Source organism: Kitasatospora sp. NPDC056138 (assembly GCF_042264695.1).
In the GTDB taxonomy this organism is placed as follows: Bacteria; Actinomycetota; Actinomycetes; order Streptomycetales; family Streptomycetaceae; genus Kitasatospora.
Window position 1 is genome coordinate 1 of record NZ_JBHJVK010000056.1, and the last position, 54713, is coordinate 54713.

At 72.1% G+C, this 54713-nt stretch carries 50 protein-coding genes and 4 pseudogenes; 26 read left to right on the top strand and 28 right to left on the bottom strand.

The annotated features are described in order from the left end of the window. Positions 1–348 (bottom strand): annotated as a pseudogene (locus ACFC1R_RS28200) (RNA-guided endonuclease TnpB family protein); the annotation flags it as partial. 23 nt (positions 349–371) lie between these two features. Between ACFC1R_RS28200 and tnpA the strand changes: the two are divergent. Both tnpA and ACFC1R_RS28210 read left to right on the top strand, forming a co-directional pair. After that, complete coding sequence (tnpA, locus tag ACFC1R_RS28205) at positions 372–800, top strand: IS200/IS605 family transposase (RefSeq protein ID WP_375943268.1); 429 nt, start codon at positions 372–374, stop codon at positions 798–800. A 433-nt stretch (positions 801–1233) separates the two neighbouring features. Next, entirely contained in the window at positions 1234–2106 is an 873-nt protein-coding gene (locus tag ACFC1R_RS28210) for a GyrI-like domain-containing protein (RefSeq protein ID WP_375943270.1), read from the top strand. A gap of 321 nt (positions 2107–2427) precedes the next feature. Here the strand turns inward: ACFC1R_RS28210 and ACFC1R_RS28215 are convergent, their stop codons facing one another. Continuing rightward, positions 2428–3444: a winged helix-turn-helix domain-containing protein gene (locus tag ACFC1R_RS28215; RefSeq protein ID WP_375943272.1), complete on the bottom strand. Its 1017-nt coding sequence runs from the start codon at positions 3442–3444 to the stop codon at positions 2428–2430. Positions 3445–3990: 546 nt separating this feature from the next. On the opposite strand from ACFC1R_RS28215, the gene ACFC1R_RS28220 reads away from it, so the two are divergent. Both ACFC1R_RS28220 and ACFC1R_RS28225 read left to right on the top strand, forming a co-directional pair. Continuing rightward, entirely contained in the window at positions 3991–4713 is a 723-nt protein-coding gene (locus ACFC1R_RS28220; protein ID WP_375943274.1) for an ABC transporter ATP-binding protein, read from the top strand. Further along, positions 4707–7160, top strand: a complete 2454-nt coding sequence (locus tag ACFC1R_RS28225) for an FtsX-like permease family protein (RefSeq protein ID WP_375943276.1) — start codon at positions 4707–4709, stop codon at positions 7158–7160. Before ACFC1R_RS28220 ends, ACFC1R_RS28225 begins: the two co-directional genes overlap by 7 nt. A 69-nt stretch (positions 7161–7229) precedes the next feature. On the opposite strand, the gene ACFC1R_RS28230 is transcribed toward ACFC1R_RS28225, so the two are convergent. Next, the gene (locus ACFC1R_RS28230; protein WP_375943278.1) at positions 7230–8660 is read right to left on the bottom strand and encodes an amidase; all 1431 of its coding nucleotides are present in this window, start codon (positions 8658–8660) and stop codon (positions 7230–7232) included. Positions 8661–8769: 109 nt separating this feature from the next. Between ACFC1R_RS28230 and ACFC1R_RS28235 the strand changes: the two genes are divergently transcribed. From ACFC1R_RS28235 to ACFC1R_RS28245, 3 genes are all read left to right on the top strand, one after another. Beyond that, positions 8770–9450: a TetR/AcrR family transcriptional regulator gene (locus ACFC1R_RS28235; protein ID WP_375943280.1), complete on the top strand. Its 681-nt coding sequence runs from the start codon at positions 8770–8772 to the stop codon at positions 9448–9450. A 101-nt stretch (positions 9451–9551) separates the two neighbouring features. Then, positions 9552–10175 carry a histidine phosphatase family protein gene (locus ACFC1R_RS28240; RefSeq protein ID WP_375943282.1) on the top strand — a complete coding sequence of 208 codons (624 nt, stop codon included), beginning with the start codon at positions 9552–9554 and terminating at the stop codon, positions 10173–10175. 558 nt (positions 10176–10733) lie between these two features. Beyond that, on the top strand, positions 10734–10892 hold the full coding sequence (locus ACFC1R_RS28245) for a hypothetical protein (RefSeq protein WP_375943284.1): 159 nt from the start codon (positions 10734–10736) through the stop codon (positions 10890–10892). A gap of 116 nt (positions 10893–11008) precedes the next feature. Here the strand turns inward: ACFC1R_RS28245 and ACFC1R_RS28250 are convergent, their stop codons facing one another. From ACFC1R_RS28250 to ACFC1R_RS28260, 3 genes are all read right to left on the bottom strand, one after another. Beyond that, positions 11009–11203, bottom strand: a complete 195-nt coding sequence (locus ACFC1R_RS28250; protein ID WP_375943286.1) for a hypothetical protein — start codon at positions 11201–11203, stop codon at positions 11009–11011. A gap of 161 nt (positions 11204–11364) precedes the next feature. Then, positions 11365–11559: a hypothetical protein gene (locus ACFC1R_RS28255; protein ID WP_375943288.1), complete on the bottom strand. Its 195-nt coding sequence runs from the start codon at positions 11557–11559 to the stop codon at positions 11365–11367. Positions 11560–12168: 609 nt separating this feature from the next. Next, positions 12169–12975 (bottom strand): hypothetical protein, encoded by an 807-nt coding sequence (locus tag ACFC1R_RS28260; protein ID WP_375943290.1) that lies wholly within the window; start codon positions 12973–12975, stop codon positions 12169–12171. Positions 12976–13408: 433 nt separating this feature from the next. On the opposite strand from ACFC1R_RS28260, the gene ACFC1R_RS28265 reads away from it, so the two are divergent. Continuing rightward, positions 13409–14104 (top strand): alpha/beta hydrolase, encoded by a 696-nt coding sequence (locus tag ACFC1R_RS28265; RefSeq protein WP_375943292.1) that lies wholly within the window; start codon positions 13409–13411, stop codon positions 14102–14104. A gap of 620 nt (positions 14105–14724) precedes the next feature. Here ACFC1R_RS28265 and ACFC1R_RS28270 read toward each other — a convergent pair. Next, on the bottom strand, positions 14725–16089 hold the full coding sequence (locus tag ACFC1R_RS28270; RefSeq protein ID WP_375943294.1) for a hypothetical protein: 1365 nt from the start codon (positions 16087–16089) through the stop codon (positions 14725–14727). A gap of 263 nt (positions 16090–16352) precedes the next feature. Here ACFC1R_RS28270 and ACFC1R_RS28275 point away from each other — a divergent pair. Continuing rightward, a pseudogene (locus ACFC1R_RS28275) lies at positions 16353–16532 on the top strand (helicase associated domain-containing protein); the annotation flags it as partial. A gap of 99 nt (positions 16533–16631) precedes the next feature. Here the strand turns inward: ACFC1R_RS28275 and ACFC1R_RS28280 are convergent. Next, the gene (locus ACFC1R_RS28280) at positions 16632–17471 is read right to left on the bottom strand and encodes an oxidoreductase (RefSeq protein WP_375943295.1); all 840 of its coding nucleotides are present in this window, start codon (positions 17469–17471) and stop codon (positions 16632–16634) included. 112 nt (positions 17472–17583) lie between these two features. On the opposite strand from ACFC1R_RS28280, the gene ACFC1R_RS28285 reads away from it, so the two are divergent. Both ACFC1R_RS28285 and ACFC1R_RS28290 read left to right on the top strand, forming a co-directional pair. Then, the gene (locus ACFC1R_RS28285; protein ID WP_375943296.1) at positions 17584–18495 is read left to right on the top strand and encodes a LysR family transcriptional regulator; all 912 of its coding nucleotides are present in this window, start codon (positions 17584–17586) and stop codon (positions 18493–18495) included. Between the two features lie 226 nt (positions 18496–18721). Beyond that, entirely contained in the window at positions 18722–19021 is a 300-nt protein-coding gene (locus ACFC1R_RS28290; protein ID WP_375943298.1) for a YciI family protein, read from the top strand. A gap of 431 nt (positions 19022–19452) precedes the next feature. On the opposite strand, the gene ACFC1R_RS28295 is transcribed toward ACFC1R_RS28290, so the two are convergent. From ACFC1R_RS28295 to ACFC1R_RS28305, 3 genes are all read right to left on the bottom strand, one after another. After that, positions 19453–20454 carry a zinc-binding dehydrogenase gene (locus tag ACFC1R_RS28295; RefSeq protein ID WP_375943300.1) on the bottom strand — a complete coding sequence of 334 codons (1002 nt, stop codon included), beginning with the start codon at positions 20452–20454 and terminating at the stop codon, positions 19453–19455. Between the two features lie 207 nt (positions 20455–20661). Further along, complete coding sequence (locus ACFC1R_RS28300) at positions 20662–20862, bottom strand: hypothetical protein (protein WP_375943302.1); 201 nt, start codon at positions 20860–20862, stop codon at positions 20662–20664. Between the two features lie 156 nt (positions 20863–21018). Further along, positions 21019–21270, bottom strand: a complete 252-nt coding sequence (locus tag ACFC1R_RS28305; protein ID WP_375943304.1) for a hypothetical protein — start codon at positions 21268–21270, stop codon at positions 21019–21021. Between the two features lie 266 nt (positions 21271–21536). Here ACFC1R_RS28305 and ACFC1R_RS28310 point away from each other — a divergent pair, with 266 nt between their 5' ends. Beyond that, entirely contained in the window at positions 21537–21704 is a 168-nt protein-coding gene (locus ACFC1R_RS28310) for a hypothetical protein (protein WP_375943306.1), read from the top strand. A 56-nt stretch (positions 21705–21760) separates the two neighbouring features. On the opposite strand, the gene ACFC1R_RS28315 is transcribed toward ACFC1R_RS28310, so the two are convergent. From ACFC1R_RS28315 to ACFC1R_RS28325, 3 genes are all read right to left on the bottom strand, one after another. Next, on the bottom strand, positions 21761–22006 hold the full coding sequence (locus ACFC1R_RS28315; protein WP_375943308.1) for a hypothetical protein: 246 nt from the start codon (positions 22004–22006) through the stop codon (positions 21761–21763). Between the two features lie 55 nt (positions 22007–22061). Beyond that, entirely contained in the window at positions 22062–22475 is a 414-nt protein-coding gene (locus ACFC1R_RS28320; protein WP_375943310.1) for a DUF5994 family protein, read from the bottom strand. Between the two features lie 83 nt (positions 22476–22558). Further along, a complete protein-coding gene (locus tag ACFC1R_RS28325) occupies positions 22559–23764 on the bottom strand; it encodes a PP2C family protein-serine/threonine phosphatase (protein WP_375943312.1) in 1206 nt (401 codons plus the stop codon). Between the two features lie 418 nt (positions 23765–24182). On the opposite strand from ACFC1R_RS28325, the gene ACFC1R_RS28330 reads away from it, so the two are divergent. Both ACFC1R_RS28330 and ACFC1R_RS28335 read left to right on the top strand, forming a co-directional pair. Further along, on the top strand, positions 24183–25199 hold the full coding sequence (locus ACFC1R_RS28330; protein ID WP_375943314.1) for a hypothetical protein: 1017 nt from the start codon (positions 24183–24185) through the stop codon (positions 25197–25199). Between the two features lie 41 nt (positions 25200–25240). Next, positions 25241–26248 carry a TauD/TfdA family dioxygenase gene (locus tag ACFC1R_RS28335; RefSeq protein ID WP_375943315.1) on the top strand — a complete coding sequence of 336 codons (1008 nt, stop codon included), beginning with the start codon at positions 25241–25243 and terminating at the stop codon, positions 26246–26248. A gap of 198 nt (positions 26249–26446) precedes the next feature. Here ACFC1R_RS28335 and ACFC1R_RS28340 read toward each other — a convergent pair whose 3' ends face one another. After that, complete coding sequence (locus ACFC1R_RS28340; protein ID WP_375943317.1) at positions 26447–26983, bottom strand: hypothetical protein; 537 nt, start codon at positions 26981–26983, stop codon at positions 26447–26449. 284 nt (positions 26984–27267) lie between these two features. Then, complete coding sequence (locus ACFC1R_RS28345; RefSeq protein ID WP_375943319.1) at positions 27268–28374, bottom strand: M20 family metallopeptidase; 1107 nt, start codon at positions 28372–28374, stop codon at positions 27268–27270. A gap of 2167 nt (positions 28375–30541) precedes the next feature. Between ACFC1R_RS28345 and ACFC1R_RS28350 the strand changes: the two genes are divergently transcribed. Next, complete coding sequence (locus ACFC1R_RS28350; protein ID WP_375943321.1) at positions 30542–30847, top strand: hypothetical protein; 306 nt, start codon at positions 30542–30544, stop codon at positions 30845–30847. Positions 30848–31525: 678 nt separating this feature from the next. Beyond that, positions 31526–31684: a hypothetical protein gene (locus ACFC1R_RS28355; RefSeq protein WP_375943323.1), complete on the top strand. Its 159-nt coding sequence runs from the start codon at positions 31526–31528 to the stop codon at positions 31682–31684. A 96-nt stretch (positions 31685–31780) separates the two neighbouring features. Here the strand turns inward: ACFC1R_RS28355 and ACFC1R_RS28360 are convergent, their stop codons facing one another. After that, complete coding sequence (locus ACFC1R_RS28360; RefSeq protein WP_375943324.1) at positions 31781–32302, bottom strand: ATP-binding protein; 522 nt, start codon at positions 32300–32302, stop codon at positions 31781–31783. Positions 32303–32396: 94 nt separating this feature from the next. On the opposite strand from ACFC1R_RS28360, the gene ACFC1R_RS28365 reads away from it, so the two are divergent. The 5 genes and pseudogenes from ACFC1R_RS28365 to ACFC1R_RS28385 form a co-directional block, all read left to right on the top strand. After that, positions 32397–32624, top strand: coding sequence for a hypothetical protein (locus tag ACFC1R_RS28365; RefSeq protein ID WP_375943326.1), 228 nt, complete (start codon positions 32397–32399; stop codon positions 32622–32624). A gap of 111 nt (positions 32625–32735) precedes the next feature. After that, a complete protein-coding gene (locus ACFC1R_RS28370; protein WP_375943328.1) occupies positions 32736–33668 on the top strand; it encodes an aminoglycoside phosphotransferase family protein in 933 nt (310 codons plus the stop codon). A 105-nt stretch (positions 33669–33773) separates the two neighbouring features. Beyond that, positions 33774–33944: pseudogene (locus ACFC1R_RS28375) on the top strand (IS701 family transposase); the annotation flags it as partial. 394 nt (positions 33945–34338) lie between these two features. Next, a complete protein-coding gene (locus ACFC1R_RS28380) occupies positions 34339–36339 on the top strand; it encodes a glycosyl hydrolase (RefSeq protein ID WP_375943330.1) in 2001 nt (666 codons plus the stop codon). 919 nt (positions 36340–37258) lie between these two features. Then, positions 37259–38191 (top strand): annotated as a pseudogene (locus tag ACFC1R_RS28385) (SDR family NAD(P)-dependent oxidoreductase); the annotation flags it as partial. Positions 38192–38339: 148 nt separating this feature from the next. Here the strand turns inward: ACFC1R_RS28385 and ACFC1R_RS28390 are convergent. From ACFC1R_RS28390 to ACFC1R_RS28410, 5 genes are all read right to left on the bottom strand, one after another. Next, positions 38340–38591 carry a hypothetical protein gene (locus ACFC1R_RS28390; RefSeq protein WP_375943332.1) on the bottom strand — a complete coding sequence of 84 codons (252 nt, stop codon included), beginning with the start codon at positions 38589–38591 and terminating at the stop codon, positions 38340–38342. 421 nt (positions 38592–39012) lie between these two features. Further along, positions 39013–41808, bottom strand: a complete 2796-nt coding sequence (locus tag ACFC1R_RS28395; protein ID WP_375943334.1) for a M48 family metalloprotease — start codon at positions 41806–41808, stop codon at positions 39013–39015. Positions 41809–41862: 54 nt separating this feature from the next. Further along, a complete protein-coding gene (locus ACFC1R_RS28400) occupies positions 41863–42396 on the bottom strand; it encodes a hypothetical protein (protein WP_375943335.1) in 534 nt (177 codons plus the stop codon). Then, positions 42374–44437 carry a serine/threonine-protein kinase gene (locus ACFC1R_RS28405; RefSeq protein ID WP_375943337.1) on the bottom strand — a complete coding sequence of 688 codons (2064 nt, stop codon included), beginning with the start codon at positions 44435–44437 and terminating at the stop codon, positions 42374–42376. Before ACFC1R_RS28405 ends, ACFC1R_RS28400 begins: the two co-directional genes overlap by 23 nt. A gap of 80 nt (positions 44438–44517) precedes the next feature. Continuing rightward, positions 44518–45117 carry a DUF6193 family natural product biosynthesis protein gene (locus ACFC1R_RS28410; protein WP_375943360.1) on the bottom strand — a complete coding sequence of 200 codons (600 nt, stop codon included), beginning with the start codon at positions 45115–45117 and terminating at the stop codon, positions 44518–44520. 132 nt (positions 45118–45249) lie between these two features. On the opposite strand from ACFC1R_RS28410, the gene ACFC1R_RS28415 reads away from it, so the two are divergent. Then, positions 45250–45735, top strand: a complete 486-nt coding sequence (locus tag ACFC1R_RS28415) for a hypothetical protein (RefSeq protein WP_375943339.1) — start codon at positions 45250–45252, stop codon at positions 45733–45735. A 384-nt stretch (positions 45736–46119) separates the two neighbouring features. On the opposite strand, the gene ACFC1R_RS28420 is transcribed toward ACFC1R_RS28415, so the two are convergent. Together ACFC1R_RS28420 and ACFC1R_RS28425 are read right to left on the bottom strand one after the other, a co-directional pair. After that, positions 46120–46914, bottom strand: a complete 795-nt coding sequence (locus tag ACFC1R_RS28420) for an alpha/beta fold hydrolase (RefSeq protein WP_375943341.1) — start codon at positions 46912–46914, stop codon at positions 46120–46122. Positions 46915–47074: 160 nt separating this feature from the next. After that, positions 47075–47977 carry an NADP-dependent oxidoreductase gene (locus ACFC1R_RS28425; protein WP_375943343.1) on the bottom strand — a complete coding sequence of 301 codons (903 nt, stop codon included), beginning with the start codon at positions 47975–47977 and terminating at the stop codon, positions 47075–47077. Between the two features lie 152 nt (positions 47978–48129). Here ACFC1R_RS28425 and ACFC1R_RS28430 point away from each other — a divergent pair, with 152 nt between their 5' ends. Further along, the gene (locus tag ACFC1R_RS28430; protein WP_375943344.1) at positions 48130–48747 is read left to right on the top strand and encodes a TetR/AcrR family transcriptional regulator; all 618 of its coding nucleotides are present in this window, start codon (positions 48130–48132) and stop codon (positions 48745–48747) included. 29 nt (positions 48748–48776) lie between these two features. On the opposite strand, the gene ACFC1R_RS28435 is transcribed toward ACFC1R_RS28430, so the two are convergent. Further along, positions 48777–49049, bottom strand: a complete 273-nt coding sequence (locus ACFC1R_RS28435; protein WP_375943346.1) for a hypothetical protein — start codon at positions 49047–49049, stop codon at positions 48777–48779. A gap of 258 nt (positions 49050–49307) precedes the next feature. Next, positions 49308–50033: a dienelactone hydrolase family protein gene (locus tag ACFC1R_RS28440; RefSeq protein ID WP_375943348.1), complete on the bottom strand. Its 726-nt coding sequence runs from the start codon at positions 50031–50033 to the stop codon at positions 49308–49310. A 265-nt stretch (positions 50034–50298) separates the two neighbouring features. On the opposite strand from ACFC1R_RS28440, the gene ACFC1R_RS28445 reads away from it, so the two are divergent. Further along, complete coding sequence (locus ACFC1R_RS28445) at positions 50299–50502, top strand: hypothetical protein (RefSeq protein ID WP_375943350.1); 204 nt, start codon at positions 50299–50301, stop codon at positions 50500–50502. A 364-nt stretch (positions 50503–50866) separates the two neighbouring features. Further along, positions 50867–52111, top strand: coding sequence for an alpha/beta hydrolase family protein (locus ACFC1R_RS28450; protein ID WP_375943352.1), 1245 nt, complete (start codon positions 50867–50869; stop codon positions 52109–52111). Between the two features lie 266 nt (positions 52112–52377). Here the strand turns inward: ACFC1R_RS28450 and ACFC1R_RS28455 are convergent, their stop codons facing one another. After that, positions 52378–52746 carry a DUF6193 family natural product biosynthesis protein gene (locus ACFC1R_RS28455; protein ID WP_375943354.1) on the bottom strand — a complete coding sequence of 123 codons (369 nt, stop codon included), beginning with the start codon at positions 52744–52746 and terminating at the stop codon, positions 52378–52380. 551 nt (positions 52747–53297) lie between these two features. Here ACFC1R_RS28455 and ACFC1R_RS28460 point away from each other — a divergent pair. Further along, on the top strand, positions 53298–54101 hold the full coding sequence (locus ACFC1R_RS28460; RefSeq protein WP_375943356.1) for an SDR family oxidoreductase: 804 nt from the start codon (positions 53298–53300) through the stop codon (positions 54099–54101). A 328-nt stretch (positions 54102–54429) separates the two neighbouring features. Here ACFC1R_RS28460 and ACFC1R_RS28465 read toward each other — a convergent pair. Then, a partial coding sequence (locus ACFC1R_RS28465) for an SMI1/KNR4 family protein (RefSeq protein ID WP_375943358.1) occupies positions 54430–54713 on the bottom strand: 284 nt, incomplete at its 5' end.

Below are 54713 nucleotides of genomic sequence, written 5' to 3' on the forward strand. Positions count from 1 at the left end.
GTCGTACGGCTGCGCCGCCTCGGGGCGGAACACGATCGGCTTGGACTCCGCCTTGCTTCGGCGTTTGGAACCGGGCTTGCCGAGGTTCCCGGCCCAGACGTTCGCCTTCAACGTGGTGTAAGCGTCGCGCGTCTTCTTGATGACGTGTTGGGCGGCCTGCGCTCCCAGTCCGCGCGCCTTCAACTCGACGTAGGTGTGCTTGCGCAGCTCGTACTCACGTGGAACACCGCGCTCGAACGCCACCGCCGACACCCAGTTCGCCGACTCGTTGACCGCGCGCAGGGTCGCCCGGAGCGCGTCGGCCTGGTTGGCCTGCGGCATCAACTTCACCTGCACCACGACCTTCACACGCCCGACCCTAGCATTGATCTATGTCACCACGCTGGGAGCCAAACCCCAATATTCGCAGGGGTCGAACGGTCGTTTACACGCTGCACGCGCATTTGGTCTTCACGCCCAAGTACCGGCGCGGACCGTTCACCGACGAGATCCTTCGACGCTGCGAGGAGATCATGCGTGCTGTCTGTGCCGACTTCGAAACCGAGCTGGTCGAGTTCAACGGCGAGAAGGACCACGTCCATCTGCTCGTGCACTACCCGCCGAAGGTTGCCCTGTCCCGATTGGTCGGCTCACTCAAGGGCGTCTCCGCCCGCAGGCTCCGCCAGGAGTTCCCGGCCCACATCCGCAAGTACCTGTGGGGCGAACACTTCTGGTCCCCCAGCTACTTCGCCTCCTCCTGCGGCGGCGCGCCACTGAGCATCATCAAGGAGTACATCGAGAACCAGAAGCGACCCGACTGACCATCCAGCTTTCCGAAGCGATGCTGCGGCGCTCCGCGCCGCAGCACGAAGGATGCGATTCCTCCCGGCCGTAAACGGCCGGGGTTCCTCGCAAGATCACGCTGAAGCAGAAGCCGGGCACGAACTTCGTCCCGTAGCGAGGCACTCGGACCGGGCCGCTGCCCCGTTCCGCACTGTTCTGCGGGGGCCGGGCCACGGAAACGTGGCCCGGCCACCCGACCGGCAAAGCGGTCCGGCGACCCGTTACGAAAGGGCCGCCGCTGGCTTCAGGGCCGGGCTCCTCGTCGCCGCGTCTGCATCCGGTCCGGCCGCTGATCCGGGAAGGCCCTGGTCCGGTGGGTCTGCCGTACCCGACCGGAGCGGGCACAGGATGTCGGGTGCGGCAGGCTTGGTCCTTCCTAACGTTGGTGATCGAAAGGGAAGGAGGCCGGGGTTGCTGGATCGGCTGAACCAGGCCATGGAGCACATCGAGGGTCACCTCGACCAGCACATCGAGGTGTCCGAGCTGGCTCGGATCACGGTCACGTCGGAGTACCACTTCCGGCGGCTGTTCTCGTCGCTGGCGGGGATGCCGCTGTCGGAGTACATCCGACGCCGGCGGCTCACCGTCGCGGCGGCCGAAGTGCTGGCCGGAGAACCGACCTTGCTGGAGATCGCGATCCGTTACGGCTACACCTCGGGGGAGGCCTTCGCCCGGGCGTTCCGCGCCGTGCACGGCGTCGGTCCCGGCGAGGCCAGGCGTACCGGCGCGGCTCTGAACTCGCAGCCCCGGCTGTCCTTCCGCCTCACCGTCGAAGGGAACAGCACCATGCGGTACCGCATCGTGGAGAAGGAAGCATTCCGGGTCGTCGGCAAGAAGGCCCGCGTCCCGCTGATCTACCAGGGCATCAACCCGCACATCGCCGAGCACATCAAGAGCGTCCCGCCGGAGACGATGCTGCGGATCGTCCGCCTCTCGGACCAGCTCCCGGAGGGCGTGGTGTCGGCGACCGTGCGCCTGTCGGACGGCTTCGAGGAGGGCAGCGAACTCGACTACTACCACGCCGTGGTGACCGGTGCCGCCGAGTTGCCCGAGGACCTCGACGTGCTGGACTGCCCGGCGGGCACCTGGGCCGTGTTCGAGAACACCGGGCCGTTCCCGCAGGCGCTGCAGCAGATGTGGGGTGACGTGGCCGCCCAGTGGATCCCGTCCAACCCGTACGAGTACCGTCCGGGGCCGGAGATCCTGCGCACCCGCCCGTCGCAGGACGATCCGACGCAGTCCGACGCGCAGCTGTGGATCCCGGTGACCCGCACCACCGTCTGAGCCGGACACCAGGTGACGTTCCGGGGACGAGGCGCCCGGCCCCGGAACGTACGCCTCCCCGCCCCGGACACCCAACGGCACCGCCATGGCGGGCACTCCGTGGTCGCCCAGGCGGTCGCCGACCCCGCCGGCCCCCGGGCCCGACGCCTCACCGACGCCGCCGGGACCCTCGGCCGCGCCGCGAAGGGAGCATCCGACACGCCCCAGGCCGTCCGCCGGCTGCGCCGCCGCAGCCCGGCCCCGACCGCCCCGGCCGAGATCCCCCGGCCACCTGCCCTGACCGGAAACCGACGGCCGAGCGTTTCGGCCCGCCGTGCCGGGTCAGTCCTTCTCGCCCACCAGCAGCCGCGCCGCGCTCTCCGCGGCGGCTTCCACGCTGCCTTTCAGCAGGACCTCGCCCAGCAGGGTGATGTGGTGCGTCACCGTGCCGCCCTGTCGCTGTTTGGTGGTGAGGCCGGCGTCGGCCAGGATGCTGGCGTGCTGGCTGGCGGTGGCGGGGGCGATGCCGAGGGCGGTGGCCAGGTCGCTGGTGCTGAGGGGGCCGCCCGCGGCCAGGGTGGTGAGCGCGGCGGCCCGGGTCCGGCCCAGCAGTGTCGTCAGCGCCGGCGGCGGGCCGGCCTGGTCGTCCATGAGCAGTGGCCGGCCGGCCGGTGTCGGGTAGATGAGTACGGGCTGCTCTTCCGGGTGCTCGAAGCCGGCGATCACCAGGGATTTCGCGAAGACGGCCGGCTGAAGCAGCAGGCCGCGGCCCGCCAGGGGGAGCTCGGTCAGGCAGGGCGACATCGGCAGGCTCAGGACGGGCCGCTGCCATCGGGCGGCCGGGTGCAGCGTGGCCAGCACCTCGTCCAGGCCTCGGGTGGCCAGCTGCCTCGTCCGGTACCGGTGCTCCGCCGCCACCAGCGAGTCGATCTGCCCCCAGTAGGGCGTGATCGCCGCCGACTGGTACTCCGCCGTCAGGTCGCCGAGCAGCACACGTGACCTGCGGTCCCCGGACGCCAGGTCCCTGGCGAACGGCGTCAGCCGGCGGAGGCGGCCCAGTCCGCGCAGGTAGTCGCCTCCGGCCCGGTCCAGCCCGTCCGCCGTGGCCTCGGCCGTGTCCCGGCCGTCCGGCCGCACGGTGAGGAACTCCGGAAGGTCACTCGCCGCAAACAGGTCGAACAGCATCGCCGAGCGCGGCTTCCAGCGCCGCCCGAGCTGCTCACGCCACTGCCCGAGCCTGCTCTCCGGCCGGCGGGTCGCCAGCAGGTGAAGGCTCAACGACAGTTCGAAGGACATGTCGGCGGCCGGTGCGATCCGGGTGAGCGCCAGGTCCCGGTCGGTGAAGTGGATCCTCAGCACCTCCTGATCCTCGGCCCACCCACCGGTCGACGGCAAGGGATTCGTCCAGAACCGAATCCCTTCCCCCAGACCGTGTGCTGACGCATCGTCATCAGTGGCGAAGCCGAGACGGCCACACGGCGGACACAGGGGATCCGCCGTGTGGCCGACACCTGTGCGAACCCGCAAGGGCGGGAGCAGCGGACCGGCCGGCGGCCGGGGCCGGTGGCGCGCAGCGCGGTGCCGCACCCCGGGCAGAACGACGCCTGCTGCTCGGCTTCGGGAGCGAACAGCACCCGGCCGCCGGTGGCGAGCTGCGGGTGTCTGCGCCGCACGGCCGCCGCCTACTCGGGTCAGGGGTTCCTCAGGGTCGAGATCAGGGGCAGCCCGGAGGCGTGGATGCCGCGAACGGCCCTAGCGTCGGTGCGGCGGGCGACCGATGCCCCCGACCGATGCCCCTGTGGAAAAGGCCAACGAGTGTTCCGGAACAAGGCTCTACCGGCACGGGCTTCGAGCCCGGCCTTCGTCGGTGCGGAGAGGGCGGGCGACATCGTTCGCCTGACCGCCGTGCACAAGACGTACGGCCGTGGCGACAATCGGGTGCAGGCGCTCGACGGGGTGGAGGCCGACTTCGTGGCGGGTACCTTCACCGCCGTCATGGGCCCCTCGGGTTCGGGCAAGTCGACGCTGCTGCAGTGCGCGGCGGGCCTCGACCGGGTCGACGCGGGCCAGGTCCTGCTCGACGGCGCGCCGCTGCACAAGCTCTCCGAGCGCGCCCTGACCGAGCTGCGCCGCGAGCACATGGGCTTCATCTTCCAGTCCTTCAACCTGATCCCGGCGCTGACGGCCCGACAGAACGTCGAGCTGCCGCTGCGGTTGGCCGGGCGGGAGATCGACCCGGCGGCGATCGACCGGGGGCTGGCCGAGGTCGGCCTCGCCGAGCGTGGCGGGCACCGGCCCGCCGAGCTGTCGGGCGGTCAGCAGCAGCGGGTCGCCATCGCGCGTGCGCTGGTGACCAGGCCCAAGGTGATCTTCGCGGACGAGCCGACCGGCGCGCTGGACTCGCGTACCGCGCGGGAGGTTCTGGCGCTGCTGCGCGGCGTCGTCGAGGAGCACGGGCAGACGGTGATCATGGTGACGCACGACCCGGTGGCTGCTTCGTACTCGCAGCGGGTGGTCTTCCTCGCCGATGGCAAGGTGACCGGCGAGCTGTTCGAGCCGACGGCCGGGACCGTGGCCCTGCGGATGGCCGCGCTGGAGCCCGGCGGGAGCGAGGCGAACCCGTGCTGAAGATCGCCGCAGCCACCCTGCGTCACCGTTTGACGGGCTTCGTGGGCGCCTTCCTCGCCCTCGCGCTCGGCACGACGATGGTCGGCATGATGACGCTGACCCTGGCGGCCACCTTCGGCACGCCGCACCCGGGGCCGCAGCGATTCAAGGAAGCCCAGGCCGTGGTCGCGCCGCAGGGCTTCGAGGGGCGTCCGATGAAGGCCCCGGCGGTGTTGCCGGCCGAGGTCGTGACGAAGGTGACCGCGGCGGGGAAGGCCACCCCCGACCGCAGCTTCCCGGTACGGCTGAACCCCGGTTCCGGGGCGACCGGCCATCCGTGGTCCTCGGCCGCCTTCGCGGGTTACCACCTGGTGGCCGGGCGCGCGCCGCAGGCCCCGGACGAGATCGTCGTCGGCGGCGGCGACCGGTCGCTGATCGGACGTCAGGCCGAGGCCGCAACCTCCGAGGGCACCGGCCGCTACCGGGTGGTGGGGATCACCGACGCGCTCTGGTTCGAGAGCGCGGTCTTCTTCAGCGACGCCGAGGCGCAGCGCCTGTCGCCCGGTGTCAACGCCCTGGTCACCGACCGGAACGCGGAGCAGCTGTCCGCCCTCGTGGGCGGTCGGGCCGTGGTCCTCAGCGGCGACGACCTGACCCGGATCGACGCCGACTCCACCGGCGGCGCCCAGGCGCTGGCCAACGCCCAGGCGATGGCGGGCAGCACGACCGGACTCGCGGTGCTTGTCGCGGTGTTCGTCGTGATCGCGACCTTCGCCTTCGCTACCGAGCAGCGCCGCCGTGAACTGGCGCTGATGCGGCTGGTGGGTGCCGCGCCCGGGCAGGTGCGGCGCATGGTGCTCGGCGAGGCGCTGCTGATCGGCCTGGCGGCGGCGGTCGCCGGCTGCGTCCTCGCCCCGCTGTGCGCCGTGCCGCTGCGCTCCTGGATGCTCGCCCGCGACGTGGCCCCGTCCTGGTTCACCGTTCCCTTCAACCCCCTGCCGCTGCTGATCTCCTTCGTCATCGGCGTGGCCGCGGCGCTGGCCGGCTCGGCCGCCATCCTGGTCCGGGTCTCGCTGGTCCGGCCGATCGAGGTGCTGCGCGAGAGCGTGGTGGAGCGCCGCGGGATGACGCCGGTCCGGTGGCTGCTGGGGATCGGGATGCTGATCGGCGCGGTCGTCGCGGGGATCGTCATCTCCCGGACCGAGCCCCACCTCGCGGCCAGCGCCCGCAGGTACGAGGTGGTCCCGGTCCCGTACGTCGGCGCGGTCACCCTGCTGGCGCCGGTCCTGCTGCGGCCGGTCACCCGGCTGCTGATCGGCCCGCTGCGCGGCTCGGCCAAGGCCGGCCCGCTGCTGGTGCGCGAGAACGTCCTCACCTCCCGGCGGCGTACGGCCGCCACGGTGACGCCGATCGTGGTGGCCGTCGGGCTGGTCGGCACCCTGCTGACGATGCAGAAGTCCGGTGACGCCGCGGTGCTCGCCCGGCAGCAGCAGGAGATCCACGCGGCGGACGTGGTGGTGCCCGGCGGTTCCGGGATCGACGCCGGGACGCTGGAGCGGCTGGCGGCCGTGTCCGGGGTCCGGGTCGTCCCGGTCACCTCGATGAACATCCGGATCGGCACCGCGAAGGGCGACCAGATCGACTCGCTGAGCACGAACGCGGTGCCCGCGGCGGCGCTGGGCGCCACCGTCACACCGCCCGTGCTCTTTGGCTCGCTCACCTCGCTGCCCGAGAACTTCCTGGTCATCGACGAGCACGCGGCCGAATCCAACGGCCTGTCGGTCGGGGACCAGGTGGTCACGCTGCTGCCGACCGGCGCGCGGGTTTCGACCGTCATCGCGGCGGTCGTCGCACGCGGCCTGAACGGCGACGACACCTACCTGTCCGCGTCGCTGACCGGCGCGGTGACGCCGAGTCGGGTCTACCTCGACTCCCAGGCGGGCACGGGCCTGCCGCTCGACGGGCAGCAGAGGGCTGCGGTGAACCAGGCGCTGGCCGGCTCCGGCGCACACGTCGTGACCTACGACGCCTACCTGGAGGCCCAGCGCGCGCACGCCGCGGGGCAGACGGACAACGCCGCGGTCGTCATCCTGGGGATCGCGCTGGCCTACGCGCTGATCGCGGTCGCCAACACCCTGATCATGGCGATGGCCGGGCGGCGGCGGGAGTTCGCCCTGCTCGGGCTGGCCGGCACGGTGCGCGGCCAGATCGTGAAGGTGGCCGCGGCCGAGTCGGCCATCGCGGTAGTCGTCGGCACCGTCCTCGCCGCCGTGGCGACCGGCCTCGCCGCGGTGACCCAGCACGCCTCGCTGAGCAAGCTCGTGACCGGCGCGCCGACGGTGATCCCGTGGGCCCAGATCGGGGGGACCATCGCGCTCTGCGCCCTCGTCACCGTGGTCACCGCGTCGGGAGCGACCTGGTGGGCAACCCGCCGCCGGGCGATCGAAGCCGCAGGCATCCGCGAATAGGACACGGCCGGCCGGCATCACGTGCGAGCCGCTGGTTCGTTCCCAGATCTCGTCAGCCGCCGGTCCTTTTCAGGTGGCCCGGAGGTGTCCTCGCGGGTCGACCGGTGTGAGGACGCCGAGCCGGTCCTCGATCGCCTGGGCCGCGGCCAGGCACAGGTCTTCCCGGAACGCGCGCCCGACGATCTGCACCCCGGACGGCAGCCCGTCGGCCGTCCCGGTCGGCACGGCCACGGCGGGCACGCCCACGAAGCTGGTCACGGTGCACAGGCGCATTCCCGACCCGACGCGGTCCCGCCCCGCCCTGTCGCGCGACTCCAGCCCGGGTTCGACGGGCGGTTCGGTGAACGACGGGCCGAGCAGCAGCGGGTACTCGTGCAGGAACTCGGCCCAGGAGCGGCGGATGTTCAGCCGGCTGCCCATGAGCTTCATGAATTCGTCCGCACTCGCGGGCGGGGTCCGCTCCATCGTCATCTCGATGTAGCGCTCCCCGCCCTCGCCGAGGAGTCCCCGCACCACGGGCCAGGTCGGGGCGAACTCGGTCACGGTGATCCGGCCGTAGGCGTCGAGCGCTTCGTCCAGCCGGGGCACGTCCGGCACTTCGCGGACGTCGTACCCGGCGTCCCGCAGCGCCTCGGCCGCGGTCGCGACGGCCGCGCGCACCGTGGGGTGGACGCCGTGCCCGCCGGGGTCCGCCACGACCGCGACCTTCACCGGCCCGGGGAGCGGCTCGCCGTACACGGGTACCGGTACGGCCCGCGGGTCGCGCGGATCGGTGCCGGCCAACGCCTCGTACGCCAGCCGCAGATCGCCGACGCTCCGGGCGAACGGGCCGTCGGTGACCAGTAGTTGGGACGCCGGGCCGGGGTCGTCCGGGCCGAGGATCCGGTGGTCGGCGGGGAAGCGGCCGGTGGTCGGCTTCAAGCCGGCCACGCCGCAGAACTGGGCCGGGACGCGCACCGATCCGCCGGAGTCGTTGCCGAGTCCGAGCGCGGCCATGCCCGTGGCGACGGCCACCGCGTCGCCCCCGCTCGTTCCGCCCGGAGTCCGGCCGCGGTCCCAGGGATTGACCGTGTCCCCGAACAGCTCGCTGCGGGTGTGCATCCCGGCCAGGATCAGGGTGGGCATGTTGCTGTGCCCGATCGGGATCGCCCCGGCGGCGCGCAGCCGGGCCACCGGGGGTGCGTCGGCCGGCGCCACCAGATCGCGGAAGCGCGGGGTCCCGAACGTGGTCGGCACGCCCTCGATGGCCGTGGACTCCTTCACCGTGAACGGCACCCCCGCGAGCGGACCCAGCTCCTCGCCCGCCACCCGCCGCCGGTCCGTCCACTCGGCGGCCTTTCGGGCGCGCTCCGCCAGGAGCTGGGTGACCGCGTTCACCTCCGGGTTGACCTCGGCGATGCGCTCCAGATGGCTCTCCACCAGCTCGACGGCGGAGACCTCCCCGTCGCGCACCGCCTCCGCCTGTGCGGCAGCCGGCAGCCTCCACAGGGCATCCCTCATGACTTCCGTCCTCCCCACCCACGTTCCGATGCGCTTGCATCGGAACTGTAGCCTGGGAACCGATACGAGCGCATCGAATTAACGCATCGACCGACGGAGGCCGGCGGGCATGCCCAGACAGGTTGATCACGAGGACCGGCGCCGCCGGATCGCCGAGGCCGTCTGCCTCCTCGCCGACGAGCACGGACTGGAGGGCGTGACCCTGCGCGACGTCGCCGCCCGCGCGCAGGTGTCGATGGGCGCCGTGCAGCGCTGCTTCCGCAGCAAGGAGGAGATGCTCCTGTTCACCCTCGGGAACATCGGCGAACGGATCACCGAACGCGTCCGGGCCCGCCTCGTCCAAAGCCCGGCCCAGTCGGCCGCCACCGCCCTGGGCCACGCGGCCACCGAAGTCGCGCTGCTCCGGGAAGAACATCGCGCCGAGGCACGGGTCTGGCTCGCCTTCGTCGCGCAGGCCGTGGTCAGCGAGCCGCTCGCCGATACGCTGAAGGCCAACTACGCAGCCCTGCAGGAGGCGTTCACCCGGCTCATCCGGGAAGCCGGCGAGAGCGCCGGAGGCGACGTGCCCGTCGACCCGCAGCGCGAGGCCCGCACCCTCCTCGCCCTCGCCGACGGCCTCACCACCCACGTCCTCATCGGCCGCCTCACCCCGCAAGAGGCACAGGACGTCCTGCACGCGCACCTGGGCGGCCTCTGGGAACCGCGTGTCCTGCCCGATCACACCGCCCCGAACGCCCCGGGCCGCCGAAGCGCGATCCGACGCACCGTCCACCGTGCTGACGGCGCGTGAGGACTGTGTCCACTCCCCACCGGCCTTTCGCGGAACCGGCCCGCCCCGGTGCGGCGTCTGTCCGTGGACCCGCAAGATCCACTTCGCTGAAGGACGCGCCCATGACCAGCACGGCCGCCCGCTACCTGTATCTCACCCGCCACGGCGAGGCATCGCCGGACGAAAGCGAACTGACGGATGCAGGCCGCCGCCAGGCCGCCCTGCTCGGGGAGCGGCTCCGCGGGGTCCCGCTGACGGCGATCCACCACGGACCTCTCGCCCGTGCGGAACAGACCGCCCAGCTGGTCGGTGAGCAGCTCGACGGCGTCCCTCGCCGCCGCTCCGAAGCAGCCGGCGACTACATTCCCTACCTGCCGACACGCGAGGAGCTGCCGCCGGAGGCAGCCGACGCCTGGCTCAAGTTCCTGGACCAGTTCACTGCCGAGGAACGAGAGCGGGGACCCGGGCTGGCGGCGGCGGCGCTCGCGGACTTCACCGGACCCGTCGTCGGCGACGAGCCGCGCCACGAGCTCGTCATCACCCACAACTTCCTCGTCGGCTGGCTCGTCCGGGCCGCCCTCGACGCGCCGAAGTGGCGGTGGCTGGGCATCAACCACGCCAACGCAGCCCTGACCGTCATCCGCTACGCACCCGGCCGCCCCCCGGCGGTCCTCCTCTTCAACGACACCGGTCACCTTCCCGCCGAGCTCCGCTGGACCGGGTTCCCGCAGGAGCTCCACGTCTGAGGCCCACAGGTGAGACGGATGTCGGCGCCGGGGGCGGGCGGTGTCCACCAGGCCCTTGACGACCCTGGCGAGTCTCGATGAGGGTGCCGTTTCCCCCTCCGCCCCCTACTGGGCAACTCGTGCCCGCTGGAGTGAGCCGGTGGGCATGGAGGGGTGGGGGCGCGGGCCGGGGCGGGCTTGTCCGCCGTCGTACCGGCCGGCTACCCCGGAGGGGCAGGCAGCAGCCGGCCACCACGACCGCCGGGTCCGCTGGTGCTGCCCGCGCCGACCGGGTGGGAGCTGGTGGCCGCGCTGGTGTCCGCTTCTCTGCGAAGTACCCACCGCAACTCGGCGAACCCCGGCCATGCAGCTGCACTGGTCATCTTGAGCGCAGGGGCCTCACTCGCCCGCCTGCACCACGTCCGCATCGAGGACGTCGCCCCCGACGCCTCCACCGCGGCCCTGCCGCCGGCCGGCCTGCGAGGAACAACGTCGTGGCAGTGCGGGGGTGGGCCCGTTGGAATAGGTGGACTCTGCAACCGGTTGGTTCTTTCGTAAGCGAACCATCCGGAGGCTGCCGTGCCTACCAAGTCCGCCATCACCATCCACATCTACAAGATCAACCCAGAGAACGGCGAACGCTGCGAGATCCGTACGGTCCGCCACCCCGGCGGACCCACCGAGGCGTTCACCGCCCGCTGGCCGGCCTGCACCTGCCCCCGCTGCGGCCAGACGTGACGAAGCCGCCCCGCCCGGCCGAAACCGACACGGCTGGCGGACGCGGCCCGCTCGCTACACGTCTTGGGACGCACCACCGTGCTGGTGGTGCGTCCCAAGACGTGTAGCGAGCGGTGTCAGGAGCGATCGTCGAGATCGTCCTGGACGCCGCCGAAGGACTGCCTGGCCTGCTCGGCACGCTGCCCGAGGCGCTCCCGCGCACTCTGGCCTCGCTGACTCGCCTCGCCCTGCTTGTCCTGCTCGCCCTGCGTTCCCTGCCCGGCCTGCTGCGCCTCTGCCTGCGTCTCGTCCTTGATCCCCGAAAGGATCACTCCGCTCGGTTGAAGGGCGCTGGTCCTCGATCGAGGTGGCCCGGGCGAGCACACGGCGCATGCGGACTTGGCCGACAGGGTCGAAGTGTCCCGCGGGACACCTCCTGCAGGAACCGACCGGCGCCGACGACCGGCGCCGACGGCCGGGGCGGGCGCGAAGGTCAGTCGTCTACATCAGAATCTTCCTCGGAGTCGGCGAAGGAGTCCTCGTCTTCGTCCTCCTCCATGGGGGCGACAGAGACAGCGGTGGAGCGGTGCGCGGAGTGGGAGTGGACTGCGTGAGCGGCGCTGACGCCGGTGGGCACCAGGACAAGGGCGGCGGCGGCGAGGAACACGGCCCTCAGGGAAGTGCGCATGCAACGTCTCCTTGCAGAACGGCGGAAGGTCGGAAACGGCGCGCACCTGCGCGCCGCAACAAGAAGCCTTTCGAACTTCCGGTTCCCCCCGAAGCAGACACCCCGTCGGGCAGCCGAACGCGCGGGTGTTTTCACCTGTCGGAGGAGCAGCTACCCCGGAAGCACCATGGCCGGGCCGACGATCCGGACTCGGTACCGGCTCGAACGGCGACGCCGGAGCAGATCGACCGAGACGGCCACCACCGACCAGAACGGTTGGGGACTGAGCGGCCGAGTTGGCCCGTGAGCCCGGCTTCCGGAGCACATGCAGGTCCGCGCCATCGCCACGCGGTTCGACGAACTCGCCGTCCGCTACCGCGCCGGCCTCGTCCTGGCATCCCTGGTCCGCTGGCTCCGCGAACCCGCCAGATGATCATTTGTCGGACAGGATCCAGCGTCCGGCGTTCCCCGGCCGCCCCGGGCACGCCGCCATCGAGGTGCCGGGCATGGCGACCACCCTTCTTCCCCCGCCGGTTCCGATGCTGCTGGTGGGCAGTGGAAGCGGGGGGCGACAGCACCGATTCGTGCCGGTGGCGGTCAGAGCCCGTCCCTGGCCGCACGCCAGGAGGGTCAGCGCATCAGGGGTCGGGCGAGGATCGGGGTGACGCACAGGCTGGTCTCGGCGGCCGTGCCGAGGTACGGGAGCTTGGTGCGGCGCAGTGTGGAGTGGTAGGCGTCGCGTTCACGGGCGTCGGCGAAGTCCCGTTGGTGGCGTGGAGCCGGCTGGGGGTGTGTCACGGTGAGACCGTGCCGGGTGAGGCAGCGCTCCACCGCCGTGGTCGACGAGCCGTAGATCGGCCAGCCCAGGACGGTGGGCGCCAGGTCCTGCAGCGCCAGGATCCGGTGGAAGGTCGTGGCGCCCAGGTAGCTGAACGCGCCGGTCGCCAGCACCAGATCGGCTCCCGCGAGCGCTCGGGCCTCGTGTTCGGCGGGGTCGGCGTGTTCGAGGTCGGTGGTCACGGCGGCATCGATGAGCCCGGTCGCGAGAGCGTAGGCGATCGCCGGATGTGACACGTCGACGCCGACCACGGTGAGGTCGGGGTCGATGGTGCGGGCCTTGACGAACGCGGCGTCCTGGACGATCTCCTCGCCGGGTTTCCGCGCCGCGTCGCCTGGGGCGAGACAGCGGTGCGCGAGATCGGCGAACGTCAGGCCGCACTTGAGCAGGGCGCTGTTGATTCCGTAGCTGCAGGCCAGGTCGATGACCTTCAGCTGCCGGCGGCCCGTGCGCTGCCGTATCCCGGCGACGACGGCGGGCAGCAGGTTCGCGCAGAAGTCAGGGGTGCGGTACCGCAACGGCGCCAGACTGCGGAAGTACTCGTCAGGGAGCGGCTGCTGATACGCCGACTCGAACGACTGCTTGCCGAAGCCTTCCACACATCCTCCAGCCTGTTGCCCCCCGCGCACGGGTCCTGGGCGGACCCGCTCGAAGGACACGGAAGCGGAAAAGACACCGAGTTTGTCATGACCACTTTCGCATGACCGTCCGTCGGCCTCCAGCTCTCTCGACCGCGCGCCCCCGCCACAACCGCAACCGCTCCACTCGCCGGGTGGCGCTGGGCCCGGGCGGTGGCGGCCGTCGCCCCGCTGCTCCCGACGCTGTACCTGCTGTTCCCGCCGCAACCTTCGCCCACCGAAATTCCTACGTGCTTCAACGGGGAACGAGCCGGGGAACCGAGAGCAGGGGCAGGGGAAAACGCGGTTCCGGCCGCGATTCCGTGAATGATCTTCGGCTCCCTGGCGGAACGGCGGCTGCGTCTACCGTTCGTCGAAGACAGCCAAGGCAGCCAAGGCAGACACGGAGGCAGCGATGAGGGTCGTGTTCGTGCATGGGGCGTGTGTGCGGGACGGGTCGTGGTGGTGGCACCGCACCGCCGAGCTGTTGCAGGAGCGAGGGGTGCTGAGCGTGGCGCCGGCGTTGCCGAGCTGCGGCGAGGCGGGCCTGCCCGCAGGTGTCGGCGGTCCGGGGCTTTTCGAGGACGTCGCGGCGGTGCGGCAGGAACTGCTGGACAGCGACGAACCCACCGTTGTCGTCGCCCACAGCTACGGCGGCATCATCACCGCGGAGGCCGCCGCGGGCGTCGGGGCGGTGCGCCACCTGGTGATGGTCTCCAGCTACCTGCCCGAGGTCGGGCAGAGCCTGTCGGAGTTCGGGGACGGCAGCCCCGCCCCGTTCCTCGACGTCGACCCCGACACCGGCACCTTCGAGGTCCGCCCCGAGCTACTCGTGGACACATTCCTGCAGGACTGCGACCCCGAGGTCCAGGCGCAGGCGGCGGGCCACCTCGCCCGGCAGAGCGTGCAGGTGACCGGGCAGCCGGTCGGGGCGGCCGCATGGCAGCAGGTGCCCTCCACGTACCTCGTCTGCGCTCAGGACCGGGGCACCCCGCCGCGGCTGCAGCACGAGTTCGCGCGCCGGGCCGGCAACGTCGTCGAACTCGATGCCGGCCACCACCCGTTCCTGTCCCAGCCCGCCGCGGTCCGGGACCTGCTGCTGAGCCTGTGACCGCGGTGACAAGATCACTCACGGACTCGCGGCCGGAACCGAAATCGCGGATCCTCATCACCGCCGGTCGTGCTGTTCCCGCTGCGCGTCCCGGCCTGCTGCGCTTGGCCGCCGCCCGCCGCCCGCCGCCCGCCGCCCGCCGCCCGCCGCCCGCCGCCCGACTGCTGCACGCCCCACAGCGTGTCGGAAGAATGCGGTTGAGACAGAATGATCAGCCCGGCACACTCGCCCGGTGAGCCGCAGCGAACGAGTAGGCCGATGGGACGGACCCTGGTATCGAGTCCGCACGGAGCACTTCGGGGCAGCGTTCCTGCCGAATGCGGGCGAGGACTCGGAGTCGGTGGAGAACATCCGGTCGACGAGGGGCGGCCGCCGGGGACTTGCGGTGGCGGCCTGTTCACAGCAGGAGGTGCTCGACACCCCGGACGGCGACCAGCTGCTCGCCGTCGAGCGGGCGGCCGCCGAGCCCGCGGCCGGTTGACCCCCGCGCCACCGGAGGCGGCCGAGCGGCCCGTCAGGACCGGGTGTCCCGGGCGGGTGTCGCCGTGCGGTTTCCGGGCGGCCCGGGGCCGGGGTGTGCGATGCCTGGGCCTGGGGTCCCGGGCCGGGCGGGCCGCCCGTCAGCTCGTCTCCAGCCCCAACCCCGTTGCGCGGAAGAAGCCTTGTGCGCGTCCCTGGCGGCCGAGGCCGACCCGGCGGGCGGTCACCTCACCGTGGTCGCCGGTGAGGCCGCGGGCGGCCAGCTCGGTGACGACGAGGGCGGCGACGTCGGTGGCGGTCTGCGCGGTCGGGTTGCGGAATTCGGCCTTCCAGCGTTTGCCGGACGGCTGCCACCCGTCGCCGGCCATGGCCGCCGCGACCTCCGCCTGGTCGCCGGCCCGGGGGCCGACCCGGAGCAGGAAGCCCTTCGCGGTGTCGTACGTGAACGAGATCCCACCGCTGATCCGGCGGGACGCGATGCCGAAGGTGACCTTCTCTCCCGGCCGCTGGACGGGCAGCTGCTCGATCCACGCGGCGAGCAGCAGCTCCAGCGACTCCCGAAGGTGCGTCAGACTGCCGGCCAGCCGGCCGCCGGGCAGGTAGGTGGCGAGGTCGCCGGGCCCGTACAGGTGCAGCTGCCAACTGTACGGCAGCAGGGGGAAGTCACTGCTCCCGTCACTGCTCGGGCCACCCCACCTGAAGTAGCCGAGTTCCTCCTCCTCGACCGCGTCAGCCGAGGCGGTCTCGACCCACACCTCCCGCTGGTCGGCCCGCAGCCGCAGCAGCAGGGCGTCCTCGCCGCTGCCGCGCCACCGGACGTCAGGCCCGTTCGGGCCGCCCCCGTACAGGGTCGGGTCGCCGAGCGCGCTGCACACCGCCCGGTAGACGTCCGCGAAGACGTTCCGCCGGTGTTCGAGCGTGGGAGGCTCGGCGAACCGGTGCAGCGTCAGCCGCCGCTCCCGCTCGCCGCCGTCCCACAGCGGTGGGACGAGCTCGCTGATCCGCCCGAGGACGTCCTCACCGACGTGCTGAGCGCTGCCGACCGCCAGGTGCAACGCGACCCACGCCCACCGGTCGTTGCTCTGCAGCAGCATGACCCGCTCTCCCGACCGCCACCGGAGCCCGAAGCCCTCCGCCCCCGCCGGCACCGGAGTCGGCGCGCCGACGGCGCCCAGCGCCTCGGCGAGCTGACGCAGCGCGGCCCGTCGCTGGTGCGGCGTTGCCGTCGGGGCGAAGTCCAGCAGTCGCATCAACCGGATCCGCCGGTAGTGCGGTTGCCTGGGCGCGGTGGCGTCGAAGTACAGCTCTGTCCCGCCGGTCGGGAACAGCCCGACGACGAGCAGGTCATCGAACTCCCGGCGGATCTTCCAACCGGGGTGCTCGGCCACCAGCCGTTCGACCTCGGACCGGTCCGTGGCCCACGGGAGGTCGTGCAGGGTGCGCACCAGCTCGACGGCGATGGCCAGGTCACTCATCCACGTCACGGCGGGGGGAGTCTCACTCATGAAGTGGATCATCGCAGCCACCACCGACAACACCCCGGGCAGATCCTGCGGACGGTGAAACTCCGCGCGTTCAACCCGCGGGCGACCGAGTGGCAGCGGATGCACGCGGTGGCGGCGGTGTTCCACCTCGAGCACACGGTCACCTCGACCCCACCGGCAAGGCGAAGCACACGGAGTTGATCTCCTGGCTCGCCCGCCGGCGCCACCTCCACGGCCAGGGCCTGCTCGACCCGGACCGGGTCCCGGAGTTGGACGCGCTCGGCATGATCTGGTCGAAGAACGCCAACGCCCGGGCGCGCGGGGCCGCCTACGCGCGGGCGTTCCACCAGCAGCACGGCCACCTGGCGATCCCCACTGCGGTGAAGCCGGACGACTACGCGGTGGGTGCGTGGATGCGCCGCCGGCGCAAGGCCGACAACCTGACCAAGGACCAGGTGGCGAAGCCGGACGCGCTGGACGAGCTGTCGCGGCCGGAGCCGGCGGCGGGACGCTGCACCACGTCGGGATCCGGGGGCCGGGCCTTGATACGGCACCAGCGCCGATCAGTCGACCGCCGGGTCGAAGTCGGTGGCCCGAGCGGTCTTCTCCCAGGTGGTGACTTCGGTGCGGACAGCGTCCAGATGGACGAGGATGGCGTCCACCGCGTCGGGGCCGAGGGGAAGTCGGAGCGGGGTGTCGGGGGCGTCGAGGGCGGCCCGGATGGCGGCGGCCGCCTTGGCGGGGTCGCCAGGCGCGGCGCCGTCACCAGCATCGACTATGGCGCGCTTGGGGCCCACCGTACCGACGTAATCGGGGAGTTCGGTGCCGCTCACGGTGCCGTTGCCGAACAGCGAGGTGCGGAACTGGCCGGGTTCGACGATCAGAACCTTGATGCCGAGCGGCTCGACCTCCTGGGCCAGCGCCTCGGACAGCCCCTCCAGCGCGAACTTGGTGCTGCAGTACGCCGAGAACCCGCTGAAGGCCAGCCGTCCGCCCTGGCTGCTGATCTGCACGATCGCTCCCGAGCGGCGCGCCCGCATATGCGGCAGGACGGCTCGCGTCAACGCGGCCGGGCCGAAGACATTGACGTCGAAGACCGAGCGCAGCTCGGCGTCGGTGGTCTCCTCCACCGCCCCGACATGCCCGCGTCCGGCGTTGTTGACCAGGACATCGATCCGTCCGTGCCGGGCGACCACATCGGCGACCACCCGCTCGATCGCCTGGTGGTCCGTCACGTCCAGGGCCACCGGCTCGACCTGGTCGGGGTGCGCGGCCGCCAGGTCGTCCAGGGCGTGCGGACGGCGGGCCGCGGCGATCACCACATCGCCGGCCGCGACCGCGTCCTCGGTGATCGCCCGGCCGAGGCCGCTGTTGGCGCCGGTGACCAGCCATACCTTGCTCATCGTCAAGCTCCTTGTTCGTTCTCCGTCGACGGAGTCCAGCCCGTGCTCGCGTTGACCAGCCTCCGGCCGGCGGGCGTTGCGCGTCCAATACCTGTGGTGATAACCAATCGGCATGATCACTGATGTGCACGGGCGGGAGCTGCGCTACTTCGTCGCGGTGGCCGAGGAGCTGCACTTCACCCGGGCGGCGGAGCGGCTGCACGTCTCGCAGCCGGCGCTGAGCAAGCAGATCCGGGCGCTGGAGCGGCAGTTGGGGGACGACCTGTTCGTCCGGAACAAGCGCGGGGTGGAGCTGAGCCCGGCCGGGGAGGCACTGCTGCCCTACGCCCGGCGGGTGCTGGAGGTGTGGACGGAGGCCTCGGGCGCGCTGGCCCGGCTGGCGGCCGCACAGCGGGTCCGGCTTGTGGTGGGGTGGAGCACCAGCCCGGGACGGGACGGGCTGCTGCCGGCCATCCGCTCCCGGTTCACCGAGCGCTTCCCGCAGGCGGAGCTGCGGATCCGGCAGGTGGGCTGGCACGATTCGACGGCCGGCCTGGCGGACGGCAGCAGCGATGTGGCCTTCGTCTGGCTGCCGCTGGCCGAGCCGGAACGATACGCCTGCACGGTGCTCGCGGAGGAGCCGCGGCTGGTGGCCCTGCCGGACACGCACCCGCTCGCCGCGCGGCCGGTGCTGGACTTCGCGGAGCTGCTCGACGAGCCGTTCCTCGCCCTGCCGAAGAGCACCGGGCCGCTGCGCGACTTCTGGCTGGCCGTCGACGAGCGCGGCGGGGTGCCGCCCCGGATCGGCGCGGTGGTGGCCGGCACCGAGGAGACCTATGAGGGGCTGGTCGCCGGGCTCGGGGTGGCGCTGGTGGCGGCGGGCAACGCCCCGCTGCTCAGCCTGGGTGGGGTGGTCACCCGCCCGGTGCGCGGGCTTTCGCCGAGCCGCCTTGCGCTGGTCCACCGGGCGGACGACGTACGACCGCTGGTGCACGGGTACGTTCAGGCGGCCCGACGGGTGGCGGCGGCGCGGGTCACGGGGTGAGGGCCGCGGTCGGCGTGTTCGGGCACGCGGGTGCCCCTGCGACACCCTGGCCGGCCCCGAGACCGTGCCGATGGGGACCTCCTGCCGGCGACTCCGGAACGCCGCAGCCGCCGTCCCGGACGGCAACCCCGCTGCGCCGTTCATCGCGGCCCTCACGGAGCTGGTCCAGGCCCAGACCGGCACCACCTGCTGCGGACGGGGCGGTAGGGGGCCTATCGTGACGATCATGTTCATCTTGGAGCTGACCTACATCGCGCCCATCGAGCGCATCGACGCCGCCCTCCCGGAGCACACGGCATGGCTGGACGCCCACTACGCCGAGGGCACCTTCATCGCCTCCGGCAGGAAGGTGCCGCGCGACGGCGGCGTCATCATCGCCACCGGCGACGACCGCGTGAAGATCGAAGAGATCGTGAAGAGCGACCCGTTCAGCGTGGCCGGTGTCGCCGAGTACACGGTCACGCAATTCGTCGCCACGAAGACGGCTCCGCCACTGGAGCCGTACCGCCAGGAACTTCCCAGCTGAACCCGATTCGGCAGCCGACCGGCCCCCACCCCGGCGACCACCTGAGGCCTGCCCCCTCTGGAGCCCCCTCTCCTGCCGCGCCCGGACCCGCCGTAGCGGCGGCCGCTGCTGGCCGTGCCGCCACGACCGGAAGGAACGGCTGGAGCAGGGAGCCGAGGAGAAGCCGAAGGAGGCCCGCGCGCGGCGAACGCCTCGCTGCGGCCGTGCCGGACGTGCCGGGGCTCGATCGGCGGTCAGGCGGGTTCGGTGCTGGAGGAGGCCGGCCCGGACCGGTCGGAGTGCCCCGGGTGCGTGGAGGCCCGCGCCGCGCAGGACCTGGGCCCGCTGATGCTGCCGCCGCCGACCGGGTGGGAGCTGACGGCCGCACTGGTCTTCGCCCGGCCGACCCGCGCTCTGCTCTGCGTCCACTACGGCGCGCACGTGACGGCTGCTCAGGGCCGCAGGATGATCCGGATCGGGTTGCCCTGCTTGCTCGCCAGGCGTCGGACGGCCTCCGGCGCCTCGGCGAGCGGCAGGATCTCGCTGACGGACCGGGAGAGGTCCAGGCGGCCCAGCTCTGCGAGCGCCACCAACTGCCGGACGTGCTCGACCCGCGAACCGTAATGGCCCAGGATCTGCTGGCCGAGGTAGCTGAACCGGGTGCCGTCGGTCACCGTGATCGGCTGGTCGCCGAGCCCGACCAGCACCAGCTTGCCCCGCTCGCCCAGGCAGCGGATCGCCTGCTCGCGCACCTGCGGGACGCCGGCGAAGTCGAACGCGATGCCCAACCCGGTGCCGCCGGTGGCGTTGGTGACGGCCAGGTCGAACTGCTCGTCGGCGGGATCCAGCGCGACATCCGCGCCGAACGCCAACGCCCGCTCGCGTGCCGCCGGCAGCGGGTCCACCGCGACGATGGGAGCCGCCCCGACCAGCCGCAGCAGCTGGACCGCGTGGGCGCCGAGACCGCCGACGCCCCAGACACCGACGGCCTGGGCCGGCTGGGTCTGCGCGGTGGTGGTGATCGCCGCCCAGGGGGTGGAGACCGCGTCGGGGATGAAGCAGGCCTGTTCGAACGGCAGGCGGTCCGGGATCGGGACCACGGTGTCCGCCCGGGCCACCGCGTACTCCGCCCAGCCCCCGTCGTAGTCGACCCCGCGGGTGAAGACGACGCCGCCGCGCGGCTCCCCGGCCCGCAGCAGCACTCGCTGACCGGCCGTCAGGCCCGTCACCCCGTCGCCGACCTCGTCGATCGTTCCCGCGTTCTCGTGCCCCAGGGTCACCGTGTCGCCCGACAGTCGCAGCGGCGTGAGACTGCCCTCGATGAGGTGCACGTCGGACAGGCAGACCCCGGCGGCGGCGACCTTGATCCTTATCTCGCCTGGTCCGGCGTGCGGCGTCGGCACGTCCTCCATCGAGAGGACACGCGTCCTGACGTTGAGCCGGCCTGCAAGCATCGTCGTTGCCTTCCAGTAGGAGAAGTCCTGGCAGGCTACTGATGATGCGTCCCGTCATCTCGGACGGGCCAGTCATAGGGCCTTACGATTCAAAGACGTCGGGTATGGCTGCTCCCGATGCCGGTGACCTCGGTTGGGCGGTCGGGTCCGCCCGGGGCTGTTTTCGGGGTGGGTGGGATCTGTTCCGGTGCGCTGACCCGGTGTCGGTCAGTCGTGTGGGCTGGTGGTCAGGTGTTGCTCGCCCACCTCGCCGCCGGCGGGGGAGGGCGAGCGCGGCGGCCGGGCGCACTGGCTGCTCGGCGACGTCCGCCGCAGGGCCCGCAGTCGGGCGGCCGGGACGACCCGGAGAACATCGAGCAGGCCCTGGAGCAGGCCCGGGACGACGGACGCCACGCCGACGCGGGCCACGAGTCCGGCGCCGCGAGGCGGCCGGCGCTCCCTCCGACGGCGTTGGTGAGGCCGGCCGGCGGGCGGGTGGGTGTCACCCGGAGCCGGTCCGCCTCCTGGCCGGTACTCGCGTGGTCGGCGGGACGGGAGCCGACCGTACGGCCGGGGCGGGGTGTGTCACTCGCGTGACCATTCGGTCTCGGCCTGGGGCCGGCCGACGGCAGCTGCCCCGTCCCAGAGACGGATCCTGATCGCCCGGGGACCGGGAGCAGGCCGGGAGAGCGTGCGCACGAACACGTCCCGCAGGTGGTTGGCCGCCCGCTGGGGCGGCCCGTCGTACTCCAGCGGATTCTGCATGGGAGCGCCGTCCTGCCGGGACCAGTGGCCGTCGTCGTCCTGTGTCTCCAGAACCCATCGGTAGTGCCGCATCCTGGCCTCCCGTGCTGACGATCCCACCCCCGGAAACGACGGTAGGGGCGGGGCGGATCAACCGCGATCGGTGGACGCCGCCCGGCCGCGGCTCGGCCTGCCGGTCGCACCGGCTGCACCGGCGGTCAGCGCCGAAGGGGAACAGCGCGCCGAGAATGCGGCCGTCAGGTTTTGTCCCCGGCGTTCCCGCCCATACGCGGGGTGCGGGCCCCGGCCCACCGCCCGTCCGTCGGTGGGCCTGCGGGCAGACCTTGAAGGAGGCCGAAGTGGTACTCGTGCTCTTCCTGATCATCGTGGCGATCGTGCTCGGGCTGGTCGGCGTCGTCGCCAAGGGCCTGCTCTACCTGCTGTTCATCGGCATCGCCGTACTGATCGTCGCACTGGCCCTCTCCGCCGTCCGGTTCCGGCGCGGAGGCCGGTCCGCGCACCGCTGAGCGACCGGGCAACCGCCGCCGGGTGCGTCCTGCGGTTCACCCGGAACGGATCGCCGTCAGTACTCGGAGCCGCTTCGCAGGTAGGTGCCCACGGCCTGGAGCCACGCCCCGGGGCCGAAGCACGCCTCGATCCGGTGCGGCGTGTCCTCGAAGACCCGCAGGACGCGCAGCGCACCACTCGGATGCAGGTCGTACTCGAAAGTGACGCCGTCCGCGCCGTCCTCGTACTGCACGTCCAACGGCCCCTTCGACGGCTCCGCCGGCGCCCGGGCCTCGGTCGAGAGTTTCACGTAGACGGACATCTCTGCGTCCCGCCTTTCCTGTCTGCCCGAGGAGCCCGGCCCACGAGGCCGCACCTCAGGACGCTCCGCCCGGCGGCTCGGAGCCGATGCCGGTGGCGACGAGGATCCGCCGCGCCGAGTCGCTTCCGCCGGCCTCGACCGCGCGTGCCATCATGGCCAGGGCCGCCTCCTGACTCGCCTGCGAAGAGACGACGAGCAGGCTGAAGTGATCACGGTCGCCCCGCGTGACGATCACCGTGTCGTCACCGGCCGGGTACCGGTCGATGCGCACCGACCGGCCGTCGACGACCAGCCGGGCCGGCACGTCGTCCCAGGCTTCCGCGTCCAACCCGACGCCCGTCACGGCACCGATGTGTCCGGTCAACGCCCTGCCCAGGCCAGGCAGTTCAGCGCCGACGTCGCGTGAACGCGGCCACCACGCGCCGTCGAGCACACGCTCGCGCGACCGTGTGGTCTCCAGGCGCAACACGAGCCGCCCCGATGCCCCCAACGGTACTCCGCCCGCGCCGGGCCGATCCGGCCGGTCACGAGAGCCGAGGCGGGGCCGGTGTCTCAGCGCCACTCGATCAGGAACAGGGTGGCGTCGTCGCTCGTGCGCCCACCCCGCTTCTCCTTCAGGACGTGGGAGAGCGCGCGCACCACGGCCCGCACCCCGTCCTGCGAGCGCTCGACGCGGTTGACCCAGTCGATGAGCTGATCCTCCCCGAACTGCTCCCCGCCGGCCTCACGCTCCTCGACCAGGCCGTCGGTGAAGCACAGGACCCGGTCGCCGTGCCGCAGCACCCGCTCGCTGATCACCGGCTCTTCGCCGCCGAACCCGACCGGCAGGGTGGTCGCGCTCTCCAACCGCTCGACGACGACGTGATCGCGGATCAGCAGCGGCTGAGGATGGCCGGCATTGACCCACTGCAGGTGGCCGGTCCCGGTGTCCAGGCGCATCATCTGCGCGGTGACGAAGTGGTCCGGCCCGAACTGCCCGGCGATGGCCCGGTCCATGAACGCGTAGATCTCGGCCAGCCCGATGTCGGCGCGCCGGGCGTGCCGGTACGCGCCGATGGCCACGGTCGCCATGGTCGCGGCGTCCAGTCCGTGGCCCATCGCGTCGATCGTGGCCACGTGCAGGAGACCGTCGTTGAGCGCGTAGTCGAAGCTGTCGCCGGCCACCTGGTAGGCGGGTTCGAGAATGCCGGCCACGGCGACCCGGGGAACGGCCATCGAGAGCGGCGGCAGCAGCGACCACTGGATCTCGGCGGCCACGCTCATCGGTTCGAGGCGCCGGGCCTGGAAGATCCTGTCGGTGTAGCCGCTCTTGGTGATCAGCAGATCGGCGACCAGGGCGGCGAAACGCCGCAGCAGCAGCCGGTCGTCGTCATCAACGGCATCCAGTGTGAGGGCCAGTACCCCCACCTCGTCGCCGCCGTCCAGCAACGGCAGGTACAACCGCACACCGTCGGCCTGCGGTTCCTCGACGGAAACACCGCGCAGGAAGGCCGCACCCGCGGGGGAGTCGTCGATCGGCACCGGCTCCCCGGCGGCCAACCCCCGCCCCGGCAGCGGCGCCAGCACCAGCTGGCCGTAGTCCTGCAGCAGGAGCGCCGGGTCACGGCCGCCGAACCTGCGCACCACGTCGGCGGCCAGCGGGGCGATCAGCTGGGGCGGCAGCTCATGAGCTCGATCGAGCAACGCGCCCAACAGGCGTTCGCCGTGCCCCTCCGACCGGTCCGGTCCCGCTGCGCCCGACGGCCGCTCACCGCTCATCCTTGGCTCACCGCCGTCTTGCTCCCGTCACGGGCACCCGGTACCGGATTGATCAACCCCGACACCCTGTGCAGTACGCCGGGGCAGGCCCTTCCATTACGCACGACGGCAGTGCATCGCGCCCCCGGGCGTAGCCGCTCCTTCCTTCCGGCCGGGGTGGAGCTGCCCCCGACACGGGCGCCGATCTCCTCGAACGGGGGCGGCCCACCTTTCCGTCGGATCCGCACGGGAACGGCTGTGCAGACCAAGGTTTCATGTGACGTGTTCCTGGCGAAACACTTCAACCATGGGCTTATTTCCGGTCGCCGGTCATCCTGCTGTCGCTGTCTTCCGTGAACCCCGGGGCGGGCGGGCCGCCCCAGGGCTGGGCCCGCGGGTCGATGCCGAGGCGCAGCGGAGTGCGCGGGTGCTGGCCCGGGTGGCGACCCATGCCCGGCCTGTCGAGCGGAGTGTCGCGCTGCGGCAGGCCGCTGCGGTGGCCGGTGAGCTGGTGGCCGCGCTGTCGGCTCTGGCTCCGGCCGTGGCCGGTGAGGACGTACCGGCGGAGTCGACCAGTCAGTCGTACTTCCGGGTCCGTGAGGTGGAGCTGTCGGACCAGCAGGCCGCCCTGCACGGCGCCCTGGTGATCCACCGTGGTCTGGAAGACCTGTGTGAGGCTCCGCTGTCGGGTGGCGACCTGGCGCTGGAGGTGGCCGGGATGCGGCAGGCGGTGCTCGACCTCACCGGCGCGGCTCCGGGCTCCGGCCCTGACTCCGGCTCCGGCCCTGCCCCGGTCCCCGACCCCGTCCCGCCGGTGGCCGTCCCCGAGCCCGGTGCGGCGGCGTCGTTGGAGAGCGTGTGGAGTGCCCGGTGGCTCATCGGGCACCAGGTCCATGTCCTGTTCAACGTCTGCGCCGCGGTCGCCGTGGCCGACGCCACCTGTCATCTGCGGGACGGTGACGGCGATACCGCGCTGCGGCGGCTGGCGGACGCGGCGGTGTACGTGCGCGGTTTCCCGGCGGCCATGAACCACGCCAGCACGATCCCGGCCGACTACTACATGGCGGCGATCCGCCAGACCATGGCACCGCCGTCGACGGACGTCCCGTTGAGCGGCCGCCAGCACCGCGGCTACAAGCTGTTCCGGGCCGCGATGAAAGACCTGCTCTCGGCGGTGCCCGACTCCTACGAGCACCTGGCGGCCCGCGACCCCGAACTGGCCGAGGCACGCGGCGCCCTCCTGGAAGCCGACATCGTGGACGGCGAACGGCACGTCACCCTCGCGTACTCGATGGTGCACCTGCGCCGGTCCATCGCCCAGAGGCCCGAAGGCCCCGACAACGCCGTCGCCGAACTACGGCTCATGCGCCACCGCCGCGCGGCCCAGTACGCCCCCCTGATCCGATTCGGGGACCACTACATCGCCGACGCCGTGGCCGGCCTGCGCCACTCCTGAGCCCGCGCGCCCGCCGCCCACACCCACGGCAGGAGACCCCGATGCCCGACACGACGCCCGCCATCACGCCCAACACCGCCGCCGCCGACTGGCAACTCGCCCCGGCCCACGCAGACGCGTGCGCGAAGCTGGCCCGCACCCTGTGCACCGGCGGGCACGACCAGGTCGACAGCCCCCAGTGGCTGGCACAAGCCCGCGACGCCTGGGACGACCTCCCGCTACCACTGCGCCGCGCGCTGCGCCGGTTCCGCAGGCACTCCGGCCCGCACGGCACCCTGATGATCGGCGGCCTGCCCGTCGACCAGGCGGCCCTGCCCCCGACACCGGCCGTAGCCGGCTCGGTCCAGCGTCAGGCCACCGTCCCGGCCGCGCTGCTCACCATGGTGGCCTGCGGGCTCGGCGAGCCCCTCGCCTACCTGGCCGAGAAGTCCGGCGCCCTCGTGCAGGACGTCGTGCCCGTGCCCGGGCAGGAGACCTTCCACGGCAACGCCGGATCCGTGCCGCTGTCCTTCCACACCGAGAACGGCTTCCACCCCCACCCACCCGACTACGTGATCTTCCTGTGCCTGCGCGCCGACCACGACCAGGTCGCCGGCCTGCGCACCGCCGGCATCCGCCGAGCCCTGCAACTCCTCACCCCGGCAAGCCGCCAGACCCTGTTCGCACCCGAGTTCATCACCACACCACCACCCTCCTTCGGCCCCGGCACCGCCACGGGCGAACCCGATATCAAGCCCCGACCGGTGCTGTCGGGAGCAGCCGACGATCCCGACATCCGCATGGCCCAACTCGTCACCACCCCGCTCACCCCCCGGGCCACCGAGGCGCTGACCGAATTCGGCCGCGCCTGCGAGGCGACCGCTCGCACCCTGCGCCTGACCCCCGGCGACTTGGTCATCATCGACAACCGCGTCACCGTTCACGGCCGCACCGCCTTCCAGCCCCGCTACGACGGAGCTGACCGCTGGCTGCAACGCACCTACGTCACCACCGACCTGCGCCGCTCCCGCGACCACCGCCCCCACGACGGCCACGTACTCGCCCGCTGACCGCCGGCCGTGGACCGGACCGTGTCGTCGGCCGGACCGTCGCCCGGTGGGTGGTACCGAGCCGGCCGACAGCGGCACCGGCAGCGGGTGACACCGTCAGGTATGGGAACGTGCCGGGGGCTAGGCCGGCTCTGTCCTTGCCCTTCTGCGCGCTGTCGAGTCGAGGGCCTGGCCCTTGACCTGACGTTCAACGTCCAGCTATGCCTCTGGGCAGCTTTGAAGGAGTTCGGTGAAGGCCTCACCGGTGGAGTCGAAGGGGAAGATCCGTAGCGCCGTGTCGTAGCTTGATGTGCTGATCACGTAGTGCTCGGCGAGGTAGGAGAGGTCGTCCCAGGGCTCCCAGGCGTGGGCGCGCAGCAGGACCTGGCCGCAGCGGGTGCATCCGATCCACGGCACCAGCACCAGGTCGGCGAGTTCCGGCTCGCTCCAGCCCGTCACCACCTGGACCTCGTCGCCGTCGTCATCGAGCAGCCGCACCGCGGCGGGCGCGCCGTCGCCCAGGCAGCGCACGATGCCGAGCGTGAGCCGCTCGCGTTCGCCCCATTCCTCGGCGAGTACGGATATCCGTGCCCGGTCCGCCCCGCTGATCGGGACCTGGCGGGCGAGCAGGCCCTCCACCAGTAGGCCGAGCCCGCACTCCTGTTCCCCGATCTCCCAGCAGTCCTTGACTTCCTTCGAGGCAGGCTCCGGAAGGAGATCGGCAATCCGGTACCAGAGGGTGGTGGCGTCGTCCATGGGGCGGACTCTAACGCCCCCGTTGATGCCCCCGGCCGGCAAGGGCCTGCGCCCGCAGCTGCGGGGCCTGCTCGGCCAGGCGGCGCCGGCTTAGGGCGGCCTGGCGGCAGGCCTGCCCGCAGTAGAGGCAGCAGGCCGAAGGACAGCTCCCCGGTGGGCAGCACGGCGATGAGCTCGCCATCGAAGACGGCCTCGCCCGGCTCGGCGGCGGCCTGGGCGACGTCCGCGGACGCCTTGGTCGGGTCGGTGCCGTTCTTCGGTGAACCGCGGGAAAAGCTCTCCTCCTACGAGTTCTGGATCGCATCCACCAGGCCGGCGACGAGGTTCGCCCGCTCGACCATGGCATCGATCACCAAGTACTCGTGGTCAGCGTGTGCACCGCCGCCGACCGCTCCCAGGCCGTCGAGTGTCGGCACCCCCAGAGCGCCCGTGAAGTTGCCGTCGCTTCCGCCGCCGACCGCCTTGCCTTCGAGGCCGGGAAGCAGCTGCTTGGCCACCGCGAAGAGCCGGGCGGAGGCCGATTCCGGCAGCGGGGGCCGGCCGATGGCTCCCTGGACCGAGATCTTTGACCCGTCGAGGTGCGGGGTCAGAGCCGCAAACGCGGATTCGATGCGCTCCTTCTCGTCGGCCGTCTCGACACGGACGTCGACGACGATGGTCGCTTCGGCGGGCACGACGTTGTCCAGGGTGCCCGCCGAAGCGACGGTCGGAGTGACGGTCGTGCCGATGTCGGGTCGCCCGAGCGCCGCAATGTCCAGCACTTGGTGCGAGGCTTCGATCAGGGCGTTGATCCCGGCTTCGGGCTCAAGGCCCGCGTGCGACGCCCGGCCCGTGACGGTGACTTCGAATGTGCCGCAGCCCTTGCGGGCCGTCTTGAGGGCCCCGTCCTCGGCCGCGCCCTCGAAGACGAGTACAGCGCCGCAGGCGCGGGCCCGTTCCTCGATGAGAGCCCGCGAGGAACGGGAGCCGACCTCCTCGTCGGAGGTCACCAAGATCTCGACGCCCGATCGGTCGCCGAGCAGTGCCACGCCGTGGATCGCCTGTACGAGCCCGCCCAGCATGTCGAAGACCCCGGGGCCGGTGGCGTGCCCGTCATTGACCGTGAACGGGCGGCGTTCGAGGGTTCCGAGCGGAAACACCGTGTCGTGGTGCCCGAGGATCAGTACCTTGGGGTCGCCACCGGCGGACCAGTGGACGTGCGGCCCGGCTTCGCTCTCGACGAGGACGGCCTGCCCGCCGAGGCGGTTCTCGATGACGCCGGCGACAGCTTCGGCCGACGCCGTCAGGGCGTCGATGTCGCGTGACGGAGACTCGACCTCGACGAGTGTCCGAAGGTCCTCGATCATCGCGTCGACACTCACAGGGCTGGTCTTGTGCATCATCGTGATCATGCTGCCAAGGTAGCGAGCACGCCGTACCGAAAGGGAGCGCCCCCCGATCCGGTCCGCTACGGTCTGGCCGAGCAGGTCGGCGAGCACCGGCGTTCCACCGGCAAGAGCCGGTGGATGGCAGTCGTTGCCGCTGATCGGACCCGCGGCCGGCGGACCCGGGACCATCCCTGCGGGTGCGGGGGCGGTCCCGCGCGGAGGCTGACGGCAAGTTCAGCAGGCGGCCAGGCGTTGAAGGCCGTGCAGGGCCACCGAGTCGGCAATGAGAACTGTGCACCGGTGAAGGTGCTGCGGCTTTCACCCGTGCACTCGTAAAGGTGCGGCAAATACGCGGCCGTGGATAGCCTGCTGAAGCCGAAGTGACCCCGCGAGGTTGGTGGAGCGTCAGCGGGATTCGTCATCATGGGTCCGCTGCGATCGTCGGCCCATATCCGCAGCATTGAGGTGGGCGTGGTTGCGAGGAAACATCGCGCGAAATACCCCGCCATGAATCCCCGAATCCACGTCGTCCGGAATGCGACATTCAGAGAGAGAACGATGAGAGCAAGAATCGCCAAAACTGCGATAGTCGCACTGCTGGCCACCGGTTCCGCTGCCGTGGTCAGCTTCGCCGCCGCCTCTGCCTCGGCGGACACCGGCACCGCCAGCTCGGCGTCGATCGTTTCAGGGCAACCGGGGGAGCCCGCCCCCGCTCAGGCTGAGTTGCCCCGTTCCGCTCTCGCTCCGGGGCCGGGTAGGACGACGGCGCGACCTCCGGCTCCGGGGCCGGGTAGGACGACGGCGGCGCCGGGGCCGGGCAGGACGACGAAGGCGCCGGGGCCGGGCAGGACGACGAAGGCGCCGGAGCCGGGCAGGACGACGGCGGCGCCGGGGCCGGGTAGGACGACGGCGGCGCCGGGGCCGGGTAGGACGACGGCGGCGCCGGGGCCGGGTAGGACAACGACACCACCTCCGGCTCCGGGCAAAAAGCCTTCACGAGACCATGATTGACCCACCTGCCCGCGCTTCTACGAGGGCGTCGCAGCGGCCCGCACCGGTGGCCGTATCCGGTCGGCAGTACGGGCCACCGGCCCTGCTGTTCCCGCTCTTTGCGCCGGGGCAGGAACGAAACCGCCCACGTGCCTGGTCGTGGAAGCGCCCGAAGGGCTGAACCGGACGCACCGGCGGGGCCGGGGACGTTGAGCCGGTGCCCGGGCGTCCGCCCGGGCACCACCAGCTTGGGAAGGGAGGTGGGTCGTGCCGAACGTGCCCCCCGAGCAGAGGATGGCCGGCCCTGGGGGGAACCACCACGTCCACGGCCTCCGAGCGTCTCCAGCAGACCCCTGCCAGACGACCGTGACAACGATCCGTGGCCAAGCGCCTGCTCCAGCTCGGAAGCCCGCGGATGCTGATGGCCCAGAACCCGGCGCTGAACCAGACACCCGTCCTGACCGGCGAGATCTGGGTGCGGAACGGGGAGCCGGCCGGAGAGATCGACCGGGCACGGCGGCACTGCCCGGTCTCGCGGTGCGGAGCTGTGGCTGCCGGACGGGCACGGCCGGGTGAGCGTTCCGGCGATGGAGACACGTCCGGCGGCGATGCCGGCGCCGGGCCCTTGGCGGCAACTGACAACTCATGCTTCAGGTCGGCGACTTGACACCGTTGCTGTCCGAACCCCCGGCACTGAGCAGGACACCTCCGAACCCCCGGCACTGAGCAGGACACCGATGTGGCCCGTTGGCCAAGCGTCGGATATGCGTAAGCCCGGACGCCACGGAGCTGTGGTGGCCGGAGTCGTCGATCAGCACTTCGGGCGCACAGCGTCAAGGTAGCTATGCCGGGCGTGAGACGGCCATCCGGGCGCTCCCGGCGCACTCCGAAAGAGCTGGCGGTGCAGTCGGGTCGGCGGGCTGCCGGGCGCCGATGCCCGGGCCTGTCGTCGAACGGGTGGTTCCTGGGCTCTGGCCAGGCCGAAAGGTGTGATGGGCCGACGGTTCGCACCCGCGGACAACCGTTCCGAACGCGGCAGTCACAGCGGCCGGCAGCCCGGGGGGCGCGGAGCGGAACCGTCTGCAGGGCGGTTTCCCCTATCGAGTGACAATCGCGCCGGTAGCGTGCCGCCTCAGCAGCAGCCCGCAGGGAAGCCGGATGGCCGGAGACCTCGTTGGGCTGCAGCGCGAAAGGGGACACGATGAAACGAATTCTGGCGATTGCGGCCATCAGTGCGGGCCTCGTCCTGGGCGGGGCGGGTACTGCCTCCGCAGTCACCTTGGGCGGCGTCGACATGCAGCGGGGGTGCAACACGCAGTACCCCGGCTTCGGACTGCGCGCGGTGGTGACCGACCAGCACAACGCCTACAGCTGGCGGTGTACTTCACCGTGGGGCTACAGCGTCGGCATCGACGTCAACAGGGAGTGCGTCACCCAGTACGGTGCCGGCGCCTCTGCGGGTCTGGCGGATTCGCGCAATCCCTACACCTGGTTCTGCCGGCGCTGAGCCGGCCCGCCCAGAGGACGAGTTCGCAGGGCCGGGGCCTGGTCGGCAGCTCCGGCCCGGGCCCGGCCTTCGCACCGCGAACGAGTTCTCCTCCCGGCGCGGAGCTCCACCGCCGCACGGAGTCACGTTCTCCCGTATCGCAAGTCGACGTTCTCGGGGCGCTGCCGGAGGCCAGGACAGATGCCCGGCCGTACCGCTTGTAGGAATCACGGTGGTTGGGTGGCGGACAGCGTCTCGGAGTGCGGGGAACGGAGACGGGTGATGGGACAAGATGTCCGGGCATCGGCATCGATGCCCTGGACCTGTGCCTGGACCTGGTCATCGCCCCCGACCTGTCGAAGTACCACTGGAAAGGACCAGGAAGAGTACGGGCAGGTGGGCCGCTACCCGCACCGCCAGGTCGAGCGGACCTGCGGGCGGGCGATCGGCACGCTCAACGGGTGTGCAGGCCCGTTCGCCGGCGGCCGGCCCACCTGGCCGTAGCCGACGCTGCCCGCCGACGCCGACGCCGACGCCGACGCCGACGCCGACGCCGACGCCGACGCCGACGCCGACGCCGACGCCGACGCCGACGCCGACGAACCGGCCACCGGCCGGTAACCACGGCGATGACGGGCACCGGCACCGGACCGGGCTCGCACGCAGGTGTGCGCGTCCGGGTTCACGACAGCCGCAACAGTGCTGCTGCGCCTGGACGGCGACGCCGCGTTCAGCTGGCTGCACGCCGGGTGCCGAAACCGGGCCGGCCTGGAGGCGTTGGAAGAAGCCCTCCCGGCCCGCTGGGCACTGGGCTGCACCGAGCCTACCCCGGCCGAGGCGGACGACTTTTCGGGGTAGACGACACCCCGGTGCCGGGCTGAGCTGGGCCCCTGGCCGGGCCTGTTCACACTACTCGACACCGGAAGGTCGTTCTTTTCGCGTGGCGGGTGGACCTCAACTCTTGACGGCCTCTGCGATCCGCAGGGCGGCCTGGGCGGGGGTGAGGTGCGTGGTGTCGACGACCTCGGCCTCGCCGTGCAGCCAGGTGCGGGCCGCCTCGGCGTAGGGCTCGAGGTATTTGAGACGGAATGGGGAGGGGCCAAGAAGGGTGTCCCCCTCGATGCGCCCGCGGAGGGTGTCCTGGTCAGCGTGGAGGACGAAGTGCCTTACCGGAATGGCATGTTGGGCGAGACCCGTGCTGATCTCGCGCCAGTACTGTTCGACCAGGACGGTCATGGGCATCACCAGGGTGCCGCCGGTGTAGTCGAGTACGCGGCGGGCGGTCTCGACCACGAGCGGCCGCCACGGCGGCCAGTGCTGGAAGTTGTCCGTCCCGGGCAGCCCCGGCCTGATGTCCATGAGTGTCTCGCCGACCTTCTCGGCGTCGAACACCCGTGAATCCGGGATCAGTTGCTGCACGAGTGCACTGGTCGTCGTCTTGCCTACGCCGTGGGTGCCGTTGAGCCATACGATCACGGGACCCAACGTTAGCTCTGTGCGGGCCGCGGGAACGGGAACAGCAGAAATCCGGTACGGTTTCGGCGTTGATCAACCCGGAAGGCCCGAGACAATGGATGCCTTTGTTGCGTTGGGTGTGTTGCTCGTCGGCACGGCCGTGGCCTGTGCGGTCCTCCTCGTCCGGCGCGAACGTCACCGGAACCCCGACGACAAGACCGGACTGCTGATCGAGCACCAACGCACGGCCCAAGCCGTACACCTGCGGCGGAACTACTCCAGCGCCGCCGTACACCACGGCAACGGACTCAACCCGACCGACATCCACAAGTACTACTCCTAGTGTCCTGCGCCGGAGACCGTGATCTTCACGGTCGAGGCCTGCATGACAGCGGTGGTGGCTGTGGCGGGCCCGGGGCTGGTGACGTCGTCGGGGGGCGCGTAAGGTGCCCGGATGATCGGGATTCCGGGCACGTTCGCGCAGAGCACTATCGAGCGCGAAGGAGAGCCGGGAGCGGCGTGGCTCGCCGAACTGCCCAGGATCGTGGACGAGCTGCTGGAGCGCTGGGAGTGCGTGCCGGACGGCGAGGTCATGCACGGCGGTGTCGGGGTCATCGTTCCGGTGCGACGGCGGGCCGAGGGGACCGCTGTGCTGAAGGTGTCGTTTCCGCATCCCGGCAACGTCCACGAGCCGGACGCATTCGCGGCCTGGGGCGGGCGCGGAGCCGTCCTGCTGCACGAGCGCCACGACGAGCGGTTCGCGATGCTTCTCGAGCGGGTCCAGGCGTCGACCCTGGCGGAGGTCGAGGACGACGATGAGGTTGTGACGGTCGCAGGGCGGATCAATCGCCGACTGGCCGTCCCCGCACCGCCTGGCCTGCCCCGGCTGCGGGAGCGGGCCGACGCTTGGGAGGAGCAACTGTGCAAGGACGCTGAGGAGCTGACGCACACCTTGTCGCTCCACGTGGTGGACGCCGCGGTGGCGACCGTCCGCGAGCTGGGCCGCGTCCAGCCGGACATCCTCATCCATGGTGACCTCCACGCCAGGAACATCCTGCGCGCCGACCGTGAGCCATGGCTGGCCGTCGACCCCAAGGGGTACACGGGAGACCCCGCTTACGACGGTGGCACGCTGCTCAAGTCGCGCGCGCTGACGCTCCTCGCAGCGGACGACCTGCGCAAGGCTGTCCACCGCACGCTGGACGTCTTCGCCGAGGCCGCCGAACTCGATCGCGAACGCGTCCGGCGTTGGGCCCAGTTCCATGCCGTGCAGGCCGCGTTCTGGGGCCGCCGCCACGGATTCCGCATCGCCCGCAGTGGACCACGGTTGGACCGGCTCACCGAATTCGCAGACCACCTGGCCGAGTTGCTCACGAAAAGCGTTTAGATCGTGATCTTGCTGGTGGGGGTCGACGCGTAGACGGGTACGGCCACCGCTGATCACCGGTGTGTGAAGACGAACGACTATGTGGTGGCCGCAGGTCACAGCGTGATGCCTGCCCGCCGGCAGGAGGCGTTCGAGGGCCTGATGAGCCGGACAGCCGGCCGGTTCGACCGGGTCGAACCTCGCCGTCGCATGCAGCAGTCGGTGCTCGGACTGCTGTCAGACCTGCCGCGCAGGAACTGCAGGACGATCGCCGAGTACACCGGTGCGCCGGAGCCCCGCGGGGCAGTGAAGTTCCCCCCGTGCTCGGACACCTGGACACGGACCGTGGTGCGGGCGGGCCAGACGAGCTGCCGGCCCACCCAGGTGAGCGAGCCCATCGGGCTCCGGGCAAGCGCATCCCTGGCGGGCAGCGACGGGACTTGCCCACCCACACGCGGGGTCCGGGCCGGCTCGCACAGCGGTGCCGCGGCCTTGTGTGCGGGTCTGTGAGCTGTCCCTGCCGGGCATCGACGGGCGGCCGCATGGGTGAAAGACGTCCGAGGGCGGGTGAACGCCGCCCTCGGGGCCGCCATCCTCGCGTACCACCTGCGCCGCCGGAGCGCCTGCCGCCGCTGCGGGCGCGGCGCCACGGCCGTGGCGTCGCGAAAGCAGAGCACGTTACGGTCTGATCATGTTTCAGAAAGCTCGCGCCGCACTGATATCGGCGCTCGTGCTGGCTCCCCTGGTCGTAGCGGTCCCGGCCGCCTCGGCGGCCACCGCCGCCCCGTCCGATCCGCAGGCCACCGAGGCCACCGGCCGGGTGCTCGACTGGCTGTCGCACCTGCCGGGGCGGGCCGGCAACCGGGTGGTCTCCGGCCTGTTCGGCGGCTACAGCGGTTCCGCCTTCTCACTCGCCCAGACCGAGGACCTGAAGACCCGGACCGGCCAGTACCCCGGGCTGATCGCCTGCGACTACGGCTCGAACGGCAGCTCGACCATCGACTCCTCCTGCAACGCCGACCTGAAGAACTGGTCGGCCAAGGGCGGCCTGGTCTCTGTCAGCGCCCACGTGCCGAACCCGGCTCAGCCGGGAATCCAAGGCCTCTACACCCACCTGGACAACTTCCAGCAGCTCACCGACCCGACCACCACCGTCGGCGCCGCCTGGCAGCGGACCCTCGACCAGATCGCCACCGGCCTGGCCGACCTGAACAGCGCCGGTGTCCCCGTCCTGTTCCGCCCGTTCCACGAGATGAACACCTCCGGCACGGGCGCCTTCTGGTGGAGCGGCCAGGACCGGGCCACCTACATCTCCGTCTGGCAGTACACCTACCGCTACCTCACCCAGACCAAGGGCCTGCACAACCTGCTCTGGGTCTACTCCCCGCTCTGCGGCGCCGGCGATCGCGCCGCGTACTACCCCGGCGACGCGTACACCGACGTGGTCGGCCTCGACTGCTACCCGACCGACCCGGCCGCCGCACAGGGGTACGGCGAACTGACCGCGCTGCACAAGCCGTTCGCCTTCGCCGAGATCGGCCCGCCGAACGACCCCACCACCCACGTGCCCGCGCCCGCCGGTTACGACTACGGCCGCTGGGCCGACGCGATCCGCACCCGGTTCCCGGCCACCACGTACTTCCTGGCCTGGAACGACAAGTGGAGCCCCACGGTGCAGCTCGGCGCCTCGGCGCTGATGAACGACCGGTGGACGGTCAACCTGGGCGGGATCAACCCGGCCGCCAGGACCGACCCGGCCGGGCCGCCGCGCCCGCCGGCGCCGGGCACGGCGCTTGAGGGCTTCGAGAACGGGCTGGACGGCTGGGGCGGCTGGCACACCTTGAACGGGCCCTGGGCGGTGAACGAGTGGGCCTCCCAGCAGAGTTACTCGCTCAAGGCCGATGTCGACCTGACCCAGCCGGAGATCTACCTCAACAAGGTCGCGCGGCAGGACCTCAGCGCCTACAGCACGCTCTCCGTCGACGCCCGCACCGCCCCTTGGGGTAACCGGGCCGCCGGCACGACCGCCAAGCTCTACCTGCGGACCGGCGCCGACAAGACCTGGTACGACAGCGGTTCCACTGTGGTCGGCCCGGACGGCGCCGTGCTGACCATGTCGCTCGCGGGCGTGGCCGACCTCACCGACGTCGAGGAGATCGGGGTCCGCTTCGCCCCCGCACCGGGTGCCTCCGGCCAGAGCTCGGTGTACGTCGACAACCTGACCGCCACCACCCCGGCGAGCACGCTCGGCGACTTCGAGACCGGACTGGACGGCTGGGGCGGCTGGCAGATCAAGAACGGCCCCTGGCCGGTCACCGAGTGGGCCGCCCAGGGCACCCACTCCCTCAAGGCCGACGTCCAGCTGGAGAGTGGCGAGGCCTTCCTGCTGCGCCACTACGCCACCCCGGTCGACCTGAGCGGCAACCTCACCCTCACCGCGACCGCCCGCACCGCCCCCTGGGGCAACCAGGCCGCGGGCACCAGGGCCAAGCTGTACGTGAAGGCCGGTGCCAACTGCGACTGGTACGACAGCGGCACCTACCCGGTCGACGCCAACGGCACCCAGCTGTACTTCAACCTGGCCCGCGTCCCCGACCTCACCAAGGTCTGCGAACTCGGCGTCGACTTCGTCCCGGCCGCCGGGGCGAACGGCCAGTCGTCCGTCTACCTGGACGCGGTGTCCATGCGCTGAGTCCTTGAGCTGATGCTCCTGTGCGGACCCGAAGCAGAAGCCGGTGGCCCGTCACCCGCTGGCCGGCACGGCGTGTACCGGGTCGACGCGGGGCCGGAGGAGACGGACAACGCCGGGGCTTGCCGTCGGCGGCCGCGCGGCTGGCGGCGCGAGCCTGGAGGCAGGCGGTCCAGTCGGTGGCGGCGCGGGCGCGCCATTTCACGAGGGTGCCGATGTGGAGCCCGAGGACGGGGGCGAGGACGGCTGGGGGCATGTCTTGGGCGAGTCGGACCACGGCGGTGGCCCGGCCCCGGCGGGTGGGGATGCCGCGCGCGGCGAGGCAGCGGGCCGATGCACCGCCGGGTACACGCAGCACCAGGAGCACGCCGCCCGGGACGCCCTGTTCGCGCAGTCCCACGCGAGGAAGATCCCCTGCACGGTCACCGGGGTCGGTGCCGACGCCGACGGAAGCGGGCTGACGGTGGAGGCCGACAATGTCGCGGCTGCCGGGGGCTCCGGAGCCCCCGGGGCGGTGCTGGGGCAGCGCTGTCCCAGCACCGTCCTGCCTGTGTCTCAGGCTGCAGGGTATGTCCGTTCCGCTGGGACGGTCCCAGGCTGTTTCGCCTGGCAGCGGTGCTCGCGCCGTACGGGCTGGGGCGGTGGGACGGCCCTACTCGCTGCCGGATGACCTCTGCCATGAGGTCTTGACCCTTTGCCAACGATCTTGACGGACAGTGGATTTCTGCCACTTGGTCTTGATTGGTGAGGGAAACCGCGGCCGCAGCCGCGCTGGCTGCGCGATGTCGGTCGGCTGTCAGTGGGGACAGCAGCCTGTCGGTGGGATGTGAGTGGCTCCGGGGACCGTGGGAACTGGGCGTGACCGGCTGTGAACGTGCGGCCCCGCCCGCCTCCAGACCACTCCGAGCTCCGGGAGCCCGCCATGCCCTCCGTACCCCAGGCCCCGCAGTGGGACGTTCACCGACTGCCTCACGCCGAGGGAAAGAGCTTCCTGGTCACCGGCGGCAACGCGGGCATCGGGTATTTCGTCGCCGAGCAGCTCGCCGGCACCGGGGCCACGGTCGTTCTCGGTAGCCGCGACAGAGCGAAGGCCGAAGACGCGATCGCTTCCATCGGCTCGCGCGTCCCCGGCGCCAGGGTGAAGCATGTGCCCCTGGACCTGGCCGATCTCGCCTCGCTCACGGCATCCGTGGACGCGCTCGGGCTGGACCGCCTCGATGCGGTCGTCCACAACGCCGGCGTGGCGCTCGACCATCCACCGCGCCGCGAGACCACGGACGGCCACGAGCTGATGTTCGCAACCAACCACCTGGGGCACTTCGCGCTGACCCACCACCTGGCCCCCCTGCTCACGGCAACCCCGGGGAGCCGGATCGTCACCACCGGCAGCTTCGCCGCCAAGTCCGAACGCCTGGACCTCGACGATCTCCAGAGCACCCACGACTACCAGCCCAAACGCGCCTATGCGCGCTCCAAGCTGGCGCAGATGCTCTTCGCTCTCGAACTCGACCGCCGCCTGCGTGCTGTCGGCAGCACGACGCTGAGCGTGCTCGTTCATCCCGGTGGCGCGCTCGACTCCCTCACCCCTTCGCGCCCGCCATTCCATGTCCGAACCGCCGGCGAGCGGCTGCTCCACCTACCGCTCGGCCTTGTCGTCCAGGGCAAGGACGCTGCCGCATGGCCCGCTGTCCGGGCCGTACTCGACCCGAGCATGCGCGGCGGCCAGATGTTGAGTCCCCGAGCGTTCGGGCTGCGCGGTACGCCCAGGACCGAAACCCTCTGGAACCACCTCGCCGACACCACGACCGCGGCGCGTCTATGGGCGGCCAGCTGCGACTTGACCGGCAACGACCCGACGTTCACCGCACCGACAAGGCTCGGTGAGAGTGAAGGCCTGGCGACTGGGCGCGGTGAAGCGGACGCCTCGACCGGATGGGGTCGGACACGCGGTCAAGAGCGTTTGGCAAACGGTCAAGATCACCTGTCAGAGGACAGCTGGCTGGCTACTGGCCGGGGGCGGCGTCCTTGATGGCGGTGAGCAGGTGGGCGTGGACGGTGGTGGCGGCCTCGCGAGTGGCCCCGTCGGCGTCGTCGAGGTGGGCGGCGATCAGCTCGGCGGCCGCGGCGAGGACCGGGACGGGCACGGTCGCGGTGCGCAGGTGCAGCAGCTGTGCGGCGGCCTTCTCGCCGGGCGTCGACTGAGTGCGGTTGGTGGGGATCAGGGAGTTCAGGCCGCGCGGCTGGGTGCTGGTCACCTGGCCTATTCTCCCGCCCGGGCGGTCCGGACACCGGGCCGGTGGACGAGCGGCTCTGACGATTCATCATCCTGCGTCCGGCCGGCCGGCCGGCCCGCCTCGCCCTGGCCCGGACCGCTGCGCCTGGTCGTCCTGCTCGGTGACTGGGGGCGGTGGCGGGCGCCTGCTGCTCCTGGCCGCCGACCGGGCCCGCCGTCGGCCGCCCGGGCCTGGGACAGTGCTGTCCAGCACCGTCCCGGCTCTGTCTCAGGCTGCAGGGTACGCCCGTTTCGCTGGGACGGCCCCAGACCGTTTCGCCTGGCGGCGGTGCTCGCGCCGCACGGGCCGGGACGGTGGGACGGCCTCGCCGACCGCCGGACGGTTGTCCTCTGACAGGCGGTCTCGACCGTCTGCCAAGTGATCTCGACCGGCCCTGGCCGGCCTAGGGCAGCAGGAGCTTCTGGGTCGGTCCGGAGAGGCTGAGCAAGTGGTCGATGATGGCGGCCACCGGGTCCGGCTGCGGGTCGAGGGCGGTGAAGAACCGGTCCAGCTCCGCCGGGCCGGCCGGGGGAGGGGCGTCGAGGCAGTGTCTTGCCTGGGTGCGGGTGTTGGCCAGGGCGGCCGTCCAGGCGGCCTGCTCCGAGGCGACCGGGACGGGGAAGTAGGCGTCGGCCCGGTCGGCCGCGTCGAGCAGGTCCGTGCAGGCGTTCCGCAGCGCCGCGGCGTCCACGTTGCCGTCCGGACCGACGCTGCGGTCGGCGGCGGCGAGGGCGCGCTCGTACTGTTGCATGATGCTGCGCCCCCCGAAGTAGCCCCAGGCCCAGACCTGCAGACCTGCCGTCAGGCTGTTCACGGGTCTGCGCTGCAGTGCGGTGATGGTCGGGTCCGGCCCGGCCCCGGCCGGGCCGGGCCCGGTGCCTCCAAACGTGGTGTAGCCGACCAGACCGAGTCCGAGCAGGGCCAGGCAACCGACAGCACCGCAAGTACGGCGTACCACACGGTACTTGGGGCTCGGCCCGGCCTCGGAGCAACGGGGAGCGACAGGGGCCCGTCGGCGGATCCGTGCAGCGGCGGCGAACGGGAGCGCCGCCACGATGCTCGCCATCCCCGCCACGGCAAGGAACTGGGGAAGGAAGAAGGTGAGCAGCTGCCGGCCGTTCCCGACAGGGAAGCCGCAGGAGGCTCGCACCGTCTCCAGCGCGGGCACACAGCCGTCGGTCGCGTTCACGGCGAGCAGGACGGTCAGGCCGACGGCCGTCGCCGTGCCCGCGCCGACGGCCGCCGCCGCACCGCTGCCCCGGCCCGTCAGCGCCCCGGCCGCCGCCGCGAGGACCGCACCGCAGAGCAGCAGCACGAAGATCCAGCCGGTGTAGACCGTCAGGGCCGGGACGAACGGCTGCTCGTCCCGCCAGATCCACACCTGGGCCCGGTGCGTCAGGGCGAGGGCCCCGGCGCCGACGGCCGCGCCGCACAGCAGACCGGGCAGGACACCGGCCGCCCGGGCGCGCACCCCGCCGAGCAGCGGGATGACCAGCGGGACGAGCCACAGCGCGACGGTCAGCCAGACGGTCCACCGGAACAGCGCCAGCAGGACGACGATCAGCGTGAGGTTGGCGATGACGTCCGAGGTGGGCGAGGGCGCCAACTGCTGCGAGGGCTCGAAACCGGCGTTCAGGAACGAGAGCGCGGTGGCGGAGGAGTACGGCATCCCGGCGGCGAAGGAGGTCCCGGCCGCCTGCCACCAGCCGTACCACCAGGCGAAGGCCGCAGCGGCGACGGAGACGATGGCCACCCCGGCCGCCGACCGCCGCAGCCCGGGCCGCAGCCCGGCGGAGAGCGCCGCGCAGCCCGCCGTCCACCAGAGCACGGCGGCGGGCACCAGCACCGGTAGCAGCAGCAGGAGCGCCTCGGGGAAGCGGGGCGCCCAGTCGAGCCCGAGGAACTGGCTGCAGACCAGCTCGCCCAGCAGGTGCCCGGCCCCGAACCAGAGCCCCGCGCGCACCCCGGACGGCCGGGCGGCCCCCGGCGGGGCGTGGACCACGCTGCGCCGGACGGCGCCGGCCGCCACGACGGCGGCCAGCACCGCCGCCGGCCAGACTCCGGGGTCGCCCAGCCAGGTCGGCAGGTAGGTGTTCAGGCCGGGGGTGAAGGTGAGCAGGTAGCCGAGGACGGCGACCGACACCCCGGTCAGCACCAGCTGGGGCGGCCGGACCGCGACCGGCGCGGCGGCATCGGCCAGCGCGGCGACCCGGGCCTCCCAGGACGGATGGGTGCGCAGCAGCGCCCGCACCGCCCGGCCCGCCGCCGCCAACGGGCCCCGGCGGCGCTCGGCCGTCCGGCGACGCTGCTGCCGCGTCCAGTAGCCCGGGTCGGCGCCGTGGGCGACGGCGTCGAGATCGGCGTGGATCTCGCGGGCCCGCAGCAGCTCGGCGGTGGTGAGCTGCATCAGCAGCACCATGGCCGCCGCCAGGGCCAGATCCCGGGCCAGCGGCGCCGGCGGGGGAGAGTGGAAGGTCGGCGCGAGGACGGCGGGCAGCAGCTTCCACCCGACGGCCACCACGAAGGGGAGGACCACGCAGACCAGGAACACGCGCCAGAGCGCGAGGGTCAGGTAGGTCAGGTCGACGTCCCGGTTGCGCAGGTGGGCGTACTCGTGGAGCAGCGTCGCCTCGAAGGCCCGGCGGTCCGTCCGGTACAGCGTCACCAGGCCCAGGTCCAGCCGGAGGCTGTACCGTCCGAACCGTCCGAGGGCGACGGCGTTCGCGCTGAACGGCGCCGCCCGGTCCACCACGAAGGCGGGCGTCCTCGGGAGCCCGCAGCGGGTGGCCAGTGCGGTCAACCACTCGGTCAGCTCGGGCTGGTCGAGCGGGACGGCCCGGGCGCGGTGCTGCTTCCAGCGGGGGATGAGCAGGTGGACCAGGACGGCGAGGGACAGCACGCCGACGGTGCCGAGCAGCGGCAGCCCCAACAGCTTCCACGGGCCCAGGTGGGTGTCGATGCACCGGCGGTAGGCCGGAACGCTCAGCGGCAGGTAGTTGGCCAGGCTGGTGTGGTCCGGGTCGGCGCCGGCCGCCAGCGCGCAGCCCCCGGTGGTGTTGTGCGGGTCGACCACCAGCAGCAGCAAGTCCGAGAGCATGGCCAGCGAACCGGCCGTGAACACCCCGGCCAGCAGGACGAAACGCCGGGTCGTCCCGGCCCCGGGCCAAGGGAGGAGGAGCCGGGCACTCCGGTCGCTCATCGGCGGCCCTCGGCACGCCGCCCGGTCATCCGCTTCCCCCGCTGCGCCGCCCGGTCACCCCTCGCCCTCGGCGCTCGGCTCGGGCTCTTCCAGGGCCTGCGGCAGGAGCGCGAGCCGCCGCACCACGCCGTCGGCGATCCGCTCGCCCCGCTCGGGGGACAGGCGGGCCTGCCGCGCCGCCTCCAGCACGCACTGCTCGACCGAGGCCAACTGCTCGGGGGTGAGGGCGGGCAGGGCGACGGGCACCGGAGTCCGGCGGCGGCGGAAGAACCCGCGCCGGGCGAGCCCGGACCGGCCCGCCCGCTCCACCACCGTGTCGACGACCCGCCGGACGGACTCGTCCACGACGATCCAGACGGCCGGAGTCAGCAGGACGCCGAGTTCCTCCAGCCCGAAGCCCAGCGGCTCGCCCCGGGTGGGCCGGGAGCTCAGGCGTTCCAGCACCGTCGCGGGGTCCAGCCCGTGCAGCGACTCGGCCAACGGCAGCTCCGCCGGGGCGAGTCGGGCGATCACCGCGGTGACGATGGCGTCCCGCAGGTGCGCGGCCGACGGCTCCGGCAGGTGCTCATCCGAGGGACTGGAGTTCATGCTGCTCCTTGGCGACCAACTGGTCGACGTCGGTGGGGCTGAGGGGGTGGACGACGAGGTCGAGCCGGTCCGCGTAGTCCCAGAACTGGGAGCTGCCCGACGCGTTCGCCCTGGCCTGGTTCTCGGCGGCGGCCTGGTCGAAGAGCGGACCGCCCGCGGGGTTGTTGCAGGTGAGCTTCCCGCTCAGGCTCGTCCCGGTCAGCTGGTAGGGCTGCAGGCCGCTGGTGCACCCGCCGACCTCCCGGCCGCCGGTGGTGATGGAGCCCACCGTCAGCTCGATGTACACCTTGTCCAGCACGTAGGCCGCCGAGGAGGCGTTGTAGACGGGGCCGGAGAAGGCGACGTTGACCAGGCAACCCGTGTGGCTGCAGGCGACGTTGCTCGCACCGTCGTTCTGCTGGAGGATCTGGACCGAGCTGCCGGTCGTGGCAGTGGTGAGCTCCTTGGTGTACTGCACGACCTTGCCGTACAGCCCGGCGGCGTCGGTGACCGGGGTGAGGGTGATGCCGAGCGAGTTGGTGAGCGGCGTGTGCGCCTCCAGCGACCTCGGCTGTTGGCTCGACGGGTTCTTCGCCATCGCCTTCAGCCCGGCCATCGCCGTGACCAGGTTCGCCGGTTCCCAACGGAGTACCCGGTAGGGGGCGTTCTGCGTGACGTACAGGTACCCCTGGACGGTGTCGGCCCGCCAGGCCGGCTGCCCGTCCACGGTGACGGCGGCGGCGGCCTTGTCACCGACCACCGGAAGGCGGGGCTGCTGGTCGAGGGCCGAACTCAGCGTCGCGGCCAGCTTCGCGGGCGTCACGTAGGTCTTGAGCATCGAGGCCATGTTCTTCTCGTCGTTGCCCGGGTCGTAGGTCCAGCCCTTGAGCGCGGTGTCGTTCCGGTAGCTGAGGTAGTCGTGCCCGGCGACCGTCACCAGGTCCTCGTCCACCTTGTCCGAGAAGTCCGCAGTCTCGCCCACGGAGCCGTACCGCTCGGCGGTGGCGGTCACGGTGACGTCGTAGTAGCCGGTGTACTGGTCGTGGTCCTGGTACCGCACCCCGGGCGTCCGGGAGAGCGCGGCCAGCGCCTGGGTGAAGGGCTCGCGCACCTCCTGCTTCGGGCTGCCCCCGTCCAGCAGGAGCACCAGGACAACGGCCAGGACGGCCAGGACGACGGCGCCCGCCACCGCCAGCCGGGCCCGCCGGCGCCGCCACCACGGCCCGGCCCCGGGCCCGTCGGGGCCCAGCAGCGGCCGGGCGCCGGCCGTCGCCTCGGCCGCGTCGGCGAGGAGGCGCTCGCCCCGCTCCGGCCACTGCGGGCCGTAGACCTCGGCGGCGGCCGCCTCCAACTCCGCCAGGAAGGACCGGACATCGGGGTACCGGGCCTCCGGCGCCTCGGCCGTGGCGCGTGCCACCACCCGGCGCAGCGGCTCGGGCAGGTCCTCGGGCGCCGCCGCGCCGGGGGAGTGGCCCACCGTGGCGGGCTGACCGCCGGTCAGGCACTCAAGGAACACCAGCGCGGCGGCGTACCCGTCGGAGGCGGGCGAGGCAGGCTCGCCGCGTCGCAACTCAGGGGCGCGGTACGCCGCGTCCGTCTCCGCCAGGTCCGCCGTCGGCGCAGCAGCCGGGCGGCCGGTGTTGAGCACCTGACAGTGCCCGGTGAGGTCCACCAGGACGTCGCTCGGTCGGTAACTCCCGTGCACCACGCCCTGCTCGTGGGCGGCGGCCAGACCAAGCAGTGAGTCGCGCAGCACCGCGAGCCCGGCCTCGGGCGGGAGACGACGGACGGCCAGTAACGCCTGCAGGCTCGCGCCCTCCACCGCCGCCATGACCACGGCGACACCCTCGCCGTCCGGCGAGGGGAGCACCTGGTCGATCCGGACGAGATTCGGGTGTCGCAGCGTGGTGCCCCCGGCGGGCGCCGCGAGGGAGTACTTGACCACGGCGAGCGCGCCGGAGGCGTCCGAGCGGACCAGCACGACCCGGCGCGGACCGGTGCCGAGCGGTCGTATCTCCGTCCACCCCGGTACCCGCCGGCCCGGCGCCTGCTGCTCCGGCACCGACTGACCCGGTAACGACCGGTCCTGCTCCGAGCCCTCCGGCATGCCCGCCCCCCGAGTCGGCAGCAATCCGCGGATGCTCAGCCTAGGGCTGCCCAAACCCCTTTGTACATGGTCGGAGTTGACGGCCGGCTGCTGTCGGTCAGGATCACTTGGCAAACGGTCAAGATCGACTGTCGGAGGACAACCGTTCCGTCCCACCGGACTTCGAGCGGTCTCATCGAGGTTCGACCGCACGACCTTGGACGGGGAGACGCGCCGGGCCCGGCGGGCGGGTGGGCCGTGACCAGGCTGATGGCGTCTTCGGGGGTATCGGCGTAGCCGATCACGCTGGAACTGCGGGGTCGACGGATGCGGAACCGCCCGTCGCGCAGCGGGTCGACGGACGGCACCTGAACGATGTACGGGATTGTGGGGCAGCTGCTGAGGCACAAGGTGTGGTGGCTGGTGAAGGGGTAGAGCTGGCGTAGCTTCGGCTCCGCGTGGGCCGCCTCCAGCAATGCCCGAGCCTGCTCTCCGGCCGGCGGGTCGCCAGCAGGTGGAGGCTCAACGACAGTTCGAAGGACATGTCGGCGGCCGGTGCGATCCGGGTGGGTGCCAGATCCCGGTTGGTGAAGTGGATCCTCAGCACCTCCTGATCCTCGGCCCGCCCACTGGTCGACGGCAAGGGATTCGTCCAGGAACGAATCCCTTCCCCCAGGGCGTGAACTGACGCATCGTCATCAACAGTGAAGCCGAGACGGCCACGCGGCGAGTACGGGAGATCCGCCGCAGGGCCGATACCTGTGCAAACTCAAGGAGGGACACCAACCATGCGCATGCACACCTGGAAACGCCGCACCGCCACCCTGGTCCTGGGCGCGGCCGCCGCGCTTGCCCTGACCGCCGGTTCCGCCAACGCGGCCGCCAATGCGGCGACCGCCTCGCCGCACAACACCTTGCCGTACGCCTGCGGCTACGGCAGCAGCACCATGATCACCGACTATGGCATCAGCCACGGTACGCAGATCGACCCCGGCACCACCTACTGCGTCGTCGGCTACGAACTGGTGATGCAGAATGACGGCAACCTCGTCCTCTACAGCGAGAACGGCGCGGTCTGGAGCAGCGGCACCTGGGGGCACGGCGGTGCCTACGCGAAGTTCCAGGACGACGGCAACCTGGTCGTTTACGCGTCCCCCAACTCGGCGCTGTGGAACTCCGGGACCTGGGGCCACCAGAACGCGGGCCTCTACCTGAGGTCCAACGGCCACCTGTGGCTCTTGGACGCCAACAGGGGATGGCTCTGGAACAGCTGAAAGGCACACGCCCCGGACGCCTCGGCCAGGTCGTGAAGGTCAGCGCGCCGATTGCCTCGGACGGAGACCGGCCGACGGCCGGGGCGCGGCCCCGGGTCCCGGGCGCCGACCGGAGGGCGGGTCACGGGACGGCGCCGCGGCCTGGTCGGGGGCAGGGCCGGAGAACGGCGAGCGCTCCACCGTCGGCAGGCGCTCGCCGGTGCGGAGGTCCGTTCACCCGGTGTGCGCCAAGAGATGATCTTGGGTGTCGCACCGCCTCCTGGGGGCCGAGGTGATCCCGTCACGCGCCCTGAGTTGATCGTGGCCGCCGTGTCGGCGGTGGCGGAACCCCGTTCGTGGGGCTGGGACCGTGGTTGCCGGTGCCGGCCCCACGAGCGGGTGTGGTCAGGCGTTGTGCTTGGCGAGGAAGTCGGTGATGAGGTTCTGCCATTCCTCGGGGCGTTCGACCATGGGGAGGTGGCCGGTGGGGATCTCGACGAGCCGGGCGTCGGGGATGTGGTCGGCGAGGTGGTGGTGCAGGGCCGGGGGTGCCAGGTGGTCGGCGGTGGTCGAGATGACCAGGGTGGGCACGCGGATCGCGGCGAGGTCGTCGCGGACGTCGATCCGGCCGGCGAGGTCGGCGTGTTCGAGGGTGCCGTCGGCGATGTCGGCGGCGGCGTAGGTGACGGCCTCCTCCAACTGCTCGGCGGACATGGCCTCGATGGCCTGGGGGCTGAGGGCGTGCGGGAAGAGGAACTCGCTCACCAGGCGGCGGTCGCCGGTGGCGGCGAGCTTGCTCCACACCCTGACGGTCAGTGCCTGCTGGTTGTTGGGGTGGGCCATGGTGGCGGTCAGGGCGAGGGCGGTGACGCGCTCGGGGTGGCGGGCGGTGGCGCGGATCGCGACGGGACCGCCGAGGGAGTAGCCGTGCAGGGCGAAGGTCTCCAGGCCCTCGGCGACGGCGGCGGCGACGAGCTGGTCGGCCACCTCGTCGATGTCGAGGGGGGTGGTGGAGCGGGGGGTGCCGCCGCTGCCGGGGTAGTCGACGCCGACGACGGTGTGCCCGGCGGCGAGGCCGTCCAGGATCGGTCCGTAGGTGCCGGCGATGCTGCTGCCGGCGCCGTGGGCGAGGACGAGGCCGGGGCCGGAGCCAAGGACGGTGCGGGCGTAGGTGGCTTCGGGCAGGGGGCGCTCGGACATGACGGTTTCCTTCTCTTCGAGGTGTGACGGCTGGTCAGGTGGTGCGGTGCCGGGCCCAGGAGCGGAGTTGCTCCGGGGCGGGCAGCAGGCGCGGCCGGCTGAGGTGCGGTGCCGGCCGCGGTCCCGAAGCCGCCTCGTGCGCCGGTGACACATCGGGAGGTCAGGGCAGGAGGACGGCCTTGCCCCGGTTGCGGCGGGCTTCCAGGTCGATGTGGGCCTGGGCGGCCTCGGCCAGGGGGTAGGTGCGCCAGATCGGCACGGCGAGCTCGCCGTCAGCGGCCAGCCGGACCAGCTCCGGCAGGGATTGACCGTCCTCGGCGGTGCCCGCGCTGAAGCGCACGCCGTGCTGTGCGGCGGACATGTCGGCGATGGTGATGACCCTCGCCGCATCGCCGGTCAGGGCGACGGAGTCGGCGAGCACGCCGGCACCGGAGGCGTCGAAGACGAAGTCCACCCCGCCCGGCGCGGCGGCCGTCACCCGCTCCGCCCAGCCGTCGCCGTAGCGGACCGCGGTGGCTCCCAGGCCCCCCACCTGCTCCAGGTCCCGCTCGGCGGCGGTGCCGATGACGGTGATGCCGCGGGCGGCGGCCAGCTGCACCGCGACGGTGCCCACGCTGCCGGCGGCGCCGTGTACGAGCAGGGTCCGGCCCGCCTGCACACCCAGCTGGCCCAGGACGCGGAACGCGGTCTGGCCGACCGTGACCAGCGAGGCGGCGACCTCCCACGACAGGGCTGCGGGCTTGGCCACCGGCCGGTCGAGAAGGGCGTACTCGCTGTAGCTGCCACCAACGGTGGCGCCGAGAACCTCGTCGCCCACGGCCGGACCGGCGCCCTCGCCGACCGCATCGACGACACCGGCCGCGTCCAGGCCCGGGATCACGGGAAAGCGGGCCGGGATGACGCCGGCCATCAGCCCGGATCGGATCTTCATGTCGAGCGGGTTCACCGAGGCGGCCTTGACCTTGATCCGGACCTGGCCCGGGCCCGGCTCCGGCAGGGCGGCCTCGGTCGGCTGCAGCACCTCGGACGCGCCGTACTCGGAGAAGGTGATCGCGGTGGACATCAGGAACTCCCGGTGGGAAGAGAAGCACGCCCCGAATCACTCAGCGCGTGTGATTGCTCTTCCTGTGTATCACACGGCAAGTATGATTTTCGAAGCCCGGCGACTGTGCCACTTGTCACACGTGGTGTGTGATTTATGGGTAGGATGGCCTCATGTCCTCGACGTCCGTCCACCGCCGCAAGCCGACCCCGAGCAATCCACGCGTCCAGCGCACCCGCGCCCGGATCCTCGCCGTCGCGAGGGAACTGCTGCCCGAGGTCGGCCCCGCAGGCCTGACGTACGCCCTGCTGGCCGAGCAGGCCGGCGTCACCCGCCAAACCCTCTACCGGCACTGGTACAACCGCGCGGCGCTGCTCGTCGACCTCATCCTCGAAGGCCCCGACCTCGGCAACTACCCCCGGCCCGGCACCGACGTGCGCACCGTGGCCACCGCCTGGCTGACAAGCCTGCGCGACGGCATCAGCGCCCCCGCCGTCCGCCCCGCCGTCCTCACGGTCACCGCCCAGGCCGACCACGACCCCGACAGCGCCCAGGCACTGGTCCGCATCGTCGAGGACCGCCACGCCGCCTTCAACAAGCTCATCGAGCCCTCCGGCGTCCAGGTCACCGCTGACGAGTACACCCTGCTCTACGGGCCCGTCCTCGCCCGGCTCTTCTTCGACCGCGGCCAGGTCACCGACACCTTCATCGAGGCCGCCGTCACCCAGTGGCTCACCACCCTGCAGCATTCAGGCGCACTGCCGACGGACGGCGACCCGGCCAGGAACTGACCCGGACCAAAGAGCAGACGCCGGCCCGGTCACCCGGCCGCCGACTGGATCACATCATCGGCCCGCGCGCCGGTTCGGCGCCGGCGAATCCGCTGACGGGCCGCGCCGGATAGCGGGACAGTGAGGCGGCCGGGCCGACGGCGGGTCCGGGCCGAGGCGGCCTGCCAGCCCTCCGCCTTCCGGACGCTCCCCAGGAGCGCCTTGCGATGCGCCCCGTGTTCCTTGGCGAGCGCCGCGACGGCCTCGTCCCCGGAGCCGGCGAGCCGGACCGGCAGCATCGTGTGCTCCGCGATGCTGCGCACGACCGGGCTGCTCCCGGGCCCGACGTCGTTCGGCGACAGGAGGCTGACGGCATGCCCGCTGCGGATCACGCGGGCCCACCATCCCCGGGCGGCCAGGAACACGTCCCGGACGCACCGCAACCTGAACCTGCTCGGCCCGCTACGGCTTCACTGCCTCCCCCCCGGCCGCCGGCGCTCTGCGACCCCTGCGAGACCCGGACGCGCCGGAGCCGGACGAAGACGACGACGGGCAGGAGTGAGTGTCAGGAGCCCACCGGATCACTCCGTTACGGGCAGGCACTCGGCGAGCAGGTCGACGATGTCGCGCCAGGCTCGCTGCGCGTGCCGCGGGTGGTGGCCGACGCCGGGGAGCACGGTGTGGTCGACCGGTGGGTGGTGGAAGGCATGCAGGGCTCCGCCGTAGACCGCGAGGCGCCAGTCGACGCCTGCGGTCTGCATCTCGGCGGTGAACGCCTCCCGTTGCGCGGGCGGCATGATCGGGTCTTCCGACCCGACTCCGGCCCACACCGGGCAGCGAATGCGTGCCGCCTCGCCCGGTCGGCCCGTGGTCAGTGCGTTGACTGTGCCGATCGCGCTCAGGTTGACGCCGTCGCGCCCGAGTTCCAGCGCAATCGCGCCCCCGGTGCCGTAGCCGATAGCAGCAATCCGGTCGAGGTCGGCCCGTGGTTCGGCACGCAACACGTTGAGCGCCGCGTGGCCGATGCCCCGCATCCGGTCGGGGTCGGCGAGCAGCGGCATGCAACGGGCCAGCATCTCCTCGGGGTTGCTCAGATAGCGCCCGCCGTGGAGGTCAAAGGCCAGCGTCACGTATCCCAGCTCAGCCAGGGCCTCGGCCCGGCGGCGCTCGACGTCGCTGAGCCCCATCCCCTCGGGCCCGATCAGGACTGCAGGCCGGCGGTCGGCACCGGCAGGGAGCGCGAGGTGCCCGACCATCGTGAGGGCGTCGGCCGGGTATGCGACCGTACGCGTTGTGACCGTCGTCATGAGACTGGACTGTAGTGACCGTCGAGCCCGGTCAGGCCGGTGTTCACCGCTGGCGGACGGTGGGCTGTCCCGGCCGTGCCGCCGGAGCAGAGGTCGCCATCGTCTGACGACAGGCGGACGGGGCATCCAACGAACCCGTGCAATCCGGGAGTTCGCGGCGGCCCGAATCCAATCGGATCCGATGGTGATTGCTGACAGGATTTGACGACAGATAGGGTCCGATCCTCCGGGCGACGCTGTCCACACCTTCGAGACGTTCCGCCCGGTGCGCGGCACCCGGCACATCCTCGACGTGCTCGACGCCCTGCACCGCGACCGTCTCGCCCTGCGCATCCACGACGGCGCGTTCTCCGCCACGGACCTCACCGCCCGCCACCCGCGCACCGGCGAGCTGCTGTCCACGGTGAAGTTCATGGTGCAGACCTCGCCGCCGCCGGCGAACTCCAGCGCGACCTCCAACGGGAACTGACCTATGACGGGCTGCGCGCCGCCGAGGCCAAGGACAGCAAGGGCGGACGCCGCCCCCTGCCCGTGGTGGCTGCCCCTGATCCGGTCCGGCCCGCTCGTCCTGCCGGAGGCCCCCCGCATGACCCCGCCGCCCTGACCGGCCCGGACTGGTACGGCCGGGGCCGGGACGACGCGGTCCACCACCTGCGGGACCCGGCACCGGGAGGACGGCACCGCCGACCGCATCGGCCCCAGGACGTAATTCCGTGGGCCGATGCCCGCGCGGGTGGTCAACCGGTGGGCTGATGCCGCACGAGAGGAGCGCGTGACAGCGTTCCCCTGTGCCCACGGACCAACCGTCGCGGCACGATTGACGATCCGTGACCATGGGAGGGACCGTGACCACCACGCCGTTCACCGGCCGGGAGGGCATGACGCGCCGCCGCATGATGGGAGCCGCACTCGCGGTCGGGGCCGCCGTGCCGCTCGCCGCCGTCGCCGGCCCCGCATGGGCGGACCCGGGGGCCCCGGATGCTTCGTCCGGCCTCCCGCCGACGCGGCTCACGCTGCCCGTGCCCACCGGGCCGCACCCGGTGGGCACGGTCCAGCTGCACCTCGTCGACCGGTCGCGCCCGGACGATATCGCGGGCCCCGGGCACTTTCGCGAGCTGATGGCCACCGTCTGGTACCCCGCCCGGGACGTCGAGCGGTACCCGGTGGCGCCCTGGATGCCGGCCGGAGCCCTTCAGGCGTTCCTTGCCGACGCGGGGTTCAGCGCCCTGGTCCCCCTGGCGCCGCTCACCGCCGGCCACGTGGGCGCTCCGGTGCGGCGGTCGGACCAGCGGCTGCCCGTCGTCGTGTACTCGCACGGTGCGGGCAGCCACCAGGGCGACCACACGATCATGGTCCAGGAGCTCGCCAGCCACGGATACGCGGTTGTGACGATCGCTCACCAGTACGACACGTACACCGAGTTCCCCGACGGCCGGGTCGCCGTCCCGAGCGACAACCCGAAGGCCCCCACCTACCCGGGGGACTACGCCGCGGACCTCCGCTTCGTCCTCGACTGCGTCGAACAACTGGCCGCCGGGCGCAATCCGGACGTCGACCGGCGGCAGCTGCCGGCCGGGCTGCTCGGCGCCCTCGACCCCCACCGCATGGGCGCCTTCGGCTGGTCCAAGGGCGGGACGGCCACCGCCTGCGCCGCGCTCGCGGACCAGCGCATCTGCGCCGGGCTGAGCCTCGACGGCCCGATGCAGATGAACCCGCCGCTGACCGGCGACCTGGACCGGCCGTTCATGATGATGTCCGCCGTGTTCACCCGGGCCACCGACCCCCAGGCAGCCGCGTTCTGGTCGCACCTGCGCGGGTGGCGGCTCAACATCCAGGCCCAGGGCGCCGTCCACAACTCGTACGGCGACAACGAGGCACTCTTCCCGCAGGTGGCGAAGCTGCTGGGATGGAGTGCGCAGCAGCTCCAGGACTCGATCGGCACCCTCGATCCCGACCAGGCGGTGAAGATCCAGCAGGCGTACCCGCTCGCGTTCTTCGACGAGCACCTGCGCCACCGCCGGGGGCACCTGCTCGACGGGCCGTCCCCGGCCTTCCCGGCGGTGACTTTCCTCCCGTGAGCGCCCGGGGCCGCGGCGCCGCGGTCCGTCGCAGGCGCTTGAGGGAGCAGGACGACTGGGCAGAGTTCCACCCGAACCGTCCCGGATTCAGCGCGCCACGGGACGGCTTGTACGACGCGTAGGGGATCCGCGGTCAAGATCGTTCGGCAGACAGTCAAGATCACTTGTCACAGGACGCGGACTGCCCTGTCTCGGCGGGTTTCACCGGTCACATCGAGGTTTGACCGCACGACCTTGGACGGGGAGACGCGCCTGGCCCGGCGCCGTCAGCCGAGGTAGTTGGTGCGGGTGGCTGCGGGCCCGGGCCCGGCGGGCAGGTGGGCCGTGACCAGGCTGATGGCGTCTTCGGGAGTATCGGCGTAGCCGATCACGCCGGAACTGCGGGGTCGACGGACGCGGAACCGCCCGTCGCGCAGCGGGTGGACGGACGGCACCTGAACGATGTACGGGAATGTGGTGCAGCTGCTGAGGCACAAGGTGCGGTGGCTGGTGAAGGGGTAGAGCCGGCATAGCTTCGGCTCCGCGTGGGCCGCCTCCAGCAATGGGACGATGCCCGGGTACGAGGTTCCCGGCGTGCGAATCTCGTGGCGCTTGCGCATCCGTTGCCAGGTCGGCACCAGCCGCTGCCACTTCACCTCGATCCGCAGCGTGCCGCCCGTGATCCGGCGCTGGAGGGTGCCGGCCAGGGCGACGGTGAAATCTTTCCCCTTGGACGGGGCCGGCGGTGTTGGGGTTGATGCCGAACGTTGGGCCGGCCTGGCCCTTGCTGTGCCGATACTGCTCGTAGTCCAAGGCGTGCATGGCGTCGTCCTGGGTCTGCTGGCAGCCACCCGCCTCCGGCCGCCTCCGGGAGCCCTGCGTGGTTTGTGTTGCGGTTCTGACCAGGCGTTATGTGGCTTGGTGAGGCCCTGGTGGGTGTGTTGCGCCTGCCGTTGTTGCACTGGCCGCCGTTCGGTCCGCCGGCCTCGTGCTCGCTGCTGCGCCCCGGTCGTCGGCCTGGCCGCGCTCGCGCCCTGCCGCTGCGCCCTGGTGGCGCCGTCCGGGCCGGGCCTGTTCCGGCCGCCCTGCCACACTGTCCCGTGCCGCACCCGATTCTGCCGGGCCGTCATTTGGTGTCGCGGTCGACCCGTGCGGCTGTGCGGCTGTGCGGGAGGCGGTCCGAGGCCGTCTGATGCAGGCTGGCAGCATGGGTCTTACGGGTGCGGACGCCGGAAGGGCGGGGAACTCCGGGGTCGAAAGCGGCGCGGCGCTGTCGGGGTGTGTTGCGCTGGTGACGGGTGCGTCCAGCGGTATCGGGGCCGCCACTGCCCTGGCACTGGCCCGGGAGGGGGCGACGGTGGCGCTGGTGGCCCGCAGCACCGAAAGGCTGAAAGAGCTGGCAGCCACGATCCGGACCCATGGCGGCTCGTGCACCGTCATCAGCGCCGATCTGCGTGACACCGTACGGGCCCGGGACACCGTCGAGGAGGCCACCGAGCGCTTGGGGCGACTGGACGTGCTGGTGAACAACGCCGGTTACGTTGCGATGGGGATTGTCGAGGAGGTTGACGCCGAGGAGGTCGACCGGATGGTCGACCTCAACCTGACGGCTGTCCTTCACCTGTCGCAGGCGGCGTTGCCGCACCTGCTGCGTGCTGCGGCAGGCGGCCCGCGTAGGGTCGCCGACCTGGTCAACGTCAGCTCGGCTGCGGGCCGTGTGGTGCGCCGCGGCAACGGCGTGTACTCGGCGACGAAGCACGCGGTGTGCGCGTTCAGCGAGGTTCTGCGCCAAGAGGTGACCCGGCGCGGTGTCCGGGTGGGAGTGATCGAGCCGGGGCTGACCTCGACGCACATGGCCACCGGTCCCGGGCTCGCCGCGGCCCGCGGCATGGCGCAGGAGTCCTGGCTCCGGGCGGAGGACATCGCCCGCTCCATCGTCTTCATGGTCACCCAGCCCCCGCACGCCGCGATCAACGAGATCATGGTGCGCCCGACGGCCCAGGAGCACTGAACCCCACCCCGCAGCAGCCGGCCGGACGGCGTCCGCTGCCGGGTCCGCCGGCCCCGTGCCCACTGCCTGCCGCTGCGCCCTGGCCGCCGTCCGGGGCGTGGCCTCGGCCCTGGCCCGGCCCGCTCCGCCCGGCTGCGCCCGGTCGTCCTGCTCGCCGTGGCCGGGGGCGCCGGTGCCCGGCTTCGGCCGTCCCCGGGTGGTGGTCGCCGGCTCGGCGTCCGGCCCGCTTGCGCGCCCCCGGACGGCACCGGCCCGCCGCCTCCCGCATGGCGCAGCCCCCCGCGCCCCGGGGTTACCCGAGTGCCTGCCCACTGGGCGGGCCTCGTCCTCAGTCCTTCAGCATCACCAACGGCAGGCCACTGTCGCTCCACGCGCCGCCCGTCTCGTCGACCTGGTAGCGGTCGGCCTCCAGGTCCGCGGCGAAGTCCTCCAGGAACTCCCGCAGACCGGCGGTCTCGTACCGGGCCCGCCAGCCCTCGTGGGACCAGTCGATGACCTGACCACGGCGCTCGGGAGCGGGCGGATCCAGATCGATGCAGATCACGTCACCATTGCCGATCCCGATGAAGGGGATCCACCCGGCGGACCAGGAGATGTCCCGGCGGATCACGC

What these genes read in the sequence shown, in the direction of transcription:
- tnpA (WP_375943268.1), top strand. Translation starts at nt 372, where the DNA reads ATGTCACCACGCTGGGAGCCAAACCCCAATATTCGCAGGGGTCGAACG.
- ACFC1R_RS28230 (WP_375943278.1), bottom strand. Translation starts at nt 8,660, where the DNA reads ATGAGGGATGCCCTGTGGAGGCTGCCGGCTGCCGCACAGGCGGAGGCG.
- ACFC1R_RS28235 (WP_375943280.1), top strand. Translation starts at nt 8,770, where the DNA reads ATGCCCAGACAGGTTGATCACGAGGACCGGCGCCGCCGGATCGCCGAG.
- ACFC1R_RS28240 (WP_375943282.1), top strand. Translation starts at nt 9,552, where the DNA reads ATGACCAGCACGGCCGCCCGCTACCTGTATCTCACCCGCCACGGCGAG.
- ACFC1R_RS28255 (WP_375943288.1), bottom strand. Translation starts at nt 11,559, where the DNA reads ATGCGCACTTCCCTGAGGGCCGTGTTCCTCGCCGCCGCCGCCCTTGTC.
- ACFC1R_RS28265 (WP_375943292.1), top strand. Translation starts at nt 13,409, where the DNA reads ATGAGGGTCGTGTTCGTGCATGGGGCGTGTGTGCGGGACGGGTCGTGG.
- ACFC1R_RS28270 (WP_375943294.1), bottom strand. Translation starts at nt 16,089, where the DNA reads ATGAGTGAGACTCCCCCCGCCGTGACGTGGATGAGTGACCTGGCCATC.
- ACFC1R_RS28280 (WP_375943295.1), bottom strand. Translation starts at nt 17,471, where the DNA reads ATGAGCAAGGTATGGCTGGTCACCGGCGCCAACAGCGGCCTCGGCCGG.
- ACFC1R_RS28285 (WP_375943296.1), top strand. Translation starts at nt 17,584, where the DNA reads ATGATCACTGATGTGCACGGGCGGGAGCTGCGCTACTTCGTCGCGGTG.
- ACFC1R_RS28290 (WP_375943298.1), top strand. Translation starts at nt 18,722, where the DNA reads ATGTTCATCTTGGAGCTGACCTACATCGCGCCCATCGAGCGCATCGAC.
- ACFC1R_RS28295 (WP_375943300.1), bottom strand. Translation starts at nt 20,454, where the DNA reads ATGCTTGCAGGCCGGCTCAACGTCAGGACGCGTGTCCTCTCGATGGAG.
- ACFC1R_RS28305 (WP_375943304.1), bottom strand. Translation starts at nt 21,270, where the DNA reads ATGCGGCACTACCGATGGGTTCTGGAGACACAGGACGACGACGGCCAC.
- ACFC1R_RS28315 (WP_375943308.1), bottom strand. Translation starts at nt 22,006, where the DNA reads ATGTCCGTCTACGTGAAACTCTCGACCGAGGCCCGGGCGCCGGCGGAG.
- ACFC1R_RS28325 (WP_375943312.1), bottom strand. Translation starts at nt 23,764, where the DNA reads ATGAGCGGTGAGCGGCCGTCGGGCGCAGCGGGACCGGACCGGTCGGAG.
- ACFC1R_RS28335 (WP_375943315.1), top strand. Translation starts at nt 25,241, where the DNA reads ATGCCCGACACGACGCCCGCCATCACGCCCAACACCGCCGCCGCCGAC.
- ACFC1R_RS28340 (WP_375943317.1), bottom strand. Translation starts at nt 26,983, where the DNA reads ATGGACGACGCCACCACCCTCTGGTACCGGATTGCCGATCTCCTTCCG.
- ACFC1R_RS28345 (WP_375943319.1), bottom strand. Translation starts at nt 28,374, where the DNA reads ATGATCACGATGATGCACAAGACCAGCCCTGTGAGTGTCGACGCGATG.
- ACFC1R_RS28350 (WP_375943321.1), top strand. Translation starts at nt 30,542, where the DNA reads ATGAAACGAATTCTGGCGATTGCGGCCATCAGTGCGGGCCTCGTCCTG.
- ACFC1R_RS28365 (WP_375943326.1), top strand. Translation starts at nt 32,397, where the DNA reads ATGGATGCCTTTGTTGCGTTGGGTGTGTTGCTCGTCGGCACGGCCGTG.
- ACFC1R_RS28370 (WP_375943328.1), top strand. Translation starts at nt 32,736, where the DNA reads ATGATCGGGATTCCGGGCACGTTCGCGCAGAGCACTATCGAGCGCGAA.
- ACFC1R_RS28380 (WP_375943330.1), top strand. Translation starts at nt 34,339, where the DNA reads ATGTTTCAGAAAGCTCGCGCCGCACTGATATCGGCGCTCGTGCTGGCT.
- ACFC1R_RS28395 (WP_375943334.1), bottom strand. Translation starts at nt 41,808, where the DNA reads ATGAGCGACCGGAGTGCCCGGCTCCTCCTCCCTTGGCCCGGGGCCGGG.
- ACFC1R_RS28400 (WP_375943335.1), bottom strand. Translation starts at nt 42,396, where the DNA reads ATGAACTCCAGTCCCTCGGATGAGCACCTGCCGGAGCCGTCGGCCGCG.
- ACFC1R_RS28415 (WP_375943339.1), top strand. Translation starts at nt 45,250, where the DNA reads ATGCGCATGCACACCTGGAAACGCCGCACCGCCACCCTGGTCCTGGGC.
- ACFC1R_RS28420 (WP_375943341.1), bottom strand. Translation starts at nt 46,914, where the DNA reads ATGTCCGAGCGCCCCCTGCCCGAAGCCACCTACGCCCGCACCGTCCTT.
- ACFC1R_RS28425 (WP_375943343.1), bottom strand. Translation starts at nt 47,977, where the DNA reads ATGTCCACCGCGATCACCTTCTCCGAGTACGGCGCGTCCGAGGTGCTG.
- ACFC1R_RS28430 (WP_375943344.1), top strand. Translation starts at nt 48,130, where the DNA reads ATGTCCTCGACGTCCGTCCACCGCCGCAAGCCGACCCCGAGCAATCCA.
- ACFC1R_RS28440 (WP_375943348.1), bottom strand. Translation starts at nt 50,033, where the DNA reads ATGACGACGGTCACAACGCGTACGGTCGCATACCCGGCCGACGCCCTC.
- ACFC1R_RS28450 (WP_375943352.1), top strand. Translation starts at nt 50,867, where the DNA reads ATGGGAGGGACCGTGACCACCACGCCGTTCACCGGCCGGGAGGGCATG.
- ACFC1R_RS28460 (WP_375943356.1), top strand. Translation starts at nt 53,298, where the DNA reads ATGGGTCTTACGGGTGCGGACGCCGGAAGGGCGGGGAACTCCGGGGTC.